Genomic DNA, 50,404 nt, shown 5'->3' with positions numbered 1-50,404 from the left:
GTCGGAGCCCAGGACGGGCTCCGACAACTGGCTCAGGTGATGTCGGCCTTGACCGGTTCATCCAGGCCCATGGCGTGGAGCCTGGCGTAATAACCATTGGCAGCCAGCAGCTCGGCATGTGTCCCGCGCTCGACCAGCTTGCCCTGGTCCATTACCAGGATCATGTCGGCTTTCTCGATGGTCGACAGCCGGTGGGCGATGACCAGCGTGGTACGCCCCTGCATCACATGATCAAGTGCCGCCTGGATATGCCGCTCGGACTCGGTATCCAGTGCCGAGGTAGCCTCGTCAAGGATCAACAGCGGTGCATTCTTGAGCAAGGCTCGGGCAATTGCCAGGCGCTGGCGCTGACCACCGGAGAGCAGAACGCCATTCTCGCCGACCTGGGTGTCGAAGCCTTTCGGCAATTGGTCGACAAATTCCTTGGCGTAGGCATCTGCAGCTGCTGCCTCGATATCGGCACGCGGTGCGCCGGCCAGATCGCCATAGGCAATGTTATTGGCCACGGTATCGTTGAACAGGGTGACATGCTGGGTTACCTGGGCCACATGGCGGCGCAGGTTGCGTAGGCGATAGTTCTCGATCTCCACACCGTCGAGGAGAATCTGTCCCTGGTCGTGGTGGTAGAAACGCGGAATCAGCGCGGCCAGCGTCGACTTGCCACTGCCCGAACGCCCGACCAGTGCAATCATCTGCCCAGGCTCGGCTGTAAAGGAAATATCCGACAACACCTGACGCTCGGTACCGGGGTAGGTGAAGTTCAGGTTGCGCACTTCCAGGCGCCCCACGACACGCTCCAGCTCCACTGTACCGTTATCAACTTCCGGCTTTTCGTCCAGCTGTTCGAAAATGCTTTCGGCACCCGCCAGGCCTTTCTGGATCGTCGAGCTGACTTCCGACAGCTGGCGGATCGGCTTGGGCAACAGACCGGCTGCGGTGATGTACGCCACCAGATCACCCGCCGTGGCATCGCCGCGCAGGAACAGCACCAGGAACATCAATGCCGCCATGGCGGTGTAGATCACCAATTGCAGCATCGGGGTATAGATCGCCCCGGTCTTGGTCATGCGCAGCTGTTTGTCGGTGTTGCTCTGGCTGGCGTTGGCAAAGCGCTGTTGCTCGTAGTGCTCGCCACCAAAACTGCGCACGACGCGATAGCCCTGAATGGTTTCGGAGGCGACATGGGTGACGTCGCCCATGGCCACCTGAATTTTCTTGCTCTGCTTGCGAAACTTCTTGCTGGCCGTGCCCACCATGACCGCAATCACCGGCAGTATCGCCAGCATCACCAGGGTCAGCTTCCAGTTCATCCACAACAGGTAAACAAACAGGAACACCACGGTCAGGCCTTCACGAATCACCACCTTGATGGCATCCGTGGCGGCACCGGTGACCATGGTCACGTTGAAGGTGATGCGAGAAATCAGGTGGCCGGAGTTGTGGTTGTCAAAGTAGCGGTTGGGCAATACCAGCAACTTGTTGAACAACTCCACCCGCAGGTCGTGAACCAGCCCCAGCGACACCTTGGCCAGGAAATAGTTACCCAGGAACGACCCCAGACCTTGCCAGGCTGCGATCAGCACGATCAGCAACGGCACGGCCTGCAGCAACTGCAGGTCCTTCAGGTAGGGGACAGTGGGGAACAACACCGCCTGGGGATTGCTCAGGCCGTCGACGAAATACTTGAGAATCCCCGCCAGCATTGGCTGGGTTGAGGCGAAGATCACGAAACCGACAATACTCAGCATGAAAATGCCAATATACGGTTTCACATAGCTCAGCAGCCGGAAGTAGATTTTCAGGCTGGAGCTGCTCTGCTGCTCCGCCTTTAGCGGTGTTTCGGCCATCGTCGAGCTCGCTGTTCAGATAGAACCGGAAATTTTATCACAGCCGGGGCGGCGAGCATGCATCCACACCAACGTCAGGGCCAGGCCCACCGGCAACCAGCTGATGAACCACTCAGCCCGCGGAGTGGCAGTCAGACTCGCGGCATCGAATTGCATGGCCAGGGTGGCGAACAGCCACAAACCCATCAATCCCTTGCCGTAGCGCGTAGCGCGCACACGCCAGATCTCGCGCAACGTACAAAGCCACACACCTAACCACAGTAGCATTCCCGGAATACCCAGTTCGAGTGCAACATGGGTAAACATGTTGTGGGTATGCTCAAAAATCTGCCCAACCGCCGTAACCCGATAAAAGCTGCCAATTCCAAGCCCCGTCCAGGGATGCTCGGCAATCATCTGCAGGCTGGCCTGGAAAATTTCCGGGCGGTATGAAGTGCCACGAAGCATGATCAACGAGTGCACCGTCCAGAAGGCCAATGCGGCCATCACGATAGCTGCAGCCGCGAGCCAGCAACTCCGACGGTCACGACACCACAGCGGCATGGCCACGATGGATATCAGCAAACCCAGCGCCGCCCCGCGGCTCTGGCAAAGCACGATGAACGCGCCGAGGCACAGCAATGACAGCGCCCAAAGCACCTGAAACCAGCGCTGTTGCGGCTGCCAATGGAGCATCCAGACGATAGCGGCGGCAATGACATACGCGCCGAGGATCGGATGCGAAATCTGGCCGATGCCGTACAGCCGGGTAGTCCACAAATTTCCTTGCACACCATAGAACTGCACAATCGAGAACAATGCCGCAGCGCCAAGGCCGACAGCGCCCCACTGAAGCAACCGAATCAGACGAGAAAACCCGATACTGGCCAAGATCGGGAAAAACAGCAGAAAGGTGGCAATGTACAAAACTCGTTTGAATTCGCGCCCCAAATCGTCCGCACTGGTCCATGACAGACTCATCACCGACCAGGCAAGCAGCAACAGAATTGAAATGCTCAAAGCCCGCTGGGTATTCCAGATATCTGCAAGCACAGCGCGCGCGGACCACAACAGGATCAACGTCGGCACCCAGAGAAAGAGCACCAGGCCTTGCTGATACAGCTTGTTACTAGGCGCCAGGGCAATCGCCACCAGAAACCATACAAAACCAATCGCTAGCCAGGTCTGTGCCCAGCGTTTCGCGTACATCATCTGTGTCCCCAACGATTAACCAACACCAGTATGGTGCATCCTTGAACTTTTCGGCATCATGGCCGGTCCTTTCGCTGTCAGTTGACAAGGCCCTACCCCATGCAATGCTCCCGGCTACCCCAGGTCGACTTCAACCAGCTGACGCTCGATGCCCAGGTCCTTGAGGCCGACAGCTTCGGCGCCAAAGTGTACCGGCTAAAGGACGGCAATATCCTTAAGTTATTCCGGCGCAAGCGGTTGATTTCATCTGCGCTGCTGCGACCATACTCCCAACGCTTTATCGATAACGCGCTGCAGCTAGAGAAAAAGGGAATTCCTACACTAAAAGCGCTAAAGCACTACAAGCTTGATGCGCCTGGAATGACCGCAGTGCTGTATCAGCCGCTTCCCGGCGACACCTTGAGTTACCTGTCACGCCAACCTGGCTTCCACTGGGATGAACGCCTGCCGCAACTGGTGGCCCTGGTGCGCACGCTGCACAAGACCGGCGTTTACTTCCGCTCGCTGCACCTGGGCAACATCGTTGTCACGCCCGAGCAGACGATGGGCCTGATCGACGTGGCCGACATGCGCTTCATGCGTGCACCGCTGTCCAAGCGCATGGTCCGACGTAACGTGCAACACTTTGCCCGCTACATCGCCCGCGAAAAGCTTGAAACGCAGTTCCCCCTTGCCGAACTGGAGCAGGCCTTACTGGGCTGAATGCCTCAAGGCCGGCGCAGCAACTCTATCGAGGTCTGGTTGAGACGCTGCCAGGCCTGCTCGGGCGCCAAGGCCTGATATTGGGCATGGGCCACCTCGCAACCAGCACCCGTGACGCTGTCGACAATTGCCTGCGCCCAGGCCGCGACATCTCCGACCGGGGCATAGCAACCGCTCTCACCCAACTGCTCACGGAACACCGCCAGGTCACTGCACAGGACCGGAACATCCGCTGTGACCGCCTCCTGCACTACCAGGCCCAGGCCTTCGGCCCGTGAAGGGATCACAACCCAGTCAAACGCCCGGTAAAGCCTGATCAGGTCCTCGGCATGCCCCAGCAGTGACACCGCCGACTTCAGGTCCAAGGCGCTGATACGCGCTTCAAGCTGGGCGCGCTGCCCGCCTTCTCCGAGGATTACCAGGCGCATGGCCGGTTGCTGTTTGCGTGCTCGTGCAAAGGCGTCGAGCAGATAGTCAAACCCCTTGCTCTCAACGAGGCGTCCCACGGCCCCCAGGACCGGCCCGCCATCCAAGGGCAGGCCCAGCCGCTGGCGGGCTTGTTCGCGGGTCAGCAATTGCTGGCGAAACGCGCCTGGCTCAAGGGCTGAACGCAACACCGTTACCGGCATCCCAAGGTCACGACCCAGGACTTCGGCCAGGGCGTTGGAGACCGCTACCAAGGTCACTTGAGCAGCATTGAAGCTGCGCAACAGGGCGATCTCGGCAGGATTGAGACGGGTCGCCCCATGAAACAGGATGACCGCCCGCACATCAGGCAAACGGCGCAGCAGCGGCAGCACAAATTTGGACACCCCGATGCCATCCAGCACCAACACTTCGCAGTTGGCCTGTTCCAGCGCATGGCGAAAGCGGCGCTGAACCCAAGGACGCAACAGCTTCCACACACCACGCCCCTTGAGCAGGCGCGTCGGCAACTGCCACTCTCGCGTGGTTCCGACAGTGCTGCACGGCCCCTGACCCTGCAGCAACCAATTGCTGATCACCGCCCCCGGTTCGGCCTGGGAGAGCACCTGCTGATGCACCCGGTGCACCGAGACATACGGCGCACCGCCGGACCACATGATGTTGACGATGCTCACCGGGGCACGGTCATCAGCCAGGCTCATATGCCCATTCTCAAACGCAAACGCTGCCAGGCGGTCAATGCCGGACGCGGTCGCAGGGCAGGCTGCATTTTTTCCACGATGCTACGGCCGACCTGAGCGAAACTGAAGCGCGAAACAGCAAGGTCCCGCCCGTTTCTGCCAATACGCTCAACCAGCTCAGGATCGGCACGCAGTACCTGAAGCTTGGCCTGCAATTGAGCGATGCTGTTGTACAGCACCACGTTGTGCATGTCCTCAAGGCCCAGGGCACGGTTTTCCGCTTCGCCCTGGTCATAGGCCAGCAGCACACAGCCACACGCCATGGCTTCGAAGTTCTTGATCATGTACTCGCCCATACCGACGTCGGCACTGACAAAGAACCGAATCCGGTTGAGCGTGTCGCAATACTCTTCCCCGGACTTGGTCCGGGTCACCAGCAGGTTTTCAACCTGTGCCAGTTCATCGAGCAACGCCTTGCGGCCACTGTAGGCCACGCTATTGGTGCTGCCGACAAAAGCCAGTTCGATGTCCCGCTCGCGCCCCTGGTCGGCCAGCAATTGCTGGTCGTAGCCCTTGGGCACGAACTCGGCATCGAAACCTTCCTGGCGCAAGCGTTCGCTGACCATGTACCCGGAACTGATAACCCGCGCCCACGGCAATTGGCGGTAATGCGCGCTGAACTTGCCGGTGTATTTGCACGGGATGTAGTTCTGATAGGCATCGTGCTCAAGAATCACCAGGTTGGGCACGGTACGGATGAAACCGACCTGACGAATCTCCTGCTTGAAACGCAGGAAGAACACGATCCGGTCGTATTTTTCAACGTCGACTTCACGGCGGAAATAGCTGCGCAGGTTGCGCTGGTCAGCACTGCTGAGCCAGCGCAAATCGCACTCGCTATGGGCCGCAACACCGTCGTAGAGCCGGTCCAGAATTGCCCGTTGTTCTTTCTGCACCAGAAATAGAACTTTCATTGTCTTCCTTGCAGGGCTTATCGCCCGCTAACAGTCATACGCCTGGATCAGAGATCACGGCGCCAGAACAATTCATGTCGGCGCACGGCCTTGCGGAAAAATTCGTTCTCGCCGTAAGGTGAAGCGCGTCGCCCCGCCAGCCAGCGCTGCAACAAGCGACGAAGGCGACGCTTGAACGGCGGCCGCGGCTGCAAGTCATGCATCATGCCCAGAGCCATGGCCTTGTCTCGCTGGGTTGCCAGGTCCAGCGTCAGACTGTACGGCGCCCACCCCTGGACAGCTTCCATCTGCGGCGGCAAAGCGACGCCGGCACCGCTGTCGCCCATGGGCCAGCGATCATTGTCGTGCAGGTGGTTGGCGTACCCCAACAGCGTTTCCGGCTGCCACGCCAGCCCCTGCAGGGCTTCGAGCACTGCAGCCTGGGCACAGATGTGGTCCGGGTGCGGATCAAGGGTTGGATGCGGCATCACCAGCACCTGCGGTCGCGCCTTGAGCAACAGCTCACGCAGGTCGGCAAGCAGGTTGTTCCAGGTCGGCGCCCCATCCCGGTCGCCCGGTAGCGCCATGGCATTGAACTGGCGGAACAGGCGGGTATCGTCCAGTTGCGCCTCCCGCGATGCGATCGGCTGATCTGCCGCCGCCTGCATAGCTGGCAGCTGCAGGCAAAAATAGCCCAGCTGTACGCAGCGCGATTCAGGAATGCCGGCCCAACGCGGCACGGCAATACTGTCCCAAGCACGCAGGCGCCCCTTCAGACGGGCCGCTTCGGCTTTTTCCAGGCCCATTTGCTGATAGTGCTCGGCTTCGATTTCACCGGCCGTCAAGGTCACGACCCAGGCTTCCTGGGCCTGGCTGTACAGCCCGTAGGCAGCAAGCTCGGCGTCATCGGCGTGGGGCGCAATGACCATCACCCGCTTTTGACGCAAATCGTTCCCCGGCACCACCCAAAGCTGGCCCTCGGTTGGCAGGCGACAGTACCGCCCTCGCAAGCGCAACTGCCCTGCTGCCAACGACGTGGCCAGCCCAGTAAGGTTCAGGTAACGAAGGCCAGCGACACCACGTTCAAAGACCTGGCAGTCGCCATCATTGAGGGTGACGGCCGGATCAAGAAAACGCCCCAGCCAGCGACTTTTCAGGCGCAGCTGCAGCACCAGCGTTTCATTACCGTCGAGCTGCAAGGGCGACTGCACCTGCACGACGCCGTCGACCAGCCTGACTGCCTTCACAGTGCACGCCGGCGGCAACTCATACTGATAGTCTTCGCCAGGCGAGTAGAACAGGTGATCGGCGAACCAGGCCTCATGGGCCACCCACACCAGCGGCAACAGCACCAGTGGCAACCACCACTGGACGAAAATGCCCAGACCCAGCAGCACGACCAGGCCGACCAGCAATGCCAGCCGCTTGTTACGCCGATGCTGCCTGAGCAGCTGCTGCTTGCGGCTCACACCTGAAACACCGGCACAGGGTTGCACCAACGGTCCTTGTACTCGCGATCGGCGCGGCCGAAGGAAAACCGCAGCGGCTTGTTGCGCGCCCGGGCATCCTCCCAGGCCGCCTGGGTATTGAGAAAGCTCAACACGCTCCCCGGACTGAACGCCTTGGTTTGTGGATCAACACCGCCGTTGATGTACTCGACGCTGATCCATTCTGGCGCTTCAACCCGATACACCAGCTGAATGGCAATTGGCGCATCATCGAGAAACAGCACCGAGCCGATCAGCAGCTCGCGCAGACGCTCGATCACCTCGGCCATGTGCACAGCACCGGTCGCCGGGAATTCCCAGCGCCGCTGGAACAGGTCGCAGTACATGGCCGCCAGCTCGGCACTGGTGAAATCCGTGACCGGACGCACCTGACCGCCTGCCTCTTCAAGCAGGCGCAATTCGCGGCGCTGGTTGTAACGAAACTTCTTCGACAGATCCTCTGGCGTGCGCGCCATCGCCAGCGACTCGGTCTGCACCTTGAGGTGGGCAAACCGCCCCTGGTTGAGCTCGGACAAATAACGCCCGGCATGGCGCAACGGCGCCTGGGCATCCGCTGCCGCAGGCAGGATCAGCTCGGCATTGCCCAGGTCATACAAGCCTTTTTTACCTTGGCGCTTGAGCACGTCCTTGGACAAGGCCAGGTGACGCCCCCAGGTCGGAATGGCCGCCTTGAGCTCACCGTTTTGCTCCCAACCCAGGTAGCGCACCGGTATCTGCGCCAGGTCGGCAAGCTGTTCAATGACCAGCGGATGGGTGGCGACACTGCCGCCAAAACGCTGCCAGGCCTGAGCGTAGGCCGCCGCATCGATAACGTGCCAGCCACGCTCGCGCCAGCCTTGAATATGATTGAGCATCAAACCTCCGAAGCCAGCGCGCGAACGTTCGGCAACTGCCAGAAGGTGTTGCGCACCGCACTGTCGGAGAAGCGCTCATGCAGACGCGCCAGCATGCGCTCGGCGCACTCCTGGCGCTGCCCTTCATCGAGCACCGCCAGGTGCTGCAACCCTTGCGCCAGGCGCTCGGCATCAGCCAGCGGAAACAGAATGCCGACACCTTCGACCACTTCGATGGCTCCACCACAGGCTGTGGCCAGCACGGGCACGCCGGCGACCATGGCCTCCAGCAGCACCATGCCGAACGGTTCATGGTCTGAACTCAGTGCAAAGGCATCGAACGCCTTGAAGTAGCGGCGTGCATCGGGCACCTGGCCGAGGAAGTCCACCTGTGCGGCAATCCCCAGCTCGGCGGCCAGGGTCTTCAGCGATTGTTCCAGGCGGCCCTTGCCAAGAATGGCCAGGCGAGCGCCGCTTGGAAGGTTCGGCAAAGCCTGGGCAAAGCCACGCAACAAGGTCGCCTGATCTTTGTCCGGGTGCAGTCGACCGACGTTACCGACAATCCAGGCCTGCGGGTCGAGCCCCAGCGCCTGACGCGCCTGGCTGGCCGGCACCAACGCACTGTGCAGCGCGTCGATGTCGATACGATTGTAAAGGGTCTGAATGCGCTCGGCCGGCCACTTGGGCAAGCATTTGCGCATGTCGTCGCGCACGGCCTCAGAGACGCCCAGCAAGCTCAAGCGCTGACGAAACAGGTTGGCAAACAGCTGACGGCTACCGCGCTTGTAGTCACCAAAGGCATGGTGCACGCCGATTACCGGCAGGCGGCTGCCCAACAAGGCGATGTAGATCGGCTTGAAACGGTGAGCAATACAGAAACTGAAATCGCGTGTGGCAACGATCCGCCGCAACGCACGGATCGCCCCCAGTTTGAGACCACGGACAGCCCTGGAGCTGAACTCCAGGAAGATCACTTCGTCAGAGGCGCAACCGGCCGCTACCTGCGGGTCGGCAGCGCCGGTCAGGAACACCGTGGTGACCTTGTACTCGCTGCCGTCAAACAGGCTCGCATATTGCCGTGCACAATCCAGAAACGGACCGTCATAGCCGTGGCAAAACTGCAGGACGCGCTTTTCAGCCCTGGGCTTCATAAGTGTCCGCGCCGTCCTTGACCACCAGAATGTCTTCCATGATCAGGTACTGCAGGTCCGACCCGAAGAACATGTTCAAGGCATCGGTCGGCGAGCAGATCATCGGTTCACCGCGACGATTGAGCGAGGTGTTCAGCGAAACACCGTTGCCGGTCAGGTTTTCCAGCGCCTTCATCATGTCGTAGTAGCGCGGGTTGTACTCGCGCTTGAGCACCTGGGCCCGCGAAGTGCCATCTTCGTGAACGACTTCCGGCACGCGGGTCTTCCACTCTTCCGCCACTTCGAAGGTGAAGGTCATGAACGGCGCCGGGTGATCGATCTTGATCATCTGTGGCGCAACGGTGTCGAGCATCGACGGGCAGAAAGGCCTCCAACGCTCGCGGAACTTGATCTGGTGGTTGATCCGGTCGGCAACGCCGGCCACGCTCGGGCAACCAATGATCGAACGACCGCCCAGCGCACGCGGGCCGAACTCCATGCGGCCCTGGAACCAGGCCACCGGGTTGCCATCGACCATGATCTTGGCGATCTGCTCCGGCATGTTCTCGAGCTTGCGCCATTTTGGCTGGCTCGGGTGACGGGCGCAGGCGGCAATCACGTCTTCATTGGAGTACGAAGGGCCGAGATAGACGTGTTCCATCTTCTCGACCGGGACGCCGCGTGCGTGCGAAACATAGGCCGCTGCACCGACTGCGGTACCGGCGTCGCCGGAGGCCGGCTGCACGAACAGTTCCTTGAGGTCGGGACGGGCAATGATCTTCTGGTTGAGCTTGACGTTCAGCGCGCAACCGCCGGCGTAGGCCAGCTTGCCGGTTTCCTTGAGGATGTCGCCCAGGTAGTGGTCGATCATCTGCAGCGCGATCTTTTCAAACAGCGCTTGCATGCTCGCGGCGTAGTGGATGTACGGCTCGTCGGCGATGTCGCCTTCGCGCTTCGGACCCAGCCACTCGATCAGCTTCGGCGAGAAGTAGAAACCCTTGCCCTTCTCTTTGTAACGGCGCAGGCCGATCACGTTGGCGTAGTCGGTGTTGATCACCAATTCGCCGTTCTCGAAGCTGGCCAGACGCGAGAAGTCATACTTGCTGGCGTCACCGTACGGCGCCATGCCCATGACCTTGAACTCGCCGTCGAGCATCTCGAAGCCGAGGAACTCGGTGATTGCGCCGTACAGGCCACCCAGGGAATCCGGATCGAAGAATTCCTTGATCTTGTGGATCTTGCCGTTTTCGCCGTAGCCGAAGAACGTAGTGGCGTACTCGCCCTTGCCGTCGATACCGAGGATCGCGGTTTTTTCTTTGAAGCCCGAGCAGTGATAGGCACTGGAGGCGTGAGCCAGGTGGTGTTCGACCGGCTCGATCTTGACCCTCTTCGGGTCAAAGCCCAGCTGCTCCAGGCACCAGACGATTTTCTTGCGGTAGCGCTTGTAGCGACGGTTGCCCATCAGGATCGCGTCAAGTGCGCGGTCCGGGGCATACCAGTAACGCTTGGCGTAATGCCAGCGAGCCTTGCCGAGCAGGCTGATCGGCGCGAACGGAATGGCCACCACGTCAACGTCGGACGGCTTGATGCCCGCCTGCTCGAGGCAGAACTTCGCCGACTCGTAGGGCATGCGGTTCTTTGCATGTTTGTCGCGTACGAAGCGCTCTTCTTCAGCGGCCGCAATCAGCTTGCCGTCGATGTACAGGGCCGCGGAAGGATCATGGCTAAGGGCGCCGGACAGGCCAAGAATCGTCAATGCCAAGGGTCTAGCCTCTTCAATCTGTAAAAATGCGCCCTGGCCCCTTGGGGCGAGCGGCAACGAAAGAGCGGGATTATAACGTAAAGCGCGGGCGCTTGTAGGCGCGTCCCACCTACTCGGCGATCAGCCAGTCCATCCGCCAACTGCCGTGGGTCTGCGCCAGCACCTGGGACAACCATGGCAACAGCTCGCGCAGCTCTTCTTCCAGGCCCCACGGCGGGTTGGCAATGGCAAGGCCGGAGCCATTGAGGCCCTGCGGGCTGTCCTGCGGATGCACATACAGCTCGACGCGCAGCAACTTCGGCGCACCGGTGCTGGTCAGGTCCTGATAGAAGCGCACCAGCTGGCGCTGATCCTTGATCGGGTACCAGATCGCTGCGACCGTCTGGCGCATGCGACTGATTGCCTCTTTCAGGGCCACTGTGCAGCGCTTGAGCTCGTCGGCCTGCTCGAAGGGCGGATCGATCAGCATCACCGCGCGTTTTTCCTGCACCGGCAGTAGCGCACGCGGCACATGCCAGCCTTCACCCAGGTGCACGGCGACACGCGGGTCCTTTTTCATGTTGTCCTTGAGCATGCGCCCGTCTTCCGGATGCTTCTCGTTGAGCAACACACGGTCCTGCTGGCGCGCCAGGCGCCGGGCCAGCTCCGGCGAGCCCGGGTAGTAGCGCAGCTCGCCGTCGGGATTCATCTTGCGCAGGATACGCAGGTAGTCGGCGGTGATTTCCGGCAGATCGTCACGCCCCCACAGGCGTGCAATGCCTTCCAGGTACTCACCGGTGCGCGTTGCCTGATCACCCTGCAAGTCATAGAGACCAAGGCCCGCATGGGTATCGAGATAGGCGAACGGTTGCTCCTTGCGCGACATCAGCGCAATAAGACGGGTCAACACAAGGTGTTTGAAGACGTCGGCGTGGTTGCCGGCGTGAAAGGCGTGACGATAGTTCATGGCAACTCCTGCAAGACCCGGCAGTTTACCTTGTCACGCGGACCGCGTCAGGCGCAGCCGCCGAAAACGACAACGGCCCGGACTCTTGCGAGGCCGGGCCGTTGTCAGGTGCAGTTCAAGCGCCGATCAATGACCGACTTTGAACGCCTCGTCTGCCTTTTCGAAACGCGAAACCATGGTCGCCGACGGGCTACCGGCCTTGCTGACGAAGTAGATCGCCAGGGCGCCGAAGAGGAAGCCCGGAATGATTTCGTACAAGCCCCAGATGGAGAAGTGCTTCCACACCACTACGGTGATTGCGCCCACCAGGATACCGGCCAGCGCACCGTTGCGGGTCATGCCTTTCCACAGTACCGAGATCAGCACAACCGGACCGAAGGCCGCACCGAAGCCCGCCCAGGCGTAGCTAACCAGGCCCAGAACGCGGTTCTCAGGATTGGATGCAATCAGAATGGCAACCACCGCCACCAGCAGCACCATGGCGCGGCCGACCCAGACCAGCTCCATCTGCGAAGCACCCTTGCGCAGGAAGGTCTTGTAAAAGTCTTCGGTCAGAGCACTGGAGCACACCAGCAACTGGCAGCTCAAGGTACTCATGACGGCGGCCAGAATGGCCGACAGCAGCACACCGGCAATCCATGGGTTGAACAGAAGCTTGGCCAGCTCGATAAACACGCGCTCATGGTTCTCGGTCACAGGCCCGGCAACTTCCGGGTGCGCCGAGAAGTAAGCGATACCAAAGAAGCCAACGGCACAGGTACCAACCAGGCACAGGATCATCCAGGTCATGGAGATACGGCGCGCCTTGGCGATCGACTTGACCGAGTCGGCAGCCATGAAACGCGCCAGAATGTGCGGCTGACCGAAGTAACCCAGACCCCAACCCATCAGCGAGATGATACCGATAAAGGTGGTGCCCTTGAGCATGTCGAAGTTCCCGGCGTCCTTCAGCTCAATGGCGGCAAAGGTCGTATCGACGCCACCGGTGGCGATCAGCACGATCACTGGCGTCAGGATCAGGGCAAAGATCATCAGGGTCGCCTGGACGGTATCGGTCCAGCTCACAGCCAGGAAACCACCCACGAAGGTGTAGGCAATGGTCGCCGCCGCGCCCGCCCACAGCGCCGTCTCATAGGACATGCCGAAAGTACTTTCGAACAGGCGGGCGCCAGCAACGATGCCGGAAGCGCAATAAATGGTGAAGAACACCAGAATCACGACCGCGGAAATGATTCGCAGCAGCCCGCTGTGGTCTTCAAAACGGCTGGAAAAGTAGTCCGGCAACGTCAGCGCATCGCCGTTGTGCTCGGTCTGCACACGCAGACGACCGGCAACGAACAGCCAGTTCAGGTAGGCACCGACAATCAGGCCGATCGCGATCCAGGACTCCGACAGACCCGACATGTAGATCGCGCCCGGCAACCCCATCAGCAGCCAGCCACTCATGTCCGAAGCACCGGCGGAAAGCGCGGTTACCACGCTACCGAGGCTGCGGCCACCGAGAATGTAGTCAGACAGGTTGTTGGTCGACCGATAGGCCATGAAGCCGATCAGCACCATTGCCGCGATATAGATCACGAACGTGATCAGCGTTGGATTACTTACACTCATTGTTGCGCCCTGGCGTTTGTTTTTATGTAGTGACAGCCTCGAAGAGGTTGCACCCAGGCAGCGAATGCTATGCAACAACGCAAAGTGGGTGCAACCTGTTTTTGCAATCCAGTTGCACCCCGTCGGAAATCCATCCGTTTTGGCCGCTTTTGCGCTCTTTCAGCGCAATATCAACTAATGAAAAGGTAAATCGCCCCAGAATCATGCATTTTTAATGTGGGAATTTTCTTACCAGACGAACTGCGCATTATTCCTACAGAATTTGGGTTGCACTAGGTTGCACCCGAATTCGCGCACAGCTAATCTTGACGCCAGCTTAAGCCACAGCCTGTGGCAATAATGAGGATAAGAAATGGCGACGACCACCCTTGGGGTCAAACTTGACGACCCGACCCGTGAGCGACTCAAAGCAGCTGCGCAGTCCATTGACCGCACGCCGCACTGGTTGATCAAACAGGCAATCTTCAATTACCTGGAAAAGCTCGAGGGTGGCGCCACGCTGACCGAACTCAATGGTCACGCCAGCATTAACGGGGACGAAGCCGGTGAGGTCGCGCACGACCACGCCCACCAGTGCTTCCTTGAGTTTGCCGAAAGCATCCTGCCGCAATCGGTGCTGCGCTCGGCAATCACTGCCGCCTACCGCCGCCCTGAGCCGGAAGTGGTACCGATGCTGCTGGAACAGGCACGCCTGCCTGCCGCCATGGCCGACGCCACCAACAAGCTGGCCGCCGGCATTGCCGAAAAACTGCGTAACCAGAAGAGCGCCGGTGGCCGTGCCGGAATCGTTCAAGGCCTGCTGCAGGAGTTCTCCCTGTCGTCGCAGGAAGGCGTAGCACTTATGTGCCTGGCCGAAGCCCTGCTGCGTATTCCTGACAAAGGCACCCGTGACGCCCTGATCCGCGACAAGATCAGCACCGGCAACTGGCAGCCGCACCTGGGCAACAGCCCGTCGCTGTTCGTCAACGCTGCCACCTGGGGCCTGCTGCTGACCGGCAAACTGGTGTCGACCCACAACGAATCCGGCCTGACTTCCTCGCTCAGCCGCATCATCGGCAAGAGCGGCGAGCCGATGATCCGCAAGGGCGTCGACATGGCCATGCGCCTGATGGGCGAGCAGTTCGTTACCGGTGAAACCATCGCCGAAGCCCTGGCCAACGCCAGCAAGTTCGAAGCCAAGGGCTTCCGTTACTCCTACGACATGCTCGGCGAAGCCGCACTGACCGAGCATGACGCGCAGAAATACCTGGCGTCCTACGAGCAGGCGATCCACTCGATCGGTAAAGCTTCCCACGGCCGCGGCATATATGAAGGCCCGGGCATCTCGATCAAGCTCTCGGCCCTGCACCCGCGCTACAGCCGCGCCCAATACGAACGCGTGATGGACGAACTGTACCCGCGCCTGCTGTCGCTGACCCTGCTGGCCAAGCAATACGATATCGGCCTGAACATCGACGCCGAAGAAGCTGACCGCCTGGAGCTGTCGCTGGACCTGCTCGAGCGCCTGTGCTTCGAGCCGCAGCTGACCGGCTGGAACGGTATCGGCTTCGTGATCCAGGCCTACCAGAAGCGCTGCCCGTACGTGATCGACTACGTCATTGACCTGGCCCGCCGCAGCCGCCATCGCCTGATGATTCGTCTGGTGAAGGGCGCCTACTGGGACAGCGAGATCAAGCGCGCCCAGGTCGACGGCCTGGAAGGCTACCCGGTCTACACCCGCAAGGTGTACACCGACGTCTCCTACATCGCCTGCGCCCGCAAGCTGCTGTCGGTTCCGGAAGTCATCTACCCGCAGTTCGCCACCCACAACGCCCACACCCTGTCGGCCATCTACCATATCGCCGGCCAGAACTATTACCCGGGTCAGTACGAGTTCCAGTGCCTACACGGCATGGGCGAACCTCTGTACGAACAGGTTGTAGGTAAAGTGGCTGATGGCAAGCTGAACCGTCCGTGCCGTGTGTACGCGCCGGTTGGCACCCACGAAACCCTGCTGGCCTACCTGGTGCGTCGCCTGCTGGAAAACGGTGCGAACACCTCGTTCGTCAACCGTATTGCCGATCAGTCGATCTCGATCCAGGAACTGGTCGCCGACCCGGTCGCCACCATCGAGCAGATGGCTACCCAGGAAGGCAGTGCTGGCCTGCCGCACCCACGCATCCCGCTGCCACGCGACCTGTACGGTACCGAACGCGCCAACTCTGCGGGCATCGACATGGCCAACGAACATCGCCTGGCGTCGCTGTCCTGCGCCTTGCTGGCCACTGCTCACAACGACTGGAAAGCCGCACCGATGCTGGGCTGCGCCGCCAGCAATGAAGCCGCGGTTGCAGTCTTGAACCCTGCTGATCACCGCGACGTGGTCGGTCATGTACAGGAAGCTACCGTTACCGACGTCGACAACGCCATTCAGTGTGCGCTTAACGCCGCACCGATCTGGCAGGCCACACCGCCTGCCGAACGCGCTGCGATCCTGGAACGCGCCGCCGACCTGATGGAAGCCGAGATCCAGCCACTCATGGGCCTGCTGGCCCGCGAAGCTGGCAAGACGTTCGCCAACGCCATCGCCGAAGTGCGCGAAGCCGTCGACTTCCTGCGTTATTACGCGGTACAGGCACGCAACGACTTCAGCAATGATGCCCACCGTCCGCTGGGCCCTGTGGTGTGCATCAGCCCGTGGAACTTCCCGCTGGCGATTTTCAGCGGCCAGGTTGCCGCCGCCCTCGCTGCCGGTAACCCGGTGCTGGCCAAGCCGGCTGAACAAACCCCGCTGGTCGCCGCCCAAGCCGTGCGCCTGCTGCTCGAAGCCGGTATCCCTGCCGGTGTAGTGCAACTGCTGCCTGGCCGCGGTGAAACCGTCGGCGCCCGCCTGGTCGGAGACGATCGCGTCAAAGGCGTGATGTTCACCGGCTCCACCGAAGTCGCCCGCCTGCTGCAACGCAACATCGCCGGTCGCCTGGATGCCCAGGGCCGCCCGATCCCGTTGATCGCCGAAACCGGCGGCCAGAACGCTATGATCGTCGACTCCTCGGCACTCACCGAACAAGTCGTCATTGACGTGGTCTCCTCGGCCTTTGACAGCGCCGGTCAGCGTTGCTCGGCACTGCGCGTGCTGTGCCTGCAGGAAGACTCGGCTGACCGCGTTATCGAAATGCTCAAGGGCGCCATGGCCGAAAGCCGTCTGGGCAACCCTGAGCGTCTGTCCGTGGACATCGGTCCGGTAATCGACGCCGAAGCCAAAGCCGGTATCGACAAGCACATCCAGGGCATGCGCGACAAAGGTCGCAGCGTGTACCAGGTGGCTATCGCCGACGGTGAAGAGATCAAGCGCGGCACCTTCGTCATGCCGACCCTGATCGAACTGGAAAGCTTCGACGAACTGCAGCGCGAGATCTTCGGCCCGGTACTGCACGTGGTGCGCTACAACCGCAAGAACCTCGACCAGCTGATCGAGCAGATCAACGCCTCCGGTTACGGCCTGACCCTGGGTGTACACACCCGGATCGACGAAACCATTGCCAAGGTCATCGACAACGTCAACGCCGGTAACGTCTACGTCAACCGCAACATCGTCGGCGCTGTGGTAGGCGTTCAGCCGTTCGGCGGTGAAGGCCTGTCCGGTACCGGCCCGAAAGCCGGTGGCCCGCTGTACCTGTACCGCCTGCTGTCCACCCGTCCGGCTGACGCCATCGAGCAATCGTTCCAGCGTACTGACGGCGCCACGACCCCGGACACCCGCCTGCGCGACGAACTGACCAAGCCGCTGCAAGCGTTCAAAGCCTGGGCTGCAAGCAACAAGCTGAGCGATATGGACAGCCTGTGCGAGCAATTCGCCAAGCAGTCGCAAAGCGGTATCAGCCGCTTGCTGGCTGGCCCGACCGGTGAGCGTAACAGCTACACCATCCTGCCTCGCGAGCACGTGCTGTGCCTGGCCGAGGTCGAAGCCGACCTGTTGACCCAACTGGCGGCGGTGCTGGCTGTGGGTAGCTCGGCAGTGTGGCCGGAAGGCGAACTGACCAAGACCCTGCGTAGCCGCCTGCCGAAAGAAGTACAGGCACGCATCAAGCTGGTCGGCGACTGGACCAAGGACGAAGTGGTGTTTGACGCCGTCCTGCACCACGGTCATTCCGATCAGTTGCGCGCAGTGTGCGAGCAGGTTGCCAAGCGTGCCGGTGCGATTGTCGGCGTACACGGCCTGTCTTCGGGCGACACCGCGATTGCCCTGGAGCGCCTGGTAATCGAGCGTGCGTTGAGCGTCAACACCGCTGCGGCGGGGGGCAACGCGAGCTTGATGACTATCGGCTGATAGCTGGCGGTTGTTCAAGAAGAAGGAGAGCTCAGGCTCTCCTTTTTTCTTTTCAGACCCAACGTAACGTCAGTGCTTCATCGCCAACTCGACATCATCGAGCAACGCTTTGGCCAGTGCGCTCAAGTAGTGAGAGGCCCTGGCAAGGAATGCCGGGGGCAATTCAGAACAGCGGCTGGCCTTGCCCTACCTTTCCTGCTACCCCATCACCAAGGAAAGAATTGCCAACAACACCTGCGCCGGCCAGAACAAAAGACCGAACAGCATCCAGACCCAATTGACCAGAGTCAGATTCGCATTTACCAAGCCCTGCTCATCGCCTTCACTGAAGTTTATGGCGTGTTGAATGCAAACTATGACCGTTATGAAAACACCGTAAGAGGTCAATAGAAGCACCGTAGAGGCTGCGACGTTATGCTGGAAAGCCCCCTGATCTATCAATAGCAGGGTGAGTACACCGATGAAGTAGATCAATACCAGTAGCAGCGGCGACCATCTGTATCGCAACCCAGCCTGAAGAATTCGCCTGTCAATCCGACGCATCAGCGGGTATATGAAAAAAATCAGAAATAATGCCCGGACCAAGGGCATTACAGGCTCCCCTGTGACGCGTCGATGCAAGACCCAGCTTCGATGGAAGCAGAACCACCAATACAACCCGAACGTGAAAAACGTCATGACCGCCAGTTTTTTAGGCGATACGACATAAAACTGATGCTCATCAGTGGTTACTGCGGTGGACGCTGAAATCATCGACGGAATACCCGCTCTGGATCAGAGAAAGACTTCCTATCTAACCTTCCTCAGGCAGGTGGAATCTGCCCTACAGGTCCGAGGCGAAAGTACGACCCGTCCGATGTGGCCGAAAGCCCACTCATGCCTTGTCAATCAGCGAGCCATATAGAGCCCAAACGCACATCGCGCGGGACACCGTTCGAATACAGTGATTTTCCTTTTACCTCTTCATCACCCTCACCTATTTCCCTGTGATTCATCGACTCCGCTGCCTAGACTCGCGGCATCCCGTTCAAGGAATGCCGTCATGTCCGAGACCCTGCTCAGCGCCCGCAACCTGGCCTTCGAACTCTACGAAGTGCTCGACGCCGAGGCCCTCACTCAGCGCCCACGCTTTGCCGACCACACGCGTGAAACCTTCGATGCCGCGCTGACCACCGCCCGGACCATCGCCGAGAAATACTTCGCCCCGCACAACCGCAAGGGCGACGAGCAGGAGCCGCGTTTTGAGAACGGCGAAGCGGTGCTGATCCCCGAGGTGAAGCCGGCGGTTGATGCTTTTCTTGAAGCAGGCTTTCTCAATGCCGCCCGCGATTTCGAAGCCGGTGGCATGCAGCTGCCAACGCTGCTCTCGCAAGCCTGCTTTGCGCACTTTCAGGCGGCCAACGCCGGCACTACCGCCTACCCGTTTCTGACCATGGGGGCCGCCAACCTGATCGAAAGCTTCGGCAGCGAAGAACAGAAACGCCTGTTTCTGCAGCCGATGATCGAAGGGCGCTTCTTCGGCACCATGGCCCTGACCGAACCGCATGCCGGCTCGTCGCTGGCCGACATCCGCACCCGTGCCGAACCCGCAGGCGATGGCAGTTACCGGCTGCGCGGCAACAAGATCTTCATCTCCGGCGGCGACCACCCGCTGTCGGAAAACATCGTGCACATGGTGCTGGCCAAGCTGCCGGATGCGCCCCCGGGCGTGAAGGGTATTTCGCTGTTCATCGTGCCCAAGTTCCTGGTCAACGCCGATGGCAGCCTGGGCCCGCGCAACGATGTGCTGTTGGCCGGGCTGTTCCACAAGATGGGCTGGCGTGGCACCACCTCCACAGCACTGAACTTTGGCGACAACGGCGCGTGCGTCGGCTATCTGGTGGGCAAGCCGCACCAGGGCCTGGCCTGCATGTTCCAGATGATGAACGAGGCGCGTATCGGCGTCGGCATGGGCGCAGTGATGCTCGGCTACTCCGGTTACCTGTACTCGCTGGAGTACGCCCGCCAGCGACCGCAGGGCCGCCTTCCCGACAACAAGGACCCGGCCACCGCCGCCGTGCCGATCATCAGCCACACCGATGTGAAGCGCATGCTGCTGACCCAGAAAGCCTATGTCGAAGGGGCTTTTGACCTTGGCCTGTACGCGGCGCGGCTGTTCGACGACACCCAGACCGGCGAAACCGACAGCCAGCGCCAACAGGCCCACGAGCTGCTCGACCTGCTGACGCCGATCGTCAAATCCTGGCCGTCGGAGTTCTGCCTCAAGGCCAACGAACTGGCCATCCAGATTCTCGGTGGACACGGCTACACCCGCGAGTACCCGGTCGAGCAATACTATCGCGACAACCGCCTGAACCCGATCCACGAAGGTACCCATGGCATCCAGTCTCTGGACCTGCTCGGACGCAAACTGGCGCAGAACAACGGCGCCGGGCTCAAGCAGCTGGTGCGCCTGATTGCCGGCACCTGCGAACAAGCGCGCCCGTACGCCAGCCTCGACACCCTGCGCGCCCCGCTGGAGCAACTGCTGGTCCGCCTGCAGAACGTGACCCTGAGCCTGCTCGGCGACCTGGCCCAGGGCAAGGTCAACCTGGCCCTGGCCAACTCGGCGCTGTACCTCAAGGCCTTTGGTCATTGCGTGATCGGCTGGCGCTGGCTGGAACAGGCGATCCGCGCCGAGCAGGGCCTGACCCGGGGCAATTCGGCGGACCTGGCGTTCTACCAGGGCAAATTGCAGGCCGCGCGTTATTTCCTGACCTGGGAAGTGCCGGGCTGCCATAATGAGCTGGCATTGCTTGAGGCCCGCGACGACACCTGCCTGAGCATGCGCGACGAGTGGTTCTGAGGGGGAACCGCCGTATTACGGAGGTTCCTGCATGTTCGAGATCACCGCATTGCTGCGCCAGCGCTTTGCCGCCTTGCGCAGCGATGCCGAGTTTTTTTCCCTGCGCTATGTGCAGCAGTCCCAGCAGTACCTGTCGGTGCGCAAGAACATCGCCGAGCCGCCGTTTTTCAGCCGCGACGAAGGGGTCATGCTGACAGTCCGGGTCAAGGGTGTGGAAGCCTATGCGGCCACCGCCGACCTGTCCCAGGCCGGCTTGCAGCAGGCCTTGGCGCGCGCCGAAACGCTTGCCCGGCAGATTGGCGCACTGGCCCTGCTCAACCTCAGCGACCAAGCGGTGGCCAGCGAGCGCCGGGACTACTGCTCGCCCAGCCTTGAACAGCCCTTCCCGTCTCTGGCCGACTGCGTTGACCTGCTCGCTCGCGAGTCCGCCAGCGTGCCTGACGACAGCCGCCTGGTGAACTGGCAGGCAAGCCTTGGCGTCAGCAACCTCGAGCAGATCTACCTGAACACTGCAGGTGCCGAACTCCGTCAGGCGCAGCGTTTCGTCTACCCGGGTTTCAGCGTGACCGCCTTCGATGGCCAGGACAGCCAGACCCGCAGCCTGGGGCGCGACAACTTCGGCCAGCAAGGCGGTCAGGACGTGATCGAGCGCTGCGGCCTGGTGAATGCCGGTGCCAAGGTCGCCGACCAGGCGTTGCAATTGCTGCTGGCACCCAATACGCCGAGTGGTGCGCGCGACCTGCTGCTGATGCCTGACCAGATGATGCTGCAGATCCATGAATCCATCGGTCACCCGCTGGAAATGGACCGCATCCTCGGCGATGAACGCAATTACGCCGGCACCAGTTTCGTCAGCGCCAGCGACTTCGGCACCCTGCAATACGGTTCGAAGCTGCTCAACGTGACCTTCGACCCGACCCTGGGCGAAGAGCTGGCCAGCTACAGCCATGACGACGACGGCACCCCGGCCAGCAAACAGTTCCTGATCCGTGACGGCGTGCTGCTGCGCCCGCTGGGTGGTGCGCTGTCGCAGTTCCGCTCAGGGCTCGACGGTGTTGCCAACAGCCGCGCCTGCGGCTGGAACCGCGCCCCGATCGACCGCATGGCCAACCTCAACATCGAGCCCGGCGAGCAACGTCTCGAGCAACTGATTGGCGGCATCGAGCACGGCATCCTGATGAGCACCAACCGCTCCTGGTCCATTGACGATGCGCGCAACAAATTCCAGTTCGGCTGTGAATGGGGCCAGCTGATCGAGAACGGCGAGCTCAAAGGCGTGGTCAAGAACCCCAATTACCGCGGTATTTCCGCGCGGTTCTGGGGCAACCTCAGTGCCGTTGGCGACGCCAGTACCTTCGAAGTCCTCGGCACGCCGAACTGCGGCAAGGGCGAACCCAACCAGGTGGTGCGGGTCGGTCACGCTTCGCCCGCCTGTGTCTTCAGCCAGATCGACGTATTCGGAGGAGACGCCTGATGACCGCCACCCCACTGCACAGTTTCCAGCGCCTGGCGGCCTACCTGCAGGATCAGGTGCGCTCCCCGGAACACTACACCCTCGGCTACAGCGCCGAGCACTCGCAATTCATTCGTTTCAACCATGCCAAAGTGCGCCAGGCCGGCGAAGTACAGCAGGCCAGCTGCACGCTCAAGCTGGTCAACGACGGTCGCCAGGCCGAGCTGCAGTTCACCCTCTGCAACGACCCTGACGTCGACCGGCAGCGCCTGGTCCAGGCCATCGAACAATTGCGCCAGACCTTGCCGTTGCTGGCCGCCGACCCGTACCTGCAACTCAACGACGAGGCCTGGCACAGCCACAGCGTGCAGGAGCAGGCACTGCCTGACACCGACCAGGTACTGGCGCAAATCAAGCAAGGCGCCGCCGAACTGGACCTGGTCGGCATCTATGCCGCCGGCCCGATCTACCGTGGCTTTGCCAACTCGTTCGGGGCCTTCGGCTGGCACCAGGCCAACAGCTTCAACTTTGACTGGAGCCTTTTTCACCGCAATGGCCAGGCGGTCAAAGCCAACTATGCCGGCCAGGCCTGGGACCGCGAAGCCTTCGCCGTGCGCCTGCGTCAGGCCCGTGAGCAACTGGAATACCTCGGCCGCCCGCTCAAGACCCTGTCACCCGGCGAATACCGCGCCTACCTGGCGCCAGCGGCCATGGACGAGATCATGGGGATGCTCTGCTGGGGCGGGTTTTCGGCTCAGGCCCTGGCAACCAAAAGCAGCCCCTTGCAACGCCTGTTTGCCGACGATGCCCAACTGAACGCCATGGTCAGCATCGGCGAGCAGATCAGCGACTCGCTCAGCCCGGCGTTTTCCGATGAAGGCACGGTGCGCCACGACCTGCGCCTGATCGAGCAAGGGCGCGGCCTGGATCGCCTGGTCTGCGCGCGCAGTGCGGCAGAGTTTGCCTTGGCCGCCAACGGCGCCGACGGTTACGAGTCACCAGTCGCATTGAGCATGGCCGCTGGCGAACTCGCCCAGCAAGACATTCTCGAGCGCCTGGGCACAGGCCTGTATATCAGCAACCTCTGGTACCTGAACTTCTCCGACCTGCCCGCAGCGCGCATGACCGGCCTGACCCGCTTCGTCACGTTCTGGGTAGAAGGCGGGCAGATTCAGGCGCCCGTCAGCACCATGCGTTTCGATGACAGCGTCTACAGTTTGTTGGGTTCACAGCTGGAGGCGTTGACGACGGAGCGCGAGCTGATTCTGTCGACCAGCACCTACGGCCAGCGGCAGACCAGTTCAAGCCATTTGCCGGGAGCACTGGTCAAGCGCCTGACTTTGACATTGTGATGTCCCCTTCGCCGGCATAGCCGGCGAAGGGCCCAAAAGGACTTTCGAATACACCATGCCCACCCACGCCCCGCTGGACCCTGTCACCGCCCGCTGGATCCCCTGGGTGGTGGCCATCGCTTTCTTCATGCAGTCACTCGACGGCACGATTCTCAACACCGCCCTGCCGGCAATGGCCAAAGACCTGGCCGAAGACCCGCTGCGCATGCAGTCGGTGATCATTGCCTACATGCTGACTGTGGCGTTGTTGATCCCGGCCTCCGGCTGGATCGCTGACCGCTTCGGTACCAAGCGGATTTTTTTCGGCGCCATTTTGCTGTTCAGCCTCGGCTCGCTGCTTTGCGCCCTGGCCAACAGCCTCGGCATGCTGGTCGGCGCGCGGGTCATCCAGGGCCTGGGCGGTGCGCTGATGCTGCCCGTGGGGCGCCTGGTAGTACTGCGCGCCTACCCGCGCTCGGAGCTGGTGCGGATCATGAGCTTCATCACCATCCCCGGCCTGCTTGGCCCACTGCTGGGCCCGACGATGGGCGGCTGGCTGGTGGAAATTTTCAGCTGGCACTGGATCTTCCTGCTCAACCTGCCGGTCGGCGTGCTCGGCTGCTACGCGGTGTGGCGCTTTATCCCCGACCTGCGCGGTAGCGAGCGCACGCGCTTCGACGGCATTGGTTTCGTGCTGTTCGGCGCGGCGATGGTGCTGATCACCATCGCCATGGAGGGATTGGGCGAACTGCACCTGCCGCATCTGCGGGTGATGTTGCTGCTGTTTGCCGGCATGGCCTGCCTGGCCGCCTACTGGTTGCGCGCCGGCAGTGTCGACAACCCGCTGTTTTCGCCCAGGCTGTTTCGCACCCGGACGTTCTCGGTCGGCATCCTCGGCAACCTGTTCGCGCGCCTGGGCAGCGGCGCGCTGCCGTTTCTGGTGCCGCTGTTGCTGCAGGTCGCCCTCGGCTACTCGCCTTCGCAGGCGGGCATGAGCATGATTCCCCTGGCGGCGGCGGCCATGGTGGCAAAATCCATCGCACGGCCGCTGATCGAACGCTTCGGCTACCGTACGATCCTCACCGGTAACACCCTGCTGCTCGGTGCACTGCTGGCCAACCTGGGGCTGGTCGACGAACACACGCCCTACGCCTTGCTGCTGTTCCAGCTGGGCCTGCTCGGCGCGGTCAACTCCATGCAGTTCACGGCGATGAACACCGTCACCCTGATCGACCTCGACGATGCCAGCGCCAGCAGCGGCAACAGCCTGCTGTCGGTGGTCGCGCAGCTGTCGCTGAGCCTCGGCGTGGCCTGCGCCGGCGCCCTGCTCGGGGGCTTCAGCGCCGCCGGCAGTGCCGAAGGCGTCGAGAGTACACTGGGTGCCTTCCAGCTGACCTTCCTGACCATCGGCCTGATGGCCATGTTGGCGGCGGCGATCTTCGTCCAGCTGTCCAAGACGGACGGAAGGCGCGCCCCTCGTCTGGAACCGGAGATCGAGCCTTAGGGCTAAAGGCCACGAGGCTGGTACACTGCGCGACATTTTGTTTTGCAGGCCAGTCTCGTGACCACCATTGCCACCGCCTTTGCCACCTTGCCGCTGTCCGCCGCCATGCTGGCCAACCTGGACGCCCTCGGCTACGCCCAGATGACCCCGATCCAGGCCCAGAGCCTGCCGGTAATCCTCAAGGGCATGGACCTGATCGCCCAGGCCAAGACCGGTAGCGGCAAGACCGCCGCCTTTGGTATCGGCCTGCTCAACCCGATCAACCCGCGTTACTTCGGCTGCCAGGCCCTGGTGCTGTGCCCGACGCGCGAACTGGCTGACCAGGTGGCCAAAGAACTGCGCCGCCTGGCCCGCGCCGAAGACAACATCAAGATCCTGACCCTGTGTGGCGGCGTCTCCCTCGGCCCACAGATCGCCTCGCTGGAGCATGGTGCGCACATCATCGTCGGCACCCCTGGCCGTGTGCAGCAGCACCTGAGCAAGGGCACGCTGGTGCTCGACGGGTTGAACACACTGATTCTCGATGAAGCCGACCGCATGCTCGACATGGGCTTCTACGACGCCATCGCCGACATCATCGGGCAAACCCCGAAGCGCCGTCAGACCCTGCTGTTCTCGGCCACCTACCCGGCCGGCATCAAGCAGCTGGCTGCCGCGTTCATGCGCGACCCGCAAACCGTGAAGGTCGAAGCGCTGCACGCCGACAGCCAGATCGAACAACGCTTCTATGAAATCTCGCCAGATCAGCGCATGGACGCGGTGAGCAAGCTGCTCGGGCACTTCCGTCCACAGTCCTGCGTGGCCTTCTGCTTCACCAAGCAGCAATGCCAGGAACTGGTCGAACACCTGCAGGCCAAGGGCATTTCCGCCCAGGCCCTGCATGGCGACCTGGAACAGCGCGACCGCGATCAGGTCCTGACCCTGTTCGCCAACCGCAGCCTCTCGGTGCTGGTGGCCACTGACGTTGCCGCACGCGGCCTGGACATCGATGCCCTGGACATGGTCATCAACGTCGAGCTTGCCCGTGATGCCGAGATCCACGTGCACCGCGTCGGCCGTACTGGCCGCGCCGGCGAGAAAGGCCTGGCGGTCAGCCTGGTCGCACCGGCCGAAGGCCATCGCGCCAAAGCCATCGAAGAGATGCAGAAGGCTGACCTGCGCTGGGAACAGCTGGACAGCCTCAAGGCCCAGAATGGTGCGCCGCTGCTGCCGACCATGAGCACCTTGTGCATCGCCGCAGGCCGCAAGGACAAGCTGCGCCCTGGCGATATCCTCGGCGCCCTGACCGGTGATGCCGGGTTGCCGGGCACCCAGGTCGGCAAGATCGCCATTTTCGACTTCCAGGCATTCGTCGCCGTGGAACGCGCGGTCGCCAAGCAGGCACTGCAGCGCCTCAACAGCGGCAAGATCAAGGGCCGCTCGTTGCGGGTACGCATCGTCTGAGTGCGCTGTTGATCGTGCGGGGGCTCATCGCCGGCAAGCCGGCGCTTACCAGTGTTGTTTGAGGATTTTGCAGTGCGTTCCACCGAAGTGATCATCATTGGCGCAGGCGCCGCCGGCCTGATGTGTGCCCTGACTGCCGCCGGCCGTGGCCGCCAGGTACTGCTGCTTGACCACGCCAACAAGCCGGGCAAAAAGATCCTGATGTCGGGCGGCGGCCGCTGTAACTTCACCAACATGTACACCGAGCCTGCCAATTTTCTCTCGCAGAACCCGCACTTCTGCAAGTCGGCCCTGGCCCGCTACACCCAATGGGACTTCATCGAGATGGTCGGCAAACACGCCGTGCCCTATCACGAGAAGAAGCTGGGCCAGCTGTTCTGCGATAACAAATCCAGCGACATCCTCGACATGCTCCTCACCGAGTGCGCCAACGTCAGCGTCGAGCTGCGCATGGACACCCGTATCGAGCAGATCGAAAAAGTCGAAGGCGGTTACCTGCTGGAAACCAGCGCCGGCCAGTTCCAGTGCCAGTCGCTGGTGATTGCCACCGGCGGCCTGTCGATTCCGACCCTGGGTGCCACAGGCTTCGGCTATCAGGTTGCCCGCCAGTTTGGCCACAACCTGCTGCCCACCCGCGCCGCCCTGGTTCCGTTCACGATCACCGAACCGGTGCTCAAAGGTATCTGCACCGAGCTTTCCGGCAGCTCTGTGGATTGCATCGCCAGTTGCAACGGCACCAATTTTCGCGAGAACTTGCTGTTTACCCATCGCGGCCTGAGCGGGCCGGCGATCCTGCAGATCTCGTCGTTCTGGGAGCCGGGCGACACCGTCGAAATCAACCTGCTGCCCGACCACGACGCCCTGGGCTGGCTGCAACAGCAGCAGACCGAGCGCCCCAACAGCGAACTGAAAACCCTGCTGGCCGAGGTCTTCACCAAGAAGATGGCCAACCTGCTGGCCGAACACTGGTTCGTCTCCAAGCCGATGAAGCAGTACACCCCGGCGGAGCTGGCCCAGGTCAGCGACAAACTGGCGGCCTGGCAGGTGGTACCTGCGGGCACCGAGGGCTACCGCACGGCCGAGGTGACCCTGGGCGGGGTCGACACCCGCGAAGTGTCGTCCAAGACCATGGAGTCGCTGAAAAGCCCGGGGCTGTACTTTATCGGTGAAGTGCTCGACGTCAGCGGCCACCTCGGCGGCTTCAACTTCCAGTGGGCCTGGGCTTCGGCGTACGCGGCCGCGCAGTTCGTCTAACCTTCGCGGTAGAATCAGCGTATCAAGGAACAAATTTTGCTGGTCAGAGGCGGCATTAACACTGCTGTCACCTGACTGGCTCAATTTCGATCATCGCCCAAGGTCTGCCGAACCCTCATGTCTTCCTCCTCGTTCAGCCAATCGCTACGCCGTCTCTGGGCCCTGGACAAATTCAGCTATGCCATCCGCGTACTCATCGCCCTGACCGGCAGCATGCTGCTGTGCTGGTACAAGGACGAGATGAGCCTGCTGATTCCCTTGTTCCTCGGCATTATTGCAAGCGCTCTGGCGGAAACCGATGACAGCTGGCAAGGCCGCCTGAACGCCCTGGCGGTGACGCTGGTGTGCTTTACCGTTGCGGCGCTGTCGGTGGAACTGCTGTTCCCCTATCCGATCATTTTTGCTGTCGCGCTGGCCCTGGCCAGTTTCGCCCTGACCATGCTCGGCGCCCTGGGTGAGCGCTACGGCGCGATTGCTTCGGCCACCCTGATTCTCTCGGTCTACACCATGATCGGCGTGGACCAGCGCGGTGGCGAGGTTACTGACTTCTGGCACGAACCCCTGCTGCTGGTGGCAGGTGCAGCGTGGTACGGGCTGCTCTCGGTGCTGTGGCAGGTGCTGTTCTCCAATCAGCCGGTGCAGCAAAGCCTGGCGCGGCTGTTTCGCGAACTGGGGCGCTACCTGAAACTCAAGGCGACCTTGTTCGAACCTATCCGCCAGCTGGATGTGGAAGCCCGGCGGCTGGAGCTGGCCCAGCAAAACGGGCGCGTGGTGGCGGCGCTCAATGCGGCAAAGGAAATCATTCTGCACCGGGTCGGCAACGGCCGGCCGGGCTCGAAGGTCAGCCGCTACCTGAAGCTGTACTTCCTCGCCCAGGACATCCACGAACGCGCCAGCTCTTCACACTACCCGTACAACGCCCTGACCGAAGCCTTCTTCCACAGCGACGTGCTGTTTCGCTGCCAGCGCCTGCTGCGCCAACAGGGCGTGGCCTGCCAGCAACTGTCAGAGTCGATCCAGCTGCGCCAGCCGTTCATCTACGACACCGGATTCGCCCAGGCCCTGGAAGACCTCAACGCCTCGCTGGAGCACCTGCGCATCCAGAGCAATCCGGCCTGGCGCGGGCTGCTGCGGTCGCTGCGGGCCCTGGCGGCGAACCTCGCCACCCTCGACCATCTGCTCAGCGATGCCAGTAACCCCGACAACCTGGCCGACGCCAGCGACAGCAGCCTGCTCGATCGCTCACCGCGTAGCCTGGCCGATGTCTGGAGCCGCTTGCGCCAGCAATTGACGCCAACCTCGCTGCTGTTCCGCCACGCCTTGCGCCTGCCGCTGGCGCTGTCAATCGGCTATGGCATGGTGCATCTGATCCACCCGACCCAGGGCTACTGGATCATCCTCACCACCTTGTTCGTGTGCCAGCCCAACTACGGTGCAACCCGGCGCAAGCTGGTGCAGCGGATTATCGGTACCGGCATCGGCCTGACCGTGGGATGGGCGCTGTTCGACCTGTTTCCAAGCCCGATCATCCAGTCGCTGTTCGCGGTGGCGGCCGGGGTGGTGTTCTTCGTCAACCGCACCACCCGCTACACCCTGGCTACTGCCGCAATCACTCTGATGGTGCTGTTCTGCTTCAATCAGGTCGGCGACGGCTACGGCCTGTTCCTGCCACGCCTGTTCGACACCCTGGTCGGTAGCCTGATCGCCATTCTGGCGGTGTTCCTGTTCCTGCCCGACTGGCAGGGGCGACGCCTGAACAAAGTGCTGGCCAACACCCTCACCTGCAACAGCAATTACCTGCGCCAGATCATGCAGCAGTACGCCCAGGGCAAACGTGACGACCTGGCCTATCGCCTGGCCCGACGCAATGCCCATAATGCCGATGCAGCATTGTCGACGACGCTGGCAAACATGCTCATGGAGCCCGGGCACTTTCGTAAGGAGGCCGATGTCGGCTTTCGCTTCCTGGTCCTCTCGCACACCTTGCTCAGTTACCTGTCGGGCCTGGGCGCGCACCGTGAAACGACCCTGCCTGCCGATGTTCACGAACAGTTGATCGATGGCGCCGGGGCCAGCCTGGCCAACAGCCTGGACGAGATTGCCGAAGGGCTGGCCAGCAAGGCACCCGTGGCCATTCACAGCGATGCCGAAGAGGCCCTGGCCAATTCGCTTGAGCAGATGTCGGAAGAACTTGAAGAGAACCAGCGGCTGGTGCAGACCCAACTGGCCCTGATCTGCCGTCAGTTGGGCCCGCTACGTACGCTTGCAGCGCACCTGATCAAGGAAGAGCCCGCCTGATCAAAGGCCGTGGTGCTTGAGCAAACGCTCATAGGTGCCATCGGCTTTCATCTCGAGGATGGCCTGGTTGAAGGCAGTGACGATCTTCTGATGCTGCGGGCTCTTGAGGCTGACCAGTATATGCAGGGTGTTTTCGCCCAGGGGCTTGTCGACGAACTCGACCGCCTCGCGCACCGAACGCGATTCGCGCTGCATGAAGTAACGCGCGACATACTCGTCTTCCAGCGTCAGGCCGACCCTGCCGGCAGCCAGCATACGCACCGCTACCGAAAAGTTGCGTACCGGGATTTTCTGCAAATGCTCATCGGCATCAAATGCCGGCGAGTAGGCGTAGTCCCGGACCACAGCAACCGGATAGGGATACAGGTCATTCAATGACTTGAACCGCAGCGGATCGCCTTTGCGCTTGAGCAGGCGGATGCGGTTGCTCAGATAGCCCGCCGAAAACTGCCCGATATGGGTACGGCTCTCATTGCGCCAGGCGTTGATCAAGACGTCATAACGCCCTTCTTCTATCCCCAGCAGTGCCCGCGCCCAGGGCACTTGCTCGAATTCGCTGTCGAAACCGGCGCGGTGCAAAGCGGTGGTGACAATCATGGTTGCCAGCCCCCCGCCGGGCATGCTCGCGTCGGTAAACGGCGGCCAGCTGTCAGCCACCAGGCGCAGTTTTTGCGCTTGCGCGGTACCGAGCACCAACATCAATCCAAACAGAGCCAAGACTCGAAGCAGTGCCAGCATGCTCAAATCCTTCAGTAGACGTGCCATTTGCACGCCGTTGATATCAACTGCTTGAGAGTTTCCGCTATCCGCGCCTTTGCGAAGGTTACACAAAGATGAAGGCTCAAGGCAGCTTCAATGATATCAATTTGCCTTTATTTTGAGCGATGTCACACCCTGTGTTGACTTGTAACCGTTACACCCTCGTCCTCACCCCTGGCATCTGCCATGATCAGAGGGGTCAATTGCCTGAGAGCCCCCTATGTCCATCGACTGGATCTGTAAACATCACAGCGACCTTGGCAAAGAACAACTCTATGCCATTCTGCAACTGCGCACCGAAGTCTTCGTGGTCGAACAGAAATGCGCCTACCAGGAAGTCGATGGCCAGGACCTGGCCGGCGATACCTGCCACCTGATGGCGTGGCGGGATGACCAGTTGCAGGCCTATTTGCGCCTGCTTGACCCGGAGTCACAGGGCGGCGATGTCGTCATCGGGCGTGTGGTCACCGCGCCGTCGGCACGGGGCCAGGGCCTGGGTCACGGACTGATCGAAAGGGCGCTTGAAGAAGCCGAGAAAAACTGGCCAGGCGTGCCGGTTTACCTGTCGGCACAGGCCCACTTGCAGGGCTACTACGGGCGCTACGGCTTTGTCGTGGTCGGCGAGGAATACCTCGAGGACGATATTCCGCACATTGGCATGCGCCGCGGCTGACCGCGGCGGCGTGTCCATCGCCGGCAGCCCTCAGGGATAGCCCAGCACTTCACGAATACGGCGCAAATGCTGGATGATCCACTCCTTGTCGATCGCGCCCCAATCGCGGATTCGATAATGCCCGGCATGGTTGCGCGCCCCCGCCTGCTGCTCGAACTCGCAGACGATATCCAGGTCAGCCAGGGCTGCAATAGTGTCCTGGGCCGTTCGCCGCGGCATGCCGGTGGCCTCCATCAGGGCCGGCACGCTGGCGGCGGTCTGGCTATCGATCAACCAGGCAACATACAGGCGACGGTAAAAGCTGGTCTTGGTCTTGCTCACATCCATTGGCAGGTCCTTATGGCTCACCCGATCTCAGGCAGCTCGCGGTACGTCAGGTAAACACGCAAGTCGAACTCCAGTTGATGGTAGCCCGGCTGCATGTGTTCACAGAGCTGGTAGAACGCTTTGTTGTGCTCGCTTTCTTTCAAGTGCGCCAACTCGTGCACGACGATCATCTTCAGAAACTCGGGTGCCGCCTCCTTGAACAGCGAGGCAATGCGAATTTCCTTTTTCGCCTTCAGCTTGCCGCCCTGCACCCGTGAAACGGCGGTGTGCAACCCCAGGGCCCGATGGGTCAGGTCCAGGCGGTTATCGAACAGTACTTTGTCCAGGTTGGGCGCGTTGCGCAGGTATTCCTGCTTGAGGCCCTGCGCATAGCCGTACAGCGCCTTGTCGCTCTGAATCCCGTGGCGCTGCGGGTATCGCTGCTGCAGGTAGGCGCCCAGGCGGTTGCTGGCAATCAATTGTCGAACCTGGTCTTGCAAGGCAGCAGGATAAGCTTGAAGGTATTTGAGCGGTGTCATGATCGTACAGCGGGCAGGTAAAAATGCAGTGTACCCAACTAAACCTGTTGCCAGTCAAAAAAGCCCGGGAACGCGTCGGCGTCACCGGCCGTCATCGGGTGGGCCAGCAAAAAGCCCTGTACATAATCGCAACCGTTGGCCTGCAGCCAGTCGGCCTGTTGACGGGACTCGACCCCTTCGGCGATGACACTGATCCCGTAAGATCGACAGGCCGCAATCACGCAACGGACCAAAGTGGCATCGAGGGTCGACTCCGGTAATCGCTGTACCAGGTGGCGGTCGAGTTTCAGGGTGTCGATCGGGAGATCGCGGAGCATGCGCAACGAACAATCACCGGCGCCAAAATCATCCAGCGCGATGCGCACGCCCAGCGCCCGCAAACGATGCAGTTGCTTCATGGCATCGTCGATGTTGTAGCGCAATGACGTTTCAGCGACTTCGACTTCCAGTTGGGCGGGCTCTATGCCCTGATTGAAGATGACCCGTTCGAGCTCTTCAGCCAGGTTCGGCATGGCGAACTGCACACGGCTCAAGCTGATGCTCAGCACCAGACTGGCGTCATAGCGTTCATACCAGGCACGCCGTTGTGCCGCCCCCTTCTGGTAGATCCAGCTGGCCAGCCGCGTGATCAGGCGGGCCTCCTCCAGCAAGGGCAGGAACAACCCGGGCGGCACGTCACCGACACTGGGGTGGTTCCAGCGCAACAATGCTTCGAATCCCCGCAAGCGGCCATCAGCCAACGCCACTTGCGGCTGATAGACCAGGCGGAACTCGTTGTGCTCGATGGCACCGCGCACACTGTCTTCAAGCATCAGCCGCGAACGTGCGCGACCATTGAGGTCTTTGTCGTAATACCGGTACTGCTGGCGCCCCGACTGTTTGGCGGCGTACATCGCGGCATCCGCAGCGCGCAACAAACCGTCGAGACTGGCCCCGCACTCCGGGTAAGTGGCGATACCGATGCTGACGCCGAGCGTCACTTCCGAGCCGTCGATTTCCCGGTAGATCGACATGCGTTCGATCAGCTTTTCGGCGCACCGCGCCGCCTGTTCAGGGTACTCCAGCGAGTCGAGCAGCGCGGTGAACTCGTCGCCGCCCATGCGTGCAAGAATTGCACAGGAACCCAGGCAGTCCTTGAGTTGCTCGGCAACCCAATGCAACACCCGGTCACCGACCTCATGCCCCAACGAGTCATTGATACGTTTGAATCCGTCCAGGTCGAGAAACAGCAGCGCTTGCGGCCGGTCGGCGCGCTCGTTGCGTAGCAGTGCACTTTCTGCAGCCTGGTAGAAGCCCCGGCGATTGAGCAGCCCGGTCAGCGGATCGGTAATCGCCTGGTACTCGAGTTGCTGGTGAAGGTTGCGCACCACCGACATGTCCAGCACGGTGACCACCACTGCCCGCTGCTCGCCCGGCAACGGCGCACATGACAGTGCGACCGGAATCGGATGCCCGCCCGCCGTACGCAGGACCGCATCATGGATACGCAAGGTGCTGCGCTCCTGGTAAGCCTGGTGGAAGAGCGAGCCGTGCCACGCGCCGGCGCCGGGCGACTGGACAAAATCCAGCAAGCCTGCGCCCGGCAGGTGTTCGAAGGGTACGTCGAGCAAATTGGAGATCGCCGGGTTGGCGTAACGGATCATGCCATCCTCGGCCACCACCAGTATGCCCTCGGCAGCATTCTCGAGTACGGAAGCGTTGAATGCCCTCGCCGCTTCCAGATCGTGGCTCAAGCGCTGCAAAGAGCGCCGGTTTCGCTGCTGCTCCAGCAGCGCCTGCACTTTGGGCTTGAGGATTTGTGGGTCGAAGGGTTTGAACAGGTAGTCAACTGCACCGCTGGCATAGCCTTTGAGCACAGCCGCCTGGGACTGTTCGTTGGCGGTAAGGAAAATGATCGGTGTCAGTCGGGTACGCTGGCTGCCGCGCATCAGGCGTGCCACTTCAAAACCGTCCATACCGGGCATCTGCACATCCAGCAGGACCAGGTCGACATCGTGTTCGAGCAATGCACTGAGGGCTTCGGTACCGGAACTTGCGGTCAATACCTGCCAGTCCTGACGAGCCAGCAAGGCACGCATGCTGATCAGGTTTTCGGGGTAATCATCGACGACCAGTAGTACCGAACTGCCATCGTTTGACGGAGGTTGCGCGCAATCCATGCTGCTTCTCTTGTAAAACCGACTTCAAACTTCGAGTGAAATTCGAAACTAACTCTAGACCCGGCTGTAACAAATCTGAAGTCATCAGATTGCCATCACCGCAGTAAAGTTCCTTTAGCCGACTAACGGCCTGTCCGCTCGGGCCATAACTACCCTGTACATGGCGCGAGAGGTACAAAAAAGCCCGCATTGCTGCGGGCTTTCGGGCTACCCGGGACTTAGTTGACCTTGGCAGCCAACTCGCCCTTCAGGTAACGCTGGAACATGCCTTCCAGGGAGATCGGCTTGATCTTCGAGGCATTGCCGGCAGTGCCGAAGGCTTCGTAACGGGCGATGCACACGTCGCGCATGGCGGTAACGGTGGCGCCGAAGAACTTGCGCGGGTCGAACTCGCTCGGGTTCTGTGCCATCAGGCGACGCATGGCTCCGGTAGAGGCCAGACGCAGGTCGGTGTCGATGTTGACCTTGCGTACGCCGTACTTGATGCCTTCGACGATTTCTTCAACCGGTACGCCGTAGGTCTCTTTGATGTCGCCGCCGTACTGGTTGATGATCGCCAGCCACTCTTGCGGAACCGAAGAGGAACCGTGCATCACCAGGTGGGTGTTGGGAATGCGCTTGTGGATTTCCTTGATACGGTCGATCGCCAGCACATCACCGGTAGGTGGCTTGGTGAACTTGTAGGCGCCGTGGCTGGTACCGATGGCGATGGCCAGGGCATCGACCTGGGTCTTCTTGACGAAGTCAGCGGCTTCTTCAGGATCGGTCAGCATCTGGCTGTGATCCAGAACGCCTTCGGCGCCGATACCGTCTTCTTCGCCAGCCATGCCGGTTTCCAGCGAACCCAGGCAGCCCAGCTCACCTTCAACCGAAACACCGCAGGCGTGCGCCATGGCGACAGTCTGCTGGGTGACGCGAACGTTGTACTCGTAGTCGGTCGGGGTCTTGCCATCTTCGCCGAGCGAACCGTCCATCATGACCGAGCTGAAGCCCAGCTGGATCGAGCGCTGGCAGACGTCAGGGCTGGTGCCGTGGTCCTGGTGCATGCACACCGGAATGTGCGGGAACTCTTCGATCGCAGCCAGGATCAGGTGGCGCAGGAACGGGGCGCCAGCGTATTTGCGGGCACCGGCCGACGCCTGGACAATCACCGGAGAGTCGGTCTTGTCGGCAGCTTCCATGATAGCGCGCATCTGCTCGAGGTTGTTGACGTTGAAAGCTGGAACGCCGTAGCCGAACTCGGCGGCGTGGTCCAGCATCTGGCGCATGCTAATGAGTGCCATTGTGTATCTCTCTCCCGACAAGCGTCGTTTTAATCGTGCAAGCCTGCCGCAGTGGCGGTTGCTATTCAAGTAGTGTGGGCCGCCATCGGCGGCCCGGCCAGTCACGGCGCCTTGCAGCCCCGCCCTATCAAATCGTTGGTGGCGACCCAGTACACCAGGCCTTCGTCACCCTTGCTGTGGAACGCCAGCACACCATCGCTGTACAAACTGCCCGAGGCACCGGGCTCGGCCTTCAGGCGGTAAACCTGGTCACCGCCGCCCAGTCGCACATCAACCTGCTGCTGACTGCTGTCGGCAAAGCGCCACAGCACTTCGGCCTGGCTGTCACACACCCAGCGCGTCCAGTTGTCCGACGGCGCCGGTGCGGGCGAGAAGCTTGCGCATCCGCCCAGTACTGCCAGGGCCAGCACGGCCACGACTCCTTTCATTGAATATCCTCTAGCAGACCACAAACGGGCCGGTAGGTTGCCATCAACCGATCAAGGGCAACCCTGAGCCCGGCGCTGGTGTTCATCGTCGTATTTTTCCAGGCCATCCGGGCCGAGCCGCTTGTTGATCACCGGGACGGTTTCCGCCTGCCATTCGGACTGATAGCAGCCGCCTTTCGGCGCGCCCGGCTTATCGGCCGAAGGCTCCGGAGTGCTGGAGCAAGCGCCCAGCATCCCGACCAGGACAAACACAGGCAATCGCTTGACCATCAGGTCGCTCCCTTTGCCAGGCGCTGAGCGAATCAGGCCTTGGCCCGTTGTTCCAGTACTTCCACTGCTGGCAGGACCTTGCCCTCGACGAACTCGAGGAACGCGCCGCCACCGGTAGAAATGTAGGAGATTTGCTCGGCAACGCCATACTTGTCGATGGCGGCCAGGGTGTCGCCACCACCGGCAATGGAGAACGCCGCGCTTTCAGCGATAGCCTGGGCCAGCACTTTGGTGCCGTTGCCGAACTGGTCGAACTCGAACACACCAACCGGACCGTTCCACAGGATGGTCTTGGACGACTTCAGCAGCTCGGCAAAGTTGGCCGCAGTTTGCGGGCCGATGTCGAGGATCATGTCATCTTCGGCTACGTCACCCACCAGCTTGACGGTTGCCGCAGCGCTTTCCGCGAATTCCTTGGCAACCACTACGTCGACCGGCAGCGGCACATTGACCTTGGCGGCAATGGCTTTGGCAGTATCGATCAGGTCGGGCTCGTACAGCGATTTGCCAACCGGGTGACCGGCAGCGGCCAGGAAGGTGTTGGCGATACCGCCACCCACGATCAGCAGGTCGCAGATCTGGCTCAGGCTGTTGAGCACGTCGAGCTTGGTCGACACCTTGGAGCCGGCCACAATGGCAGCCATCGGTTTGGCCGGGGCTTTCAGGGCCTTGCCCAGCGCATCCAGCTCAGCGGCCAGCAGCGGGCCGGCGGCAGCGACTTTGGCGAACTTGGCCACGCCGTGGGTCGAACCCTCGGCGCGGTGAGCGGTGCCGAATGCGTCCATCACGAACACATCGCACAGTGCGGCGTATTTTTGCGCCAGCTCGTCGGCGTTCTTCTTTTCACCCTTGTTGAAGCGCACGTTCTCGAACAACACGATGTCGCCGGCCTTGACGTCAACACCGTCGAGGTAGTCAGCAACCAGCGGTACTTCACGGCCCAGCGCTTTGCTCAGGTAGTCGGCAACTGGCTTCAGGCTGTTCTCGGCAGAGAACTCACCTTCGCTCGGGCGACCCAGGTGCGAGCACACCATCACGGCCGCGCCCTTTTCCAGCGCCAGCTTGATGGTCGGCAGCGAAGCCAGGATACGCGCATCGCTGGCAACCACACCGTCCTTCACAGGGACGTTGAGGTCTTCGCGAATCAGTACGCGCTTACCTTGCAGGTCGAGGTCGGTCATCTTCAACACGGTCATGAATGCAGTCCTTCAGGGCTGTTTACAAGTGGAGCGGGTTTGATTGACGACGTGCAGATAGTGTTCGGCAACGTCGAGCATACGGTTGGCAAAACCCCATTCGTTGTCGAACCAGGCCAGCAGGTTGACCAGCCGGGGGCCGGAAACGCGGGTCTGACTGGCATCGACGATCGCCGAATGTGGGTCATGGTTGAAATCACAACTGGCATGCGGCAGTTCAGTGTAGGCCAGCAAGCCCTTGAGCGGTCCGCTCAGGGCTGCGTCACGCAACACCTGGTTGACTTCGGCCGCCGTGGTATCGCGGGCGGTCTGCAGGGTGATGTCCAGGCACGACACATTAACCGTCGGCACGCGCACGGCTTTGGCCTGAATTCGCCCGGCAAGTTCCGGCAGCAGGCGTTCAATGCCACGGGCAAGGCCGGTGGACACCGGAATCACCGACTGGAACGCCGAGCGGGTACGGCGCAGGTCTTCATGGTGATAGGCGTCGATCACCGGCTGATCGTTCATCGCCGAGTGGATCGTGGTGATCGACACGTACTCCAGGCCAAAGGCCTGGTCCAGCACGCGCAGCAACGGGACGCCGCAGTTGGTGGTACAGGAGGCGTTGGAGACCAGCCGTTCGCTGCCGTCCAGGCAATCCTGGTTGATGCCGTAGACAACGGTTGCGTCGACGTCGGCTTCACTGGCCATGGGCTGGGAAAACAGCACCCGCGGCGCACCGGCGTCAAGAAAGCGCTGGCCATCGGCACGGGTGTTGTAGGCGCCTGAGCATTCAAGCACCAGGTCGACATCCAGTGCGGCCCAGTCGATGTCCTCAGGGGTGGCACTGCGCAAGACTTTCACGCAGTCGCCATTGATATGCAGACAATCGCCATCGACCCTCACCTCGCCGGGAAAACGCCCGTGGGTGGAGTCGAAGCGTGTCAGGTATTCGATGCTGGCCTGGTCGGCCAGGTCGTTCAGCGCAACGATTTCGAAGCCGGCCTTTGCCCCTCGTTCAAAGAGTGCGCGCAAAACGCAACGACCGATACGGCCGTAGCCGTTGAGTGCAACTTTGTAGGGACGCGGGTGTGGCATGGATAGGCTCACGAACGTATACGTTGTCTGGCCGGTTCATAGCTGCTGCACAGCCCATCGCGGGCAAGCCCGCTCCTGCACAGATCAGATGAACCTGCAGGAGCGGGCTTGCCCGCGATGAGGCCGGTACAGCCTCACCGGTCTATCAGTCTTCCAGCAGCTCTTCAGCAGTACCCAGGATGTTTTCCAGGGTGAAGCCGAATTCTTCGAACAAAGCAGCCGCCGGGGCCGATTCGCCGTAGGTGGTCATGCCGATGACACGACCTTCAAGGCCGACGTACTTGTACCAGAAGTCGGCATGGGCCGCTTCGATAGCGATACGCGCGCCAACCTGCAGCGGCAGTACCGATTGTTTGTACGCAGCGTCCTGGGCATCGAACACGCTGGTGCACGGCATCGACACGACACGGGCTTTGCGGCCTTGTTCGGTCAGCTTGTCGAAGGCCTGAACGGCCAGGCCGACTTCGGAGCCGGTGGCGATCAGGATCAGCTCAGGCTCGCCTGCGCAGTCTTTCAACACATAGCCACCACGGCTGATGTCGGCGATCTGGCCGGCATCACGGGTTTGGTGCTGCAGGTTCTGACGCGAGAAGATCAGTGCCGAAGGGCCGTCCTTGCGCTCCAGCGCATGCTTCCAGGACACCGCCGATTCAACGGCGTCGGCTGGGCGCCAGGTGTCCAGGTTAGGCGTGCTGCGCAGGCTGGTCAGTTGCTCGATCGGCTGGTGAGTCGGGCCGTCTTCGCCCAGACCGATGGAGTCGTGGGTGTAGACGTGGATCACACGCTGCTTCATCAGTGCCGACATGCGCACAGCGTTACGGGCGTATTCCATGAACATCAGGAAGGTTGCGCCGTAAGGCACCAGGCCGCCGTGCAGGGCAACGCCGTTCATGATGGCGGTCATGCCGAACTCGCGCACGCCGTAGAACATGTAGTTGCCGCTGGCATCTTCAGCGCTGACGCCCTTGCAACCTTTCCACAGGGTCAGGTTGGAACCGGCCAGGTCAGCCGAGCCGCCGAGAAACTCTGGCAGCAGAGGACCGAAGGCGTTCAGGGTGTTCTGGCTGGCCTTGCGGCTGGCGATGGTCTCGCCTTTGGCCGCCACTTCAGCAATGTAGGCCGAGGCTTTTTCGGAGAAGTCAGCAGGCAGCTCGCCGCTCAGGCGACGCTTCAGCTCGCTGGCCAGCTCAGGGAAGGCAGCAGCGTAGGCAGCAAAACGCTTGTCCCAGGCCGCTTCGGCAGCCTTGCCGGCTTCCTTGGCATCCCATTCGGCGTAGATATCAGCCGGCACTTCGAACGGCGCGTGGTCCCACTTCAATTCTTTACGGGCCAGGGCGATTTCATCGTTGCCCAGCGGTGCGCCGTGGCAGTCTTCCTTGCCCTGCTTGTTCGGCGAACCGAAACCGATGATGGTCTTGCAGCAGATCAGCGTCGGTTGCTCGCTTTTGCGAGCGGTATCGATGGCGGTCTTGATCTCGTCGGCGTCATGGCCGTCGACATTGCGGATCACCTGCCAGCCGTAGGCTTCAAAACGCTTGGGCGTGTCGTCGGTGAACCAGCCTTCGACTTCACCGTCGATGGAAATACCGTTGTCATCGTAGAACGCAATCAGCTTGCCAAGGCCCAGGGTACCGGCCAGGGAAGCGACTTCGTGGGAGATGCCTTCCATCATGCAGCCGTCACCCAGGAACACATAGGTGTGGTGATCGACGATGTTGTGGCCTTCACGGTTGAACTGGGCACCCAGCACTTTTTCCGCGAGGGCAAAGCCCACGGCGTTGGCCAGGCCCTGACCGAGCGGACCGGTGGTGGTCTCGACGCCCGGGGTGTAACCGAATTCGGGGTGACCCGGGGTACGGCTGTGCAGCTGACGGAAAGCCTTGAGGTCGTCGATGGTGACGTCATAGCCGGTCAGGTGCAGCAGCGAGTAGATCAACATCGAGCCATGGCCGTTCGACAGCACGAAGCGGTCACGGTCGGCGAAGTTCGGGTTGGTCGGGTTGTGTTTCAGATAGTCGCGCCAAAGAACCTCGGCGATATCCGCCATGCCCATAGGGGCACCGGGATGGCCGCTGTTGGCCTTTTGCACGGCATCCATGCTGAGGGCACGAATGGCGTTGGCACGCTCACGACGGCTGGGCATCGCTTATCTCCTGGGCTTGAATTAATTACGAAACGAAAAAAGGCGGCCATTTTCGCCCAGGCACGTGTCCGGGGGCAATGACGGATGGTCGATGCAGTGTGATTTTCCTGTGTTTAAGCGCAGATTCAGGGGTTAGCCCGGGCAAACAGCAGGATCGGTCGCTAACGCTGCGACGATTTGCCCCGCTTATCGAGCAATATCAAAACTTTTTGATATTGCTCTTGCGACTGGAGGGGTGCCCTGTCTAGACTGCCGCCCCATGAACGTACTTGCGCCCGCAATCCGCCCTGAGCAAAGCGACGAACTGGCCGCCCTGTGCAAGGCCGGCGGCGACCCGCTGCGCTTGAACGTATTGCGCGCCCTGGCCAGCGACTCGTTCGGCGTGCTGGAACTGGCGCAGATCTTTGCCATCGGCCAGTCAGGCATGAGCCATCACCTCAAGGTGCTGGCACAAGCCTCCCTGGTGGCCACCCGGCGCGAAGGCAACGCGGTGTTCTATCGCCGTGCCCTGCCGGACGACCAGCGACTGGGCGGCAAGCTGCACGCCGCGTTGCTGGAAGAAGTTGATGCACTGGCCCTGGCCGACGACGTCCAGATGCGGATCGACCAGGTGCAGCAGCGCCGTGCCGCCACCAGTCAGGACTTTTTCCTGCGTGTGGAAGAGAAGTTTCGCGCCCAGCAAGATTTGATTGCCGGCCTGCCACAATATGGCGAAAGCCTGCTGGCATTGCTCGACAAGCTCAGTTTTGCCCCCCACGCCAGTGCCCTCGAAGTCGGCCCTGGCGATGGTGAATTTCTACCCGAGCTGGCCCGGCGCTTTGCCCGGGTCACCGCACTGGACAACAGCCCGACCATGCTCGAGCTGGCACGCCAGGTCTGTCAGCGTGAAGGCCTGGCTAATGTGAACCTGCAGTTGGCCGATGCACTCAGTGCAACGGATGTGGAAGCCGACTGCGTAGTGCTGAACATGGTCCTGCACCATTTCAGCGCCCCGGCCCAAGCCCTGCGGCAACTGGCCAACCGTGTAAAGGCAGGCGGCAGCCTGCTGGTGACAGAGTTGTGCAGCCATGACCAAAGCTGGGCCAGAGAGGCCTGCGGTGATCTCTGGCTGGGTTTTGAACAGGACGACCTGGCCCGCTGGGCCAGCGCTGCGGGACTGGCTCCCGGGGACAGCCTCTATGTGGGCTTACGTAATGGTTTCCAGATTCAGGTCCGCCATTTTCAGCGACCGGCTGGCGACACTCAACATCGGTAAATTTTAGGAACCCGTCGAGATGAGCGAATACTCCCTTTTCACCTCCGAGTCCGTGTCTGAAGGGCATCCGGACAAAATCGCCGACCAGATTTCGGATGCTGTGCTGGACGCCATCATCACCCAGGACAAATACGCACGCGTGGCCTGCGAAACCCTGGTGAAAACCGGTGTAGCGATCATCGCGGGTGAAGTCACCACCTCGGCTTGGGTAGACCTCGAAGAGATCGTCCGCAAGGTCATCGTCGACATCGGCTACAACAGCTCCGACGTCGGCTTCGATGGCGCCACCTGCGCCGTAATGAACATCATCGGCAAGCAGTCGGTAGACATCGCCCAGGGCGTTGACCGCAGCAAGCCTGAAGACCAGGGCGCTGGCGACCAGGGCCTGATGTTCGGCTATGCCAGCAACGAAACCGACGTGCTGATGCCAGCACCGATCTGCTTCTCCCACCGTCTGGTCGAGCGCCAGGCCGAAGCCCGCAAGTCCGGCCTGCTGCCGTGGCTGCGCCCGGATGCCAAGTCGCAAGTCACCTGCCGTTACGAAGGCGGCAAGGTCGTCGGCATCGACGCCGTGGTCCTGTCGACCCAGCACAACCCTGAAGTCTCGCAAAAAGACCTGCAGGAAGCCGTGATGGAGCTGATCGTCAAGCACACCCTGCCTGCCGAACTGCTGCACAAAGACACCCAGTTCCACATCAACCCGACCGGCCAGTTCATCATCGGTGGCCCGGTGGGCGACTGCGGCCTGACCGGCCGCAAGATCATCGTTGACAGCTATGGCGGCATGGCCCGTCACGGCGGTGGCGCATTCTCCGGTAAAGACCCATCCAAGGTTGACCGTTCGGCAGCCTACGCCGGCCGCTACGTGGCCAAGAACATCGTTGCCGCCGGCCTGGCCGAGCGTTGCGAGATTCAGGTCTCTTACGCCATCGGTGTAGCCCAACCTACGTCGATCTCGCTGAACACCTTCGGCACCGGCAAGATCTCCGACGACAAGATCGTCCAGCTGGTGCGTGAGTGCTTCGACCTGCGTCCGTACGCCATCACCACCATGCTCGACCTGCTGCACCCGATGTACCAGGAAACCGCTGCCTACGGTCACTTCGGCCGTATCCCGCAGCAGAAGACTGTCGGTGACGACACCTTCACCACCTTCACCTGGGAACGTACCGACCGCGTCGACGCCCTGCGCGCTGCCGCCGGCCTGTAAGCGTTAGCGACCAGCGCTAAGCTGCAAGCGACAAGAAAAGCCCCAGCCGAGTGATCGGCTGGGGCTTTTTTGTGACATATCGGCTGACAACTCCAGCCACTGCCCTGAGCAACCGTTGCCTAGGCTGAGGACTCCCTACTGCCAAGCAAGGATGCTGGCCATGTTGTTCAAATTGCTCGCCTCGCTGCTCGCAACCGCCTGCTTATCCACAGCACAGGCCCAGACCTGCCCCGCCTGGTCCGTCGACCGTGCACAACGTGAAATAAGCCAGCTGGGCGAAACCGTGAGCCGCTGGGATGTGCATTACCACGGCCAGGGTATTTCATTGGTACCTGATGAGCTTTATGACCAGAGCCGACAACGCCTGAAACACCTTCAGGCATGCTTCAACCGCAAGGCCAGCGACACACCGCTGGCCAGCGCCCGCGGGCCTGTCGCCCATCCCGTCCCTCACACCGGCGTGCACAAGCTGGCCGACGAACACGCCGTCGCTCGCTGGATGCAGGGTAAACAGCACATCTGGATACAACCCAAGGTGGACGGTGTCGCCGTTTCACTGATCTTCCGTGAAGGCCGGCTGAAGCAATTGCTCAGCCGCGGCGACGGGACACACGGGCATGACTGGAGCCGGCATATTCCGTCCCTTGGTGGTATCACCCGAGAACTGCCGCAGCCACTCGACCTCACACTGCAGGGTGAGCTTTACTGGCGCCTGGACGCGCATGTGCAATCCAGCGCTGGGGGGCTCGGTGCACGCGGTACCGTGGCGGGACTGATGGCACGCAAACAGTTGAGTCGCGCACAAGGCGCCGGAGTCGGCCTGTTCGTCTGGGACTGGCCAGCAGGACCGAACACCCAGGCCGAACGCGTGGCCAGGCTGAGCGCGCTGGGTTTCGCCGACAGCGAACGCTACAGCGTCGCCATCAACAACTCGGCAGAGGCCGCGCATTGGCGTCAGCGTTGGTACGGTACGGCCCTGCCCTTTGCCACCGACGGGGTGATACTGCGCCAGGACAGCCGCCCGCCCGCCGAGCGCTGGCGGACAAACGCGCCGTACTGGGTCGCTGCCTGGAAACACCCGTTCTCCCAAGTGCTGGCCGAAGTACGCCAGGTGCATTTCAAGGTCGGGCGCACCGGCAAAATCACACCCGTTGTGCAATTGCAGCCGGTCGTCCTCGATGACCGGCGCATCACCCACGTCAGCCTGGGATCAGTCGCGCGCTGGCAAGCGCTGGACATACGCCCGGGCGATCAGGTGTCGATAAGCCTGGCTGGCCTTACCATCCCCCGCCTGGAAAACGTCGTACACCGCAGCACTGTTCGCCAGCAGGTTCAGCCGCCGAATCAAGGACAGTTCCACGCCCTGAGTTGCTTGCAGGCCAGCCCTGGCTGCGAAGAACAGTTCATTGCCCGCCTCACCTGGCTCAGCAGCAAGCAAGGGCTCGACCTGCCACACGTAGGTGCCGGCGCCTGGCGCAACCTCGTGCAGACTGGCCTGGTCACCAGCTTGAGTGACTGGCTGACGCTCACGGGCGAACAGCTGCAGCCGCTACCCGGTTTCAACACCGCTAGCGCCGAGCAGCTGATGCAGCGCGTCGACCTCGCGCGAACACGCCCTTTCCAGCAGTGGCTGCGCGCCTTGGGAGTACCGGTACCACGTAACCTTGAGCTGCGGTCGGACTGGCCAACGCTGGCAACCATGACAGCGTCCCAATGGTCCGGCGAGCCCGGAATCGGCGCTACCCGCGCCAAACAACTCGAGGCCTTCTTCACCCACCCGAAACTGGCCGCTGTGGCTGAGCAACTAGGGGTTCAAGGTATTGAAGGCTTCCTCAACGCGGGTATTAGAAACCTTCTCGACAAGCAGGATTTTTCTGACAATGCAGCCGAAAAGTCCACCTAGGGTTCCTTAATTCGCGAAATACGGGCAGGATTTCCCCCAACCTTTACTGCTATGCCCCGAATGGAGGCGCCCATGAAAGTCTTTTCTTCGCTGATTCTAATGACCGCAATTGGCCTGGCGGCCAGCGCGGTACAAGCAGCCCCGGAGGCCAGCCCCCTGACCGGCTGCGCAGCCAAGAAAGCCGACATCCAGCAGCAGATTGATCAATCCACCAACCCTTTCGAAAAGTCGGGCCTTGAGAAAGCGTTGAGCGAAGTCAACGAGCACTGCACCGACACCGCCTTGCGCAAGGAGCGCGAACAGAAAGTCCTCGACGCTCGTCATGAAGTGACCCAGCGCACCAAAGACCTGGACAAGGCCATGAAAAAAGGCGATGCCGAGAAGATCAACAAGCGCAAAGACAAACTCGCCGAATCCAAGAAGGAACTGCAAGAAGCGCTGGACGAACTCGACAAGTAAGCCAGCGCATTAGCGCTGTGATTATCGCGGGGCCGGTCTACGCCTTAGGGTGGTAGCCAGCAAGCCCCGCGATCTTGTATTCAATGGTTACGAAATTCGGTATGACAGGCTTTGCAGGCTGCTTCAACCTTGTCGGTCGGCGCCGCCAGGTCGGCCGCCTTCAGCGGTTGAGTACGCGTCACGGCAACCAGTTCGCCGGTCGCGGCCTCAAGCTGGCGCGCCAGTTCCTGAAAACGCGCCTGCTTTTCCCAGACGTCAGGGCGCGCACTGGTTTCATCCTCTTCGCGCACCTGTGGAAAATGCTTCCACGGCTCACGGGACAAGGTGTCGAGCTGAACGGCGCCGTCAGCGAACTTCTGTCCGTTGAACGCCAACCGACCGCGCAGCATTCCACCAAGGTCTTCACTGGTCTTGAGCATCTGTTTGAAAATGGTCTTGCGCTGGCCCAGCGGCGAATTGGGATCAACGCCACCACAGGCGGTCAGGGTCAGGCAGGCAAGCAGTACAACGGAGAGTCGCTTGAGCATCATGGTAACGTCGGCTCACGGGAAAAAGGCGGCCAGTATCCTCGCCTCACCGCCAAAGACCAATACCCTTATTAAACATACGGATTGCCGTCCACGCCTCAACCCCGGGCAATCCGCCACGGAAACCCCTTCATGAAATTTCCTTTACGCCACCTGGGCTGGACATTCTCGGTACTGGCCCTGCTCACCGGTTGCAACGGCAGCGCCCCGGAAAAAACCCAGCCCCATGCAGTTGCCACCTATGTCAGCAGCACCTGGAAAGACCTGCCTCACGTCAGCGACAGCGATCTGCTGGCCGGCTTCGAAGCCTGGCGCAGTGCTTGCGAACGCCTCAAGCGTGATGCCATCTGGGCGGGTACCTGTGCTGCCGCGGTCAGCGTGCCCAACGACAGCGCCCAGGTCCGCAGCTTTCTCCAGGCGCAGCTGGACGTCTACAGCATGCGCTCGGGCGACAACAGCGCGAACGGCTTGATCACCGGCTATTACGAACCGGTCTACCCCGGCAGCCTGACCCAGACCGCCAGTGCGCATGTGCCGGTGTATGGCGTGCCGGACGACATGATCGTCGTCTCACTGGACAGCGTTTACCCCGAACTCAAGGGCAAGCGCCTGCGCGGCCGCCTGGAAGGTCGCGTGCTCAAGCCTTACGACACCGCCGAAGTGATCAACCAGCAAGGCGTGCCGGCCCCGGTACTGGCCTGGCTTACCGATCCGATGGACCTGCAGTTCCTGCAGATTCAGGGCTCGGGACGTATCCAGCTCGACAGCGGCCGCCAGCTACGCGTGGGTTATGCCGACCAGAACGGCCACCCCTATCGTCCGGTAGGGCGCTGGCTGGTCGAACAGGGCCAACTGAAAAAAGAAGAAGTGTCCATGGGTGCCATTCACGCCTGGGCCGAGGCGAACCCGACACGTGTGCCCGAACTCCTGGCGAGCAACCCCAGCTATGTGTTCTTCAGTACACGCCCGGACAGCAACGAAGGGCCACGCGGCTCGCTGAACGTACCGTTGACCGCAGGCTACAGTGTGGCCATCGACCGCAAGGTGATCCCGCTGGGCAGCTTGCTGTGGCTCTCCACCACGCGTCCGGATGGCGCGCCGGTGGTGCGTCCGGTTGCGGCCCAGGACACCGGCGGGGCCATCACCGGTGAAGTGCGAGCAGACCTGTTCTGGGGCACCGGTGCCGAAGCAGGAGAACTGGCTGGCAACATGAAGCAGCAAGGGCAGATCTGGTTGCTATGGCCCAAAGGTGCAGCGCTGCCTGAAGTGCCGAAGGTGCTGTGATCCGATCGCGGGGCCAGCCCCTACCACCATCATCTGCAGGTGGGGAGCTGGCCCCGCGGTTAGGTCAGGCCGACACAACAAAAAACGAAACGATCAACCCCACGCCCACAAACCAGACCAGCGAGCGCAATACCGCCCAGTCGGCCAGGTAGCAGATGATGTAGAGCAGGCGGCTGGTGATGTACAGCACAGCCAGCACATCCTGGGTCACCTGCTCTGCGTTGCCGACAATATCGGCAATGATCACGGCGGCAGCAAAAGCCGGGAAGGCTTCAAAGCTGTTCAACTGCGCCGCATGCGCACGCCGTGGCAAGCCTTCGAGCTTGTCGAGAAACGCCCGCGGATCGTGATTTTGCCGCAGGTTGTAGCCCCCGCTGCCGAACTTGGCGATGCTGGTGCACAACACTGGCAAAAACATCGCAATCAATACACACCACAGAGCAACGGTCATAACTATTTCCTTGTCGGTCGGGAAGTCAGAATTTCATGATCAGCATGCCAATCAGCACCAGGGCACAAGCTAAGAGCCTGGGCCCACCAAAAGGTTCTTTGAGGTAGCGCATACCGAACAGCACCACCAGAATCACACTGACCTCGCGCAACGCTGCCGCCTCTGCCACCGACCCCAATTGCATGGCCCAGAGCACCAGCGCATAGCTGAGCAGCACGCAGACACCCACGGCCAGGCCGAGCCGCCACTGCAAGCGCCAGAACAGGAGGAACGGCGCGCGCCGGGCAACACCGGCCAACAACGGAAATGGCCAGGCACTGAGCAGCGTCAACCACACAAGATAGTCCAGTGGCTGCGACCACAACCGAATGGCCTGACCGTCGAACCAGGTGTAACAACCGATACACAGCCCGATCAGCGCCACCACCGGCAGCATCGACCAGGGCAGTCGATCCCCTCCACCGCCCTGCCAGAGCAGACAGGCCATGCCACAGGGAATCAGCAGGATGCCGATGATCTGCTGGCTGCTAAGTGTTTCACCGGCAAAGGTCAGGGTCAGCGCCAGCACCACCAGCGGCGACAGCCCGCGCATCAAGGGATAGACCAGGCCCAGGTCGCCCACCCGATAGGCCTGGATCAACAGAAACCGGTAGAACTGCTCGAACAGTGCCGAGGCCAGCAACCACGGCCAGACCTCGGCCGGCGGGAACTGCACGAAGGCAACCATCACCAGTGCAAACACCAGTGCCACGGCGTCCATGCTGGCGATGACCAGCAGGCGTTCGCCGCTGAACTTGATCAGGGTGTTCCAGGTTGCATGCAACAGGGCGGCAACCAGCACAAGGGAAGTGGCTAACACGCGAAGGTCCTTGGCAAAGCAGAAGGGTCGTCAATGGCCAGCCGCTATCTAAGCATTTCCCCCGCCGCCACGTCGCGCACATTTGCCAACGACGGAAACCAAATCGCCCAGGCGCGGTCAACGCATGCACGGAAAAACTGTGTCCCCATACCCTCGACAGGCCATCCAAGCTCTGCCCGACGGAATCGGGCGCCATATCGGAAGCCATTACAGGACCTGGAATGCTTGAGCTTGTTGCTGCGTTTATCTGCCTCACCACCCTCCTCACCTACCTGAACTACCGCTTTATCGGCCTGCCGCCCACCATCGGCGTGATGGTCACCGCCCTGCTGTTTTCCCTGTTGCTGCAAGGTTTGAGCGTCATCGGCTACCCGGGGCTGGAAGAGCGGGTGCAAAGCCTGATGAGCCAGATCGACTTCAACGACCTGCTGATGCACTGGATGCTGTCGTTCCTGCTGTTTGCCGGCGCCCTGCACGTGAATCTTGCCGACCTGCGCAGCTATCGCTGGCCTATCGGCCTGCTGGCCACCGTCGGCGTGCTGATTGCCACTGTGGTCATCGGCTACCTGGCGCACTGGATCTTTGCCTTGTTCGGCTGGCATGTCAGCCTGCTTTACTGCCTGCTGTTCGGCGCACTGATTTCGCCGACCGACCCGATTGCAGTACTGGGCGCCCTGCGTACCGCCAACGCCTCCAAACCGCTGAAAACCACCATTGTCGGTGAGAGCCTGTTCAACGACGGCACCGCCGTGGTGGTGTTCACCGTGCTGCTGGGCATTGCGCAACTGGGTGAAACCCCGAGCGTTGGCGAAACCGCCATGCTGTTCGCCCGCGAAGCCATTGGCGGTGCGCTGTTCGGCGGCCTGATCGGCTACATCACCTACCGCATGATCAAGAGCATCGAGCAGTACCAGGTCGAAGTCATGCTGACCCTCGCGTTGGTCATCGGTGGCTCGGCCATGGCGTATGAACTGCACGTCTCGGCGCCGATCGCGATGGTGGTGGCCGGCCTGATCATCGGCAACCTGGGGCGCAACCTGGCAATGAACGAGATGACCCGTCGCTATCTGGACGGCTTCTGGGAACTGATTGACGACATGCTCAACGCTTTGCTGTTCGCCTTGATTGGCCTGGAGCTGTTGCTGCTGCCGTTCTCGTGGATGCACCTGACCGCTGCGGGCGTGCTCGCGTTGGCGATACTGCTGTCGCGTTTGCTGACCGTGGCACCGGCGATTGTCCTGTTACGCCGCTGGCGCAGCGTGCCACGCGGAACCGTGCGCGTGCTGACCTGGGGCGGCCTGCGCGGTGGTGTGTCGGTTGCCCTGGCGCTGTCGCTGCCTACGGGTACCGAGCGTGACCTGTTGCTGAGCATCACTTACATCGTGGTGCTGTCATCGATCCTGTTGCAGGGGCTGACGATCGGCCGGGTGGTGCGCGGGGTAACCGAGCAGCCTTGAGTGGAGCGACCATCGCCAGAAAGCCGGCTCCTACAAGGGGGGGGGGGGTGGGGGGGGCAATGTGTTAAGGGCCCGGGGGGGGGGGGGGTTTTAACAAAGAAGCGGGCCCCCCGAAAGAGGGGGGGGGAGGAGGGGGGGGG

At 61.5% G+C, this 50,404-nt stretch carries 40 protein-coding genes; 16 read left to right on the top strand and 24 right to left on the bottom strand.

The annotated features are described in order from the left end of the window. Window positions 1-32 precede the first annotated feature (32 nt). Window positions 33-1,847 (bottom strand): lipid A export permease/ATP-binding protein MsbA, encoded by a 1,815-nt coding sequence (gene msbA / locus I5S59_RS22920; protein WP_197878608.1) that lies wholly within the window; start codon window positions 1,845-1,847, stop codon window positions 33-35. A gap of 15 nt (window positions 1,848-1,862) precedes the next feature. Further along, entirely contained in the window at window positions 1,863-3,038 is a 1,176-nt protein-coding gene (locus I5S59_RS22915; protein ID WP_197878607.1) for an O-antigen ligase family protein, read from the bottom strand. A 99-nt stretch (window positions 3,039-3,137) separates the two neighbouring features. Between I5S59_RS22915 and I5S59_RS22910 the strand changes: the two genes are divergently transcribed. Next, on the top strand, window positions 3,138-3,740 hold the full coding sequence (locus I5S59_RS22910) for a toluene tolerance protein (protein WP_197878606.1): 603 nt from the start codon (window positions 3,138-3,140) through the stop codon (window positions 3,738-3,740). 5 nt (window positions 3,741-3,745) lie between these two features. Here I5S59_RS22910 and I5S59_RS22905 read toward each other — a convergent pair whose 3' ends face one another. The 8 genes from I5S59_RS22905 to putP form a co-directional block, all read right to left on the bottom strand. After that, window positions 3,746-4,840: a glycosyltransferase family 4 protein gene (locus tag I5S59_RS22905; protein ID WP_197878609.1), complete on the bottom strand. Its 1,095-nt coding sequence runs from the start codon at window positions 4,838-4,840 to the stop codon at window positions 3,746-3,748. Between the two features lie 23 nt (window positions 4,841-4,863). Beyond that, window positions 4,864-5,820 (bottom strand): glycosyltransferase family protein, encoded by a 957-nt coding sequence (locus I5S59_RS22900; RefSeq protein WP_197878605.1) that lies wholly within the window; start codon window positions 5,818-5,820, stop codon window positions 4,864-4,866. 47 nt (window positions 5,821-5,867) lie between these two features. Continuing rightward, on the bottom strand, window positions 5,868-7,268 hold the full coding sequence (locus I5S59_RS22895) for a PIG-L deacetylase family protein (RefSeq protein ID WP_197878604.1): 1,401 nt from the start codon (window positions 7,266-7,268) through the stop codon (window positions 5,868-5,870). Next, window positions 7,265-8,161, bottom strand: a complete 897-nt coding sequence (locus tag I5S59_RS22890; RefSeq protein WP_197878603.1) for an antimicrobial resistance protein Mig-14 — start codon at window positions 8,159-8,161, stop codon at window positions 7,265-7,267. The genes I5S59_RS22895 and I5S59_RS22890 overlap by 4 nt, the downstream gene beginning before the upstream one ends. Further along, window positions 8,161-9,291, bottom strand: a complete 1,131-nt coding sequence (locus I5S59_RS22885; protein ID WP_197878602.1) for a glycosyltransferase — start codon at window positions 9,289-9,291, stop codon at window positions 8,161-8,163. Before I5S59_RS22885 ends, I5S59_RS22890 begins: the two co-directional genes overlap by 1 nt. Beyond that, a complete protein-coding gene (locus I5S59_RS22880; RefSeq protein ID WP_197878601.1) occupies window positions 9,275-11,032 on the bottom strand; it encodes a carbamoyltransferase in 1,758 nt (585 codons plus the stop codon). Before I5S59_RS22880 ends, I5S59_RS22885 begins: the two co-directional genes overlap by 17 nt. 109 nt (window positions 11,033-11,141) lie before the next feature. Beyond that, on the bottom strand, window positions 11,142-11,978 hold the full coding sequence (locus I5S59_RS22875; protein WP_197878600.1) for a 23S rRNA (adenine(2030)-N(6))-methyltransferase RlmJ: 837 nt from the start codon (window positions 11,976-11,978) through the stop codon (window positions 11,142-11,144). Window positions 11,979-12,104: 126 nt separating this feature from the next. Beyond that, window positions 12,105-13,589: a sodium/proline symporter PutP gene (putP, locus tag I5S59_RS22870; protein ID WP_197878599.1), complete on the bottom strand. Its 1,485-nt coding sequence runs from the start codon at window positions 13,587-13,589 to the stop codon at window positions 12,105-12,107. A gap of 352 nt (window positions 13,590-13,941) precedes the next feature. Between putP and putA the strand changes: the two genes are divergently transcribed. Continuing rightward, window positions 13,942-17,895 (top strand): trifunctional transcriptional regulator/proline dehydrogenase/L-glutamate gamma-semialdehyde dehydrogenase, encoded by a 3,954-nt coding sequence (putA, locus tag I5S59_RS22865; protein ID WP_197878598.1) that lies wholly within the window; start codon window positions 13,942-13,944, stop codon window positions 17,893-17,895. A 198-nt stretch (window positions 17,896-18,093) separates the two neighbouring features. Here putA and I5S59_RS22860 read toward each other — a convergent pair whose 3' ends face one another. After that, on the bottom strand, window positions 18,094-18,648 hold the full coding sequence (locus tag I5S59_RS22860) for a hypothetical protein (protein WP_197878597.1): 555 nt from the start codon (window positions 18,646-18,648) through the stop codon (window positions 18,094-18,096). Between the two features lie 289 nt (window positions 18,649-18,937). Here I5S59_RS22860 and I5S59_RS22855 point away from each other — a divergent pair, with 289 nt between their 5' ends. From I5S59_RS22855 to yccS, 7 genes are all read left to right on the top strand, one after another. Continuing rightward, the gene (locus tag I5S59_RS22855; protein WP_197878596.1) at window positions 18,938-20,740 is read left to right on the top strand and encodes an acyl-CoA dehydrogenase; all 1,803 of its coding nucleotides are present in this window, start codon (window positions 18,938-18,940) and stop codon (window positions 20,738-20,740) included. Between the two features lie 31 nt (window positions 20,741-20,771). Beyond that, the gene (locus tag I5S59_RS22850; protein WP_197878595.1) at window positions 20,772-22,214 is read left to right on the top strand and encodes a TldD/PmbA family protein; all 1,443 of its coding nucleotides are present in this window, start codon (window positions 20,772-20,774) and stop codon (window positions 22,212-22,214) included. After that, entirely contained in the window at window positions 22,214-23,545 is a 1,332-nt protein-coding gene (locus I5S59_RS22845) for a TldD/PmbA family protein (RefSeq protein ID WP_197878594.1), read from the top strand. Before I5S59_RS22850 ends, I5S59_RS22845 begins: the two co-directional genes overlap by 1 nt. A gap of 55 nt (window positions 23,546-23,600) precedes the next feature. Then, a complete protein-coding gene (gene mdtD / locus I5S59_RS22840) occupies window positions 23,601-25,028 on the top strand; it encodes a multidrug transporter subunit MdtD (RefSeq protein WP_197878593.1) in 1,428 nt (475 codons plus the stop codon). Window positions 25,029-25,133: 105 nt separating this feature from the next. Next, window positions 25,134-26,471, top strand: a complete 1,338-nt coding sequence (dbpA, locus tag I5S59_RS22835) for an ATP-dependent RNA helicase DbpA (RefSeq protein WP_232239934.1) — start codon at window positions 25,134-25,136, stop codon at window positions 26,469-26,471. 72 nt (window positions 26,472-26,543) lie between these two features. Then, window positions 26,544-27,725: an NAD(P)/FAD-dependent oxidoreductase gene (locus tag I5S59_RS22830; protein WP_197878592.1), complete on the top strand. Its 1,182-nt coding sequence runs from the start codon at window positions 26,544-26,546 to the stop codon at window positions 27,723-27,725. Window positions 27,726-27,842: 117 nt separating this feature from the next. After that, window positions 27,843-30,023 carry a YccS family putative transporter gene (yccS, locus tag I5S59_RS22825; RefSeq protein ID WP_197878591.1) on the top strand — a complete coding sequence of 727 codons (2,181 nt, stop codon included), beginning with the start codon at window positions 27,843-27,845 and terminating at the stop codon, window positions 30,021-30,023. Here yccS and I5S59_RS22820 read toward each other — a convergent pair whose 3' ends face one another. Continuing rightward, window positions 30,024-30,761, bottom strand: coding sequence for a substrate-binding periplasmic protein (locus tag I5S59_RS22820; protein WP_197878590.1), 738 nt, complete (start codon window positions 30,759-30,761; stop codon window positions 30,024-30,026). A 241-nt stretch (window positions 30,762-31,002) separates the two neighbouring features. On the opposite strand from I5S59_RS22820, the gene I5S59_RS22815 reads away from it, so the two are divergent. Further along, window positions 31,003-31,455: a GNAT family N-acetyltransferase gene (locus tag I5S59_RS22815; protein WP_197878589.1), complete on the top strand. Its 453-nt coding sequence runs from the start codon at window positions 31,003-31,005 to the stop codon at window positions 31,453-31,455. A 30-nt stretch (window positions 31,456-31,485) separates the two neighbouring features. On the opposite strand, the gene I5S59_RS22810 is transcribed toward I5S59_RS22815, so the two are convergent. The 9 genes from I5S59_RS22810 to tkt form a co-directional block, all read right to left on the bottom strand. After that, complete coding sequence (locus I5S59_RS22810) at window positions 31,486-31,782, bottom strand: winged helix-turn-helix domain-containing protein (RefSeq protein WP_128321607.1); 297 nt, start codon at window positions 31,780-31,782, stop codon at window positions 31,486-31,488. A gap of 17 nt (window positions 31,783-31,799) precedes the next feature. Continuing rightward, a complete protein-coding gene (locus tag I5S59_RS22805) occupies window positions 31,800-32,300 on the bottom strand; it encodes a YgjP-like metallopeptidase domain-containing protein (RefSeq protein WP_197878588.1) in 501 nt (166 codons plus the stop codon). A 38-nt stretch (window positions 32,301-32,338) separates the two neighbouring features. After that, window positions 32,339-34,459: a putative bifunctional diguanylate cyclase/phosphodiesterase gene (locus tag I5S59_RS22800; RefSeq protein ID WP_197878587.1), complete on the bottom strand. Its 2,121-nt coding sequence runs from the start codon at window positions 34,457-34,459 to the stop codon at window positions 32,339-32,341. 218 nt (window positions 34,460-34,677) lie between these two features. Continuing rightward, a complete protein-coding gene (gene fba, locus I5S59_RS22795) occupies window positions 34,678-35,742 on the bottom strand; it encodes a class II fructose-bisphosphate aldolase (RefSeq protein WP_128321610.1) in 1,065 nt (354 codons plus the stop codon). Between the two features lie 101 nt (window positions 35,743-35,843). After that, a complete protein-coding gene (locus I5S59_RS22790; protein ID WP_197878586.1) occupies window positions 35,844-36,170 on the bottom strand; it encodes an MliC family protein in 327 nt (108 codons plus the stop codon). 51 nt (window positions 36,171-36,221) lie between these two features. Further along, window positions 36,222-36,473: a hypothetical protein gene (locus I5S59_RS22785; RefSeq protein ID WP_128321612.1), complete on the bottom strand. Its 252-nt coding sequence runs from the start codon at window positions 36,471-36,473 to the stop codon at window positions 36,222-36,224. Continuing rightward, window positions 36,473-37,636, bottom strand: coding sequence for a phosphoglycerate kinase (locus tag I5S59_RS22780; protein ID WP_197878585.1), 1,164 nt, complete (start codon window positions 37,634-37,636; stop codon window positions 36,473-36,475). The genes I5S59_RS22785 and I5S59_RS22780 overlap by 1 nt, the downstream gene beginning before the upstream one ends. Before the next feature lie 12 nt (window positions 37,637-37,648). Next, window positions 37,649-38,716 (bottom strand): erythrose-4-phosphate dehydrogenase, encoded by a 1,068-nt coding sequence (epd, locus tag I5S59_RS22775; protein WP_197878584.1) that lies wholly within the window; start codon window positions 38,714-38,716, stop codon window positions 37,649-37,651. Between the two features lie 145 nt (window positions 38,717-38,861). After that, window positions 38,862-40,859 (bottom strand): transketolase, encoded by a 1,998-nt coding sequence (gene tkt, locus I5S59_RS22770; protein ID WP_197878583.1) that lies wholly within the window; start codon window positions 40,857-40,859, stop codon window positions 38,862-38,864. 259 nt (window positions 40,860-41,118) lie between these two features. On the opposite strand from tkt, the gene I5S59_RS22765 reads away from it, so the two are divergent. The 4 genes from I5S59_RS22765 to I5S59_RS22750 all read left to right on the top strand — a co-directional run bounded on the left by I5S59_RS22765 (window position 41,119) and on the right by I5S59_RS22750 (window position 45,686). Beyond that, complete coding sequence (locus I5S59_RS22765; RefSeq protein ID WP_197878582.1) at window positions 41,119-42,114, top strand: ArsR/SmtB family transcription factor; 996 nt, start codon at window positions 41,119-41,121, stop codon at window positions 42,112-42,114. Window positions 42,115-42,133: 19 nt separating this feature from the next. Then, window positions 42,134-43,324, top strand: a complete 1,191-nt coding sequence (metK, locus tag I5S59_RS22760; protein ID WP_045182013.1) for a methionine adenosyltransferase — start codon at window positions 42,134-42,136, stop codon at window positions 43,322-43,324. A 160-nt stretch (window positions 43,325-43,484) separates the two neighbouring features. Then, entirely contained in the window at window positions 43,485-45,227 is a 1,743-nt protein-coding gene (gene ligB, locus I5S59_RS22755; RefSeq protein ID WP_197878581.1) for an NAD-dependent DNA ligase LigB, read from the top strand. 72 nt (window positions 45,228-45,299) lie between these two features. Continuing rightward, window positions 45,300-45,686, top strand: a complete 387-nt coding sequence (locus I5S59_RS22750; RefSeq protein WP_197878580.1) for a DUF1090 domain-containing protein — start codon at window positions 45,300-45,302, stop codon at window positions 45,684-45,686. Window positions 45,687-45,766: 80 nt separating this feature from the next. Here I5S59_RS22750 and I5S59_RS22745 read toward each other — a convergent pair whose 3' ends face one another. Continuing rightward, window positions 45,767-46,216 carry a c-type cytochrome gene (locus tag I5S59_RS22745; protein ID WP_197878579.1) on the bottom strand — a complete coding sequence of 150 codons (450 nt, stop codon included), beginning with the start codon at window positions 46,214-46,216 and terminating at the stop codon, window positions 45,767-45,769. Window positions 46,217-46,345: 129 nt separating this feature from the next. Between I5S59_RS22745 and I5S59_RS22740 the strand changes: the two genes are divergently transcribed. Beyond that, window positions 46,346-47,497: a murein transglycosylase A gene (locus I5S59_RS22740; protein WP_197878578.1), complete on the top strand. Its 1,152-nt coding sequence runs from the start codon at window positions 46,346-46,348 to the stop codon at window positions 47,495-47,497. Between the two features lie 64 nt (window positions 47,498-47,561). Here I5S59_RS22740 and I5S59_RS22735 read toward each other — a convergent pair whose 3' ends face one another. Next, complete coding sequence (locus I5S59_RS22735) at window positions 47,562-47,948, bottom strand: MAPEG family protein (protein ID WP_197878577.1); 387 nt, start codon at window positions 47,946-47,948, stop codon at window positions 47,562-47,564. Window positions 47,949-47,973: 25 nt separating this feature from the next. Beyond that, window positions 47,974-48,807, bottom strand: a complete 834-nt coding sequence (locus I5S59_RS22730; protein WP_197878576.1) for an EamA family transporter — start codon at window positions 48,805-48,807, stop codon at window positions 47,974-47,976. A gap of 221 nt (window positions 48,808-49,028) precedes the next feature. Here I5S59_RS22730 and I5S59_RS22725 point away from each other — a divergent pair, with 221 nt between their 5' ends. Next, a complete protein-coding gene (locus tag I5S59_RS22725; RefSeq protein ID WP_197878575.1) occupies window positions 49,029-50,264 on the top strand; it encodes a cation:proton antiporter in 1,236 nt (411 codons plus the stop codon). Window positions 50,265-50,404: the final 140 nt, after the last annotated feature.

Source organism: Pseudomonas alkylphenolica (genome assembly GCF_016009175.1).
Taxonomy (GTDB): Bacteria; Pseudomonadota; Gammaproteobacteria; order Pseudomonadales; family Pseudomonadaceae; genus Aquipseudomonas; species Aquipseudomonas alkylphenolica_B.
The sequence above is the reverse complement of the archived record's forward strand: the minus strand, read 5'-3'. Positions and strand labels throughout refer to the sequence as shown.

What these genes read in the sequence shown, in the direction of transcription:
- putA (WP_197878598.1), top strand. Translation starts at nt 13,942, where the DNA reads ATGGCGACGACCACCCTTGGGGTCAAACTTGACGACCCGACCCGTGAG.
- msbA (WP_197878608.1), bottom strand. Translation starts at nt 1,847, where the DNA reads ATGGCCGAAACACCGCTAAAGGCGGAGCAGCAGAGCAGCTCCAGCCTG.
- putP (WP_197878599.1), bottom strand. Translation starts at nt 13,589, where the DNA reads ATGAGTGTAAGTAATCCAACGCTGATCACGTTCGTGATCTATATCGCG.
- I5S59_RS22860 (WP_197878597.1), bottom strand. Translation starts at nt 18,648, where the DNA reads ATGATTTCAGCGTCCACCGCAGTAACCACTGATGAGCATCAGTTTTAT.
- I5S59_RS22885 (WP_197878602.1), bottom strand. Translation starts at nt 9,291, where the DNA reads ATGAAGCCCAGGGCTGAAAAGCGCGTCCTGCAGTTTTGCCACGGCTAT.
- mdtD (WP_197878593.1), top strand. Translation starts at nt 23,601, where the DNA reads ATGCCCACCCACGCCCCGCTGGACCCTGTCACCGCCCGCTGGATCCCC.
- I5S59_RS22890 (WP_197878603.1), bottom strand. Translation starts at nt 8,161, where the DNA reads ATGCTCAATCATATTCAAGGCTGGCGCGAGCGTGGCTGGCACGTTATC.
- I5S59_RS22910 (WP_197878606.1), top strand. Translation starts at nt 3,138, where the DNA reads ATGCAATGCTCCCGGCTACCCCAGGTCGACTTCAACCAGCTGACGCTC.
- ligB (WP_197878581.1), top strand. Translation starts at nt 43,485, where the DNA reads ATGTTGTTCAAATTGCTCGCCTCGCTGCTCGCAACCGCCTGCTTATCC.
- I5S59_RS22765 (WP_197878582.1), top strand. Translation starts at nt 41,119, where the DNA reads ATGAACGTACTTGCGCCCGCAATCCGCCCTGAGCAAAGCGACGAACTG.
- yccS (WP_197878591.1), top strand. Translation starts at nt 27,843, where the DNA reads ATGTCTTCCTCCTCGTTCAGCCAATCGCTACGCCGTCTCTGGGCCCTG.
- I5S59_RS22810 (WP_128321607.1), bottom strand. Translation starts at nt 31,782, where the DNA reads ATGGATGTGAGCAAGACCAAGACCAGCTTTTACCGTCGCCTGTATGTT.
- I5S59_RS22850 (WP_197878595.1), top strand. Translation starts at nt 20,772, where the DNA reads ATGTTCGAGATCACCGCATTGCTGCGCCAGCGCTTTGCCGCCTTGCGC.
- I5S59_RS22915 (WP_197878607.1), bottom strand. Translation starts at nt 3,038, where the DNA reads ATGATGTACGCGAAACGCTGGGCACAGACCTGGCTAGCGATTGGTTTT.
- epd (WP_197878584.1), bottom strand. Translation starts at nt 38,716, where the DNA reads ATGCCACACCCGCGTCCCTACAAAGTTGCACTCAACGGCTACGGCCGT.
- I5S59_RS22790 (WP_197878586.1), bottom strand. Translation starts at nt 36,170, where the DNA reads ATGAAAGGAGTCGTGGCCGTGCTGGCCCTGGCAGTACTGGGCGGATGC.
- I5S59_RS22750 (WP_197878580.1), top strand. Translation starts at nt 45,300, where the DNA reads ATGAAAGTCTTTTCTTCGCTGATTCTAATGACCGCAATTGGCCTGGCG.
- I5S59_RS22800 (WP_197878587.1), bottom strand. Translation starts at nt 34,459, where the DNA reads ATGGATTGCGCGCAACCTCCGTCAAACGATGGCAGTTCGGTACTACTG.
- I5S59_RS22820 (WP_197878590.1), bottom strand. Translation starts at nt 30,761, where the DNA reads ATGCTGGCACTGCTTCGAGTCTTGGCTCTGTTTGGATTGATGTTGGTG.
- I5S59_RS22855 (WP_197878596.1), top strand. Translation starts at nt 18,938, where the DNA reads ATGTCCGAGACCCTGCTCAGCGCCCGCAACCTGGCCTTCGAACTCTAC.
- I5S59_RS22845 (WP_197878594.1), top strand. Translation starts at nt 22,214, where the DNA reads ATGACCGCCACCCCACTGCACAGTTTCCAGCGCCTGGCGGCCTACCTG.
- I5S59_RS22740 (WP_197878578.1), top strand. Translation starts at nt 46,346, where the DNA reads ATGAAATTTCCTTTACGCCACCTGGGCTGGACATTCTCGGTACTGGCC.
- I5S59_RS22815 (WP_197878589.1), top strand. Translation starts at nt 31,003, where the DNA reads ATGTCCATCGACTGGATCTGTAAACATCACAGCGACCTTGGCAAAGAA.
- I5S59_RS22735 (WP_197878577.1), bottom strand. Translation starts at nt 47,948, where the DNA reads ATGACCGTTGCTCTGTGGTGTGTATTGATTGCGATGTTTTTGCCAGTG.
- fba (WP_128321610.1), bottom strand. Translation starts at nt 35,742, where the DNA reads ATGGCACTCATTAGCATGCGCCAGATGCTGGACCACGCCGCCGAGTTC.
- I5S59_RS22745 (WP_197878579.1), bottom strand. Translation starts at nt 46,216, where the DNA reads ATGATGCTCAAGCGACTCTCCGTTGTACTGCTTGCCTGCCTGACCCTG.
- I5S59_RS22725 (WP_197878575.1), top strand. Translation starts at nt 49,029, where the DNA reads ATGCTTGAGCTTGTTGCTGCGTTTATCTGCCTCACCACCCTCCTCACC.
- I5S59_RS22780 (WP_197878585.1), bottom strand. Translation starts at nt 37,636, where the DNA reads ATGACCGTGTTGAAGATGACCGACCTCGACCTGCAAGGTAAGCGCGTA.
- I5S59_RS22875 (WP_197878600.1), bottom strand. Translation starts at nt 11,978, where the DNA reads ATGAACTATCGTCACGCCTTTCACGCCGGCAACCACGCCGACGTCTTC.
- I5S59_RS22900 (WP_197878605.1), bottom strand. Translation starts at nt 5,820, where the DNA reads ATGAAAGTTCTATTTCTGGTGCAGAAAGAACAACGGGCAATTCTGGAC.
- metK (WP_045182013.1), top strand. Translation starts at nt 42,134, where the DNA reads ATGAGCGAATACTCCCTTTTCACCTCCGAGTCCGTGTCTGAAGGGCAT.
- I5S59_RS22805 (WP_197878588.1), bottom strand. Translation starts at nt 32,300, where the DNA reads ATGACACCGCTCAAATACCTTCAAGCTTATCCTGCTGCCTTGCAAGAC.
- dbpA (WP_232239934.1), top strand. Translation starts at nt 25,134, where the DNA reads ATGCTGGCCAACCTGGACGCCCTCGGCTACGCCCAGATGACCCCGATC.
- tkt (WP_197878583.1), bottom strand. Translation starts at nt 40,859, where the DNA reads ATGCCCAGCCGTCGTGAGCGTGCCAACGCCATTCGTGCCCTCAGCATG.